Origin of the sequence: Kutzneria sp. NPDC052558 (assembly GCF_044547355.1) — a bacterium.
In the GTDB taxonomy this organism is placed as follows: Bacteria; Actinomycetota; Actinomycetes; order Mycobacteriales; family Pseudonocardiaceae; genus Kutzneria.
The window spans coordinates 168,547-226,090 of record NZ_JBIUAG010000007.1 but is presented as its reverse complement, the minus strand read 5'-3'; the positions used below and the strand labels follow the sequence as shown (position 1 = coordinate 226,090).

The window sequence follows — 57,544 nt, the reverse complement described above, 5'->3', positions numbered from 1 at the left end:
AACGACTTGAGGGTGCCCAGGCCCTTGGCCAGGAACTCGTCCCGCATCGCCTCGATCTCCATCGCGCCGGTCAGGTACGACGGGGCCTGCGTCGGCCACGAGCAGTACCGGTTGACCTCGCCCTTGGCCGTGCCCTCGGTCAGCGTGTACTTGGTGGTCATGAACTCCTCGGCCTGCGCCACCGTCATGTCGCCGCAGTGCAGCTCGGTGTCGACGATGATCCGGGCCGCCCGGAACAGTCGGAAGTCCAGATGGGCGAGCAGCTGGCCGGGAGTCGCGTAGTAGCCCTGCTCGCGCATCATGCGCTCGGCGTACAACGCCCAGCCCTCGGAGAAGTACGAGGTGCGGAACACCTTGCGGGCCAGCCGCGGGTTGCCGGCGTGCCAGGAGAAGTGCCAGTGGTGGCCCGGGTAGGCCTCGTGCACGGAGACCGTGCGCAGCCCCGGGTTGGAGTTGGTGCGCAGCCGCTGCTCCACCTGCTCCGGGGTGGCGTCGTCCGGCGTGAACGGCACGAAGTAGTGGCCGAGCCGGGACGGGGTCGCGGCCGGCGGGGTCATGTAGAACGGAACCACGAACATCGGCCGGAGGAACGACGGCGAGGGCACCACCCGGCACTCCTCGCCCTCGGCGAAGGTGACCAGGTCGTTGTCCTTGAGGAACTGGCGGGCCTGCTCGGTCTCGTCGGCGACGACGGTGCGCAGGTCGTCCAGCGTCGGGGCATGGTCCTCCTGCAATGCCCGCACCGCCACCCGCCAGTCGCCGCCGGCCACCGAGGTGGCCTCGGCGTCCAGCTCCGCGTACGCTGCCAGGCCGCGTTCGTGCAGCTCGGACGCCCCGTAGCCGAGCAGCTCGCACTCCTGCAGCAGCGTCGAGTACAGCTTCTCGCCCATCCGCCAGTCGCCGGTCGCCCGGTCGGCGAAGCCCTCCAGATACGTCGTGAGCTCGTCGGCGGCGTCGGCCGCCCTCTCGCCCGCCTCGACCAGGCGGGCCCGGTCGGCCTCGTTGGCCACGTTGGCCGGCAGCACCTCGGTCAGGAAGGCGCGGGTGGTGCGCAGCTGGCTGAGGCCGCGCCGGACGATCAGCGCCGAGGACAGCTCCGGGTCCAGGTTCTCGCGGCACGCGGCGTAGACACCGGGCAGCTCGGCCAGCCGGCTCAGAGCCGACTCGACCAGCTCCGGCTCCGGGCGCAGCTGGTGCAGGAAGGTCGTGTAGAGGCTGCCCAGCGTGCCGACGTAGATCGCGGGATCACGCCGCCAGGCCGGCCAGTCGGCCATCGCCCGCTCTCGGCGCAGATGCGTCAGCACCAGCTCGTGGTCGATGCGGTCGCTGAAGTCGTCCGGCGGGGCCGCCTCGGTGAACCTGGCCAGCCACTCGGCGTGCTCACGCTGCCGGGCCAGGAAGCCGGCCTCGGTGAGATCGCCGAAGGTGCCCTCGTGTTCGGTGAGGCCGAGGCCGGCGGCCGTGGTCGGATGCGCCGGCAGATACCAGTCGAGGAAGGAGGTAACGAGCGTCACTGCGCCCAATCTAGTGCCGAACCCGCTGGTTAAGGTGGGGGAATGTCGGAACAGCCCCGGATTCCCCGCCGCGCCGTGTCCTCGGCCAAGGCCTTCGTCGCCGCCCACGGCCGGCCCACCCGCGCAGTGGTCGCCCCGATCGGCCGGGCCGGCGCCCGCCTCGTGCTCGTCGGCAACGACGGGGCGATGGGCGACATCGTGGTGCCGGACGTCGCCACCGGCGAAGCCGTGATCGAGGCCGCCGGGGCCCAGGCCGCCGAGTGGGACCGCGAGACCACCGCCGCCACCAAGATCGGCCCCCGCCACCGCCGCCGCATGGCCGCCCCCAAGGTCTGACATCAGCTCAGGGGCGGCCCCACGCTCTGCCGTTTGGGCTTGGAAGGGGGCTTTCCTCCACTCCGAGTGGAGGAAAGCCCCCTTCCAAGCCAGTGAGGCCGGGTTAGTGGGAGGTCCAGGGGCGGGACCAGTGGTGCAGGGCGGTGAGCAGGGCCGGGGCCAGGGGCTGGCCGTTGACGGGGCTGCCGGCGGGATGGAAGAAGTGGTCGATGCCGGTCAGCGTGACCAGCTTCTCCCCGCGCAGGGCCGTCAGCAGCGGCGGTGTGGTGTCGCACGGCACGTTGGTGTCGGCGGTCCCGCAGGTGACCAGCACTCGGGTGCCGGCCGGTACTCGGCGGGCGACGTCCGGCGGGTAGATGGCGTCGTCGCTGCGGAGGAAATCGCCCTGGGCCAGCAACGTCTGGAACAGCTGGGCGATCGTCGGCAGCATGCCGGCGGTGCTCACCGGCTTGTCGGCGCGGTAGTTGGAGATCCACGCGGCGATCAGGTCCTTCTGGGCCTGCGCCTGATCGGCCGGCAGGGCGGCGTCGAGCTGCTCGGCCAGTTGCAGGTCGATCATGTCCAGGATCCGCTGGTCCTGCGGGGCCAGCAGCGCCAGGCCCGCCGGCCGGGGCCGCACGGAGATGCCGACCAGCATCGCGTTCATGCCGCCCTCGCTGTGCCCGACGATCAGCATCCGCGACGGATTCGTCTCGGGCTGCTTGAGCAACGTCGTGTACGCGGCCTCGGCCTGGCGGAGGAAAACGCTGTAGTCGGCTCCGGCCGGCGGCAGCGTATGGGTCGGGCCGCTGCCGTACTTGTCGAAGCGGAATGTCATGATCCCGTCCTGCCCCAACGCGTCGGCCAGCAGGGACAGGGTGTTGGGCTCGATGGCCGGCAGCTGGTTGCCGTTGCGGTCGGTGGGACCGCTGCCGGGTAACAGAAGCGCGGCCGCTAGGCGGTCGCCGCGTTTGTGCGCCGGGACGTGGAGCGTGCCGTACGCGGTGAGGCCGTCGGACTGGAACGTGATCTCCCGATCCGTGGCCGGAACACCGGTGGCGGGCATGACGGTAGCGGCGACCATTGCCGCCACGACGAGACTGTGCACGGATTTTCCTTTCAGCGCAGGATGAACGGCAGCAGCAGGCTCACGGTGACGACTCCGACCGTCAGCGCGCCGCAGGTGATCAGCGCGGCCGGGTTGCCGAAGTTGACCGTCCAGCCGACGCCGAACCGCCGCTGCACGAACCAGGACGGGTCGTCAGCGTTGCGATAGATGATGCCGCCGACCCAGTTGCGGTCATCGTCCCGATGGGACAGTCCGGTGCCCTCGTCCGCGCCGTCATCCTTGTTGCGTTGCACCACGATCAGCACCAGCAGCGCGACGCCGACCAGGATCGGCCCGAGCGTGAGCGGCAGCAGCGCGTCCGTCGCCCGGCTGCCGTCCCAGATCGACCAGTCGGTGGCGAACAGGCCCAGGTCAGCCAGCGCGGTCAGGGCGACGAGTCCCTTGCCCAGCCGCACCACGAACTCACGGTGCGCGCGGACCGAGGCCGCCGGCCGCGCCGGGTCCACATCGGCCGGGCCGCGGGAGATCAGCACTGCCAACCCGCTCAGCAGCACGGTGAGGCCGGCCTGGATGTACACGACCGTGAACGCGCTGCCCACCGACTTCGGCACCCACCGGTTGGCCACGCCGTCAGCGTCGAAATGCATCGGCAGCGGATCGGGCAGGTCCGGGTAGCGGATGGCGCCGATCACCGCGCTGGCCACCACGATGGCGACCGGCAGCAACAGCCACGGCCACGGGAACTTCGGCGGATCGCTGTGCAGGGACGTGTCGGCCGTGACCGCCTGGTGGACGCCCGCGAACCAGTCCTGGTCCCGCTTCGCCGCCGTGATCGCGCGGTTGGCCCGGAAGTACAACGTGTACCAGATGATGATCTGCACGATCACCGGCGCCGGCGTCGCCGCCACGCCCACCGTGAGCATCAGCGCCGCGCCGGCAAGCGCGACGATCACCCCGCCGATCACCAGCGCGCGGCGGAATCGGGCGGTTTCCTTCAGCACCAACGGATCCTCGACCCGATTGTCCGGGACGCGGACGCCGAACCGCACCGTGCGCGAGGACAGCGACGGTGTCAGCCAGCCCATGCCGACCAGCAGCACCGTCAGAACCAGTTGCACCACAACACCGGTCGTGGTCACTTCGCCTCATCCCCTTGTCCGTCGAATCCCGCCAGCACGGCCCGGCATGTCGCCAGCACCTCCGCCGCGGGCACCCCCTTGGCCACCGCCTCCGCGAGCAGCGTGCGCGCCCGCGTCGTCCAGTCGGCCACGAACGCCTCGTCCGACTCCGTCGGGCCGACCACCGCCCCCGACTTCCGGTTCACCCGCACGAATCCCTGCTGTCGCAACAGGTCGTACGCCTTGTTGACCGTGTGGAAGTTGATCCCGAAGTCCGCCGCCAGCTGCCGTGTCGAGGGCAGCGACTCCCCGTCCGGCAGCGTGCCGTCCGCGATGCCCTCCACGATCCGATCCCGCAGCTGCTGGTAGATCGGCACCTCGCTGGACAGATCGAGGCTGATGATCACGTGACCCCCCTCCTGACGATCTGTTGTAGTAGTTATAGAACAGACTAAGGCAAGAGGCAAGGGGAGGGCGGGCGGCAGTGGGCCCTGGGACGATGCCCCGGGCGGGAACGAGGGGGAGCCATGGGGGAGTTGGCCACCGAGGCTCTCGACTACGACGGCGGGAGTTCCCGCTGATGGTGGCCTGGGCGGTCGGGAGCTAGGTCAGGCGGGTGCGCAGGGCGGCGAGATCCGTCTCGGACAGGCCGTTGTCGAGCAGGAAGTCCGGCATCCGCAACGAGGTGACGGTTGAGGTCAGCGACTCCTCGAACGTGGTCCCGTGGGCGGTCAGCAGTTCGGTGGTGGCGGTGAGCTGATCGCGGACCCCCAGCTCCTCGAACCGTGGCCGCATTCGTTCGTACGTCAGGAGATAGTCGGCGATGATCTCCCCAGGGGTCGCCCCGGCCAAGCTCAGCAGCACCAGCGACAGCAGCCCGGTGCGGTCCTTTCCGCTGGCGCAGTGGAAAACCACGCCGCCCGGTGCGGCGGTGGCGATCGCCCGCACGGCGGCGACGACCAGACCGGGGTGCTCGGCCAGGAGGCCCGGGTAGTGCAGCGGCGTGGCCAGGAAGTCGGTCTTCGACCAGTGCGCGTAGAACGGGGTGCCGACGGGATCCAGGGGAGTGTTCACGGTGGTCATGCCGGCCGGCCTCGGCGCGAGGTCGGGCTCCGGCTCATCGGGGTTGCGGAGGTCGACCACGGTGCGCACGCCGTAGTCCCACGCCGCGGCCCACCCGGCGGAGGTCAACCGCGTCGGGGCCTCCATCCGCACCAGCGCACCCGGCCGAAGCCGCCCCAAGGTGCCGAGATCCCGCACGTTGACGCAGCCGTCCCACGAAAGCTCCCGGGCATCGGTCATGATCACAGGACGTGTCACGGGCCCGCCCGGTTGGCCGTTGTCGGTGACGGACAACGACGTCCGCCGAAGTTGACGTCACGACCCTATGGATGGTCGGGCCATCCCTGCTTCTCTACTTACCGACCGGTAATGACGCTCGGTTCAGTCTGGAGGATGACTCAATGACGAGTCCGCAGATGGGCGACAACAGCATGAGCCGTCGAAGCCTGTTGGCCGCCGGCGGTGGGGTCGTCGCCGGGACAGCCCTGAGCACACTGGGCCTGGGCACGCTGGGCCTGGGCGGCGTCGCCGCGGCGGCGACGGCGGCCGACGACGCGGACGCGATCGTGGTCGGCCACGGCCTGGCCGGCCTGGTGGCCACCTCGGAGCTGATCGCGGCCGGCCGAAAGGTGTTGCTGCTGGACCAGGAGCCGCAGGCCAGCCTGGGCGGTCAGGCCTTCTGGTCGCTGGGCGGCCTGTTCTTCGTCGACTCGCCCGAGCAGCGCACCGCCGGCATCAAGGACTCCGTCGACCTGGCCCGCACCGACTGGTTCAACACCGCGGGCTTCGACCGTGGCGTCGACGACCCGCTGGGCGAGGACTACTGGGCCTCCCGCTGGGCCGACGCCTACGTGCACTTCGCCGCCGGCGAGAAGCGGGCCTGGCTGTCCGGTCTGGGCGTCACGTGGGTGCCGATCGTCGGCTGGGCCGAGCGCGGCGGGGTGTCGGCCTCCGGCCCGGGCAACTCGGTGCCGCGCTTCCACCTGACCCTGGGCACCGGCCCGGGCGTGATGGAGCCGTTCGCGAAGCTGGTCACCGACGCGGCCGCCGCGGGCAAGGTGACCTTCAAGTTCCGCCACCAGGTGGACGGGATCGTCACCACCAACGGCGCGGTGACCGGCGTGCGGGGCAGCATCCTGGAGCCCAGCAGCGCGGCCCGCGGCACACCCAGCTCCCGGGTCAAGATCGGCGACTTCGAGCTGCACGCGCCGATCGTGATCGTCACCTCCGGCGGCATCGGCGGCAACCAGGACCTGGTGCGGGCCAACTGGCCGGCCCGCCTCGGCCACCCGCCGGCCCACATGATCACCGGCGTGCCGGCCCACGTGGACGGTCGGATGCTGGCCATCAGCCAGGCGGCCGGGGCCCGGCTGGTCAACCCCGACCGCATGTGGCACTACACCGAGGGATTGGCCAACTTCGCGCCGATCTGGCCCAACCACGGCATCCGCGTGCTGGCCGCGCCGTCCTCGCTGTGGTTCGACGCCACGGGGCGCCGGCTGCCCAACCCGGGCGTGCCCAGCTACGACACCCTCGGCACGCTGGAGCTGATCGGCCGCTCCGGCTACGACTACACGTGGTTCGTGCTCAACAAGAAGATCATCGACAAGGAGTTCATCCTCTCCGGCTCCGAGCAGAACCCCGAGCTCACCCGCAAGGACCTGCTCGGCTACCTGGCGATGCGCATCCTCAACAGCACGCCGCCGCCGGTGAAGGCGTTCATGGACAAGGGCCAGGACTTCGTCATCGCCGACACCCTGTCCGACCTGGTCGCCGGCATGAACCGGCTGGCCGGCGCCAACCTGGTCGACCTCAACCAGTTGCAGGCCCAGATGAGCATCCGGGACGCGCAGGTCGACAACCCGTTCACCAAGGACAGCCAGGTGATGGGCGTGCGCAACTCGCTGGCCTACAGCGGCGACAGCCTGGCCCGCACCGCCCCGCTGCACAAGATCCTCGACCCGTCGGCCGGGCCGCTGATCGCCATCCGGATGAACATCCTCACCCGCAAGACCCTGGGCGGCCTGCAGACCGACCTGTCCGGACGGGTGCTCGGCGCCAACGGCCAGCCCATCACCGGCCTCTACGCCGCGGGTGAGGTCTCCGGCTTCGGCGGCGGTGGCGTGCACGGATACCGCGCGCTGGAGGGCACCTTCCTGGGCGGCTGCCTGTTCTCCGGCCGGACGGCCGGCCGCGCCGCCGCGGCAGCCAGCGCCTGACCCCGTCCAGCCTGTCTGTCTTGCTTGGAAGGGGGCTTTCCTCGACTCGGAGTGGAGGAAAGCCCCCTTCCAAGCGCCGACGTCACATTTTGGGGGCGAGGGCGTCGATCATCAGGGCCACGGTGAAGTCGAAGCGGTCGTGGCCGTCGCCGGCGGTGAGCTCGGCGGCGTGGGCAACGATGGTGGGGAAGGACGCCGCCGGTAGGCCGGCGAGGCGGGCCCGGAGCTCGTCGCGGTCCATCACCCACGGGGCGTCGGCGGTGGTGGCGCGCTGGTGCCGGATGGACGTCTCCAGGCAGTACGCGGCGACGTAGAGCAGCAGGGCGTCGCAGGCCCAGGCGGCGGCCTGCGGGGCGACGCCGCCGGCCAGCATGATCGCCAGCATGCCCTCGCTGATGCGCAGGACCTCCAGGTCGGTGGGGGCCAATGCGAGCGCGGCCCGTGAGACGCCCGGGTAGCGCAGGTACTGGTCGCGGATCTGCCCGCAGACGCCGCGGATCTGCTCGCGCCAGGCCGCCGGATCCGGTTGGGGCAGCGCGATTTCCGAGCACAGCCGGCCGATGAGCAGCTCGTCGAGGTCGGACTTGTTGACCACGTGCGCGTAGAGCGAGGCCGGCCCGGTGTCCAGGGCGGCGGCCACCCGGCGCATGGTCACCGCCTCGTAGCCCTCGACGGAGATCAGCGCCAGCGCGGTGTCGACGATCTGCGCCGGCGTGAACACCGTCTTGCGCCGCCGCCGGGGCGCGGCCTCGACCTCGGCGTTGGGGGGCTGGTGACGTGCGGCACGTCGCTCTCTCGGGTTCACGGTCGCCAGCTTAGCTTGACACGAACACTGTTCGTAACTAGAACAGTGTTCGTGAACAACGACACGAACGTGACGGTCGTCGGGGCCGGGCCGGTGGGCCTGGCATTGGCCGCCGAACTCGCCCTGGCCGGCGTCTCCGTGCAGGTGCTGGAGCGCCAGGCCGAGCCGGAACGGGCGATGAAGGCCCAGTCGATCACCATGACGACGGCCGAGGCGCTCGACCGCCGCGGCCTGCTGGCCGCCGCCGAGCGGATCCAGCGGGAGACGCTCGGCCGCAGCGGGCCGGTCGTCGCCGGCAAGTCGCCGTCGGACACCCGCTTCACCGGCCACTTCGCCGGCATGGCCGTCGACGCCGACCTGGTGAACTGGGACGACCCCGACTTCGTCGCCCACACCGCGGCCGCCGGCGCGCGGGTCGTGCCGCAGCCCGAACTGGTGGCGCTGCTGACCGAGCACGTCACCCGGCTCGGCGTGCCGATCCACCGCGGGGTCGAGGTCACCTCGTTCGAGGACACCGGCGACGGCGTGATCGTCGGCGCCAACCACGGCTCTGTGCGCACCGACTGGCTGGTCGGCTGCGACGGCGGCCACAGCGCCGTGCGCCGCCTCGCCGGCATCGAGTTCCCCGGCGAGGACCCGGAGATCACCGGCATCCAGGCGGTCGTCGAGGTCGCCGGCTCGCTGGCGCTGACCAACGGCTGGACCTGGACGCCCCGTGGCACCTACCGCTACGGGCCGCAGCCGGGCCGGGTGGCCATCGTCGAGTTCGACCACCCGCCGGCCGACCGCAAGTCGGAGATCACCCTGGAGGAAGTGCAGACCAGGCTGCGCCGGGTCACCGGGGCCGACATCACCGTGACCGCACTGCACGGCGCCCCGACCCGCTGGACCGACAACACCCGGCAGGCCGCGAACTACCGTGCGGGGCGAGTGCTGCTGGCCGGCGACGCCGCCCACGTGCACCCGCCGTTCGGCGGCCAGGGCCTCAACCTCGGCTACGGCGACGCGATGAACCTCGGCTGGAAGCTGGCCGCCGTGATCGCCGGCTGGGCGCCCGAGGGACTGCTCGACACGTACGACGCCGAGCGGCGGCCGATCGGCGAGTGGGTCCTGGCCTGGACTCGTGGCCAGATCGGCGTGCTGCGCGGCGACGCCAAGTCGGGCGCGCTGCGGGAGATCGTGAGCGATCTGCTGAGCACCCGGGATGGCGCGACCTACGCGGTCAAACACCTGTCCGGCGTCGTCCAGCGCATCGACCTGCCCGGCGACCACCCGCTGATCGGCCGGCAGGTCCCCGACCTGTGGCTGAGCGACGGCTCCCGGCTGGTCGACCACGGCCACGGCGGCGGATTCCTGCTGCTCGACCGCACTTCCGACGGCGCGTTCGCCTGTATTGCCAAGGCCTGGGACGGGCGGGTGACCGTTGTTGCCGACGAGCCCGCGTCACCGGCCGGTGTCCTGGTTCGCCCCGACGGCGTGGTCGCCTGGGCCGTCGACTCGGCTGACGCCGCCGGGCTCGAGGACACCCTTCGCCGCTGGGCCGGCGAGGCTAAGGCCGTCCGAGCAGGCGAATGCCGTTGAGGATGAGGTCGATCCCGGCCAGGAACTGCTCGCGGTCGTCGTGGTCGCGCAGCTGCCCGGCGACGTCACGGGTGAACGGGAACTCCTCGGGATCGAGATCGGCCCACTCGGCCGCGACCGTGGTCAGGAAGTCGGTCCGGTTCGTGCCTGGGGCCACGGTGCGGGCGTTGGCGGCGTTAAGACCGCCGACGCCGAGGATGTAGTTGGTCAGCGCCGACACCGAGGCGAACTCGGCGGCGGCCGGCACGCCGAGGGCCCGGACCTGCCGTCCGATGCGTTCGAAGACGCGCAGCATGGCCGGCTGCGACGGGGCGGCGGCGAGTTGTGTGCCCACCCAGGGGTGCTTGTCGATCGCGTCGAACACCGCCAGCGCCACCGCCCGCACATCCGGCGCGACCTCGGCCTTCAGGGCCGGGGCCAGGACCGCGTCGGTGGCCGCGGCCAGCAGTTCGCCCTTGTTGGCCACGTGGTTGTAGATCGCGCCGGGGCCGGTGCGCAGGCGCTCGGCCAGCCGGCGGAAGGTCAGGCCGCCCTCGCCGTCGGCGTCGAGCAGGGCCACCGCCGCCTCGACGATGCGCTCCCGGGACAGGGCGTCGGCCCGCCGTTCGACGTGACGTGTCATGCCCCCATCTTGACATGTTTGGAACGCTGTTCCAAACTGCTTTGGAACAGCGTTCCAAAGAGAGGTGATCACCATGACCGCACCCGTCACGATCGTCGGCGCCGGCCTGGGCGGGCTCGTGCTCGCCCGCGTCCTGCACATCCACGGCGTCCCCGTCGCCGTCTACGAGGCCGAGGCCTCGCCGACCGCCCGCGCCCAGGGCGGCATGCTCGACATCCGCGACCACAACGGGCAGGTCGCGATCAAGGCCGCCGGGCTGTACGAGGAGTTCCTCGGCCTCGTGCACCACGGCGGCGAGGCCACCCGGGTGCTCGACCGGCACGGCGCCGTCCTGTTCGACGAGCCCGACGACGGCGCCGGTCGCCGGCCCGAAGTGCCCCGTGGCCGGCTGCGGCAGCTCCTGCTCGACTCGCTGCCGGCCGGCACCGTCCACTGGGGACACAAGGTCGCCGGCGTCCGCACCCTCGACGACGGCCGTCACCAGCTCACTTTCGCCGACGGCTCAACCGTGACCGCCGATCTCCTGGTCGGCGCCGACGGCACGTGGTCGCGGGTCCGTTCCCTTGTGTCCACGGCAAAACCCGCCTACACCGGCACCACCTACATCGAGACCTACCTGCACGACAGCGACTCGCGGCACCCCGCCAGCGCCGAGGCCGTCGGCGGTGGCGGCATGTTCGGGCTCGAACCCGGGCGGGGCATCACCGCCCACCGGGAGCCCGGCGGCGTGCTGCACACCTACGCCCAGCTGGCCAAGCCCGAGGAGTGGGTCGCCGGCATCGACTTCACCGACCCCGCCGCCGCCCGTGCCCAGGTCGCCGCCGAGTTCGACGGCTGGGCCCCCGAGCTGCTCGCCCTCATCACCGACGCCGACACCCCGCCCGTGCCCCGCCCCATCTACGCCCTGCCCGCCGGCCACCGCTGGTCCCGCGTCCCCGGCGTCACCCTCCTCGGCGACGCCGCCCACGTCACCGCCCCCTCCGGCGACGGCGCCAACATCGCCATGTTCGACGGTGCCCAACTCGCCCTCGCCCTCGTCTCCCACCCCACCGACCCAGACGCCGCCCTCGCCGACTACGAGGCCGCCCTCTTCGTCCGCGCCGCCGCCACCGCCGCCGAGTCCGTCGAGCTCAACGCCATCATGTTCGGCGCCAACTCCCCGCACAGCCTCGTCGAGATGTTCACGGCGTAACGGTCAGGCGGTCATTCGGTCACCGAGGCGTCGTGCGAGGTCGGACAGGGTGTCGTCGGGGATGTCGAGGTAGCCGTTGGCGGGATCGAGCAGGGCGGTTTGTTGCTGGTCGTACGGGACGCCGGGCGGCAGCGGCGCGAGGTGCCAGTGGACGTGCCGGTTGGCCTGCTGGCTGCCCAATGACAGCACGTAGAGCCGTTCGACGGTCAGTAGTTCGGTCAGCGCGCGGCCCGTGCGGTGCACCACGCGTTGGAGGGCCAGGTAATCGTCGGGAGTGAAGTCGCCGATGGCGTGTTCGCGATGGCTGACCGGGGCGACCAGGAAGTGCCCGAGCACTGACGGGAAGCGGCTGGCGAAGACCACGGCGTCGTCGTCGCGGTAGGCGATGTGGTGCGGGTAGTCGGGGTTGCCGGCGAGCAGTTCGCATATGAAGCACGCTCGGCGGGCTAGGTCGAGGTAGGCGTCGGGCTGCCAGGGCACGCGGGTGGTCACGCTGTCCACATGTACCCGATCCACGGTCAGCGTTCGGGGCGGGCCGGCAGCAGGACGTGCATCAGTCTCGGCGCGACGGTCCCGAGGCGGGGCATCAGACCTGGCGGTCGAAGGAGGTCACGGGCCGGCGGTGTCCCGGTGCGTAAGGTGCGAAGGGCCCGGGATGCCAGAGGGGGAGCACGTGCCGAAGCTGAGCCAGAAGATCGTCGTGCCCGTTGTGTACGTCGCCGCGGTGTTCATGTCGATCCTGGACAGCACGGTGGTGAACGTGACGCTGCCGGTGATCGCGCGGCGCTTCGACGTGCAGCCGGAGCAGGGCCACGCGGTGGTCATCGGGTACCTGTTGAGCCTGGCGGTGTTCATGCCGGCCTCGGGCTGGCTGGCCGACCGGTACGGCGTGAAGCGGGTGTTCCTGGCGGCGCTGGCGCTGTTCGTGGCGGCGTCGGCGCTGTGCGGATTGGCCATGAGCCTGCCGGAGCTGGTGGTGTTCCGGGTGGTGCAGGGCGCGGGCGGCGGCATGCTGGTGCCGGTCGGCATGACGATGGTGCTGCGCATCTTCGCCCCGGCGGAGCGGCCGCGGGCGACCCGGCTGATGAACATCGCCACGATCATCGCGCCGGCCTCGGGCCCGGTGCTGGGCGGCCTGCTCACGGTCCAGCTGTCCTGGCGGTACGTGTTCTTCGTCAACGTCCCGATCGGAGCGCTGGCGTTCCTGTTCGGACTGCTGTTCCTGACCGGCGGCGCGGACACCGTGGCCACGCGTTTCGACGTGCCGGGATTCCTGTTGTCCGGCACGGGGTTCGCGGCCGCGGTGTACGCGCTGAGCGAGGGGCCGGACCGGGGCTGGGACCAACCGGACGTGATCGCGACGGGAGTGCTCGGCGTCGGCCTGCTGGCGGTGCTGGTCCTGGTGGAGCTGCGGGCCGCCGGCCCGTTGCTGAACCTGCGATTACTCGGCAACCGGCCGTTCCGCACCGGCATCTCGGTGCAGGTCCTGAGCTCGGGCGCGTTCCTGGGCGTGCTGTACCTGATGCCGCAGTTCCTCCAGACGGCCCGCGGCTTCGACCCGCTCACCTCGGGGCTGACCACCTTTCCCGAGGCGCTCGGCGCGATGGCCAGCATCCAGGTCATCGCCCGGATCTATCCCCGGATCGGGCCCCGGCGGCTGCAACTGATCGGCCTGACGGGGCTGGCCGTCGACGTCGGCGCGATGGGCCTGATCGACTTGTCCACGCCGCGCTGGCAGATCATCGTGTTGATGCTGCTGGCCGGCGTGAGCATGGGTTTTGTCTTCATGCCGACGCAGACGGCCTCGTTCGCCACCATGCCGACCGAGCACCTGGGCCAGTCCTCGGCGCTGTACAACGTGGGGCGTCAGCTCGGATCGGCCGGCGGCGTCGCCGGGCTGAGCACGGTTGTCGCCGCCCTGGGCTCCGACGGCGAGGGCCCGGGCCTGATCGCCTACCGCGCCGGTTTCTTCACCGCCGCCACCCTCGCCCTGCTGGCCGCGGCCATCGCCCTGACCACCCGGGACGCCGACGCCGCCTCGACGATGAAACCCCGTGAGCGTGTCGGGGACCGCGGTTAGCTTTCACCTCCTACACTGGGGCTTCAGTGTCGATTGAAGTCGATCGAGTGGGGGCAGGGGCATGGCGACGCACAGCCAGCTGTCGGCGTGGATCGAGCGGATGGCCGCGCACTTCGTGCCGGAGGGCATCCCGCTGATCGGCGGGCGGATCCTGGCCTATCTGCTGGTGTGCGACCCGGTGGAGCGCACCGCCGCCGAGCTGTCCGAGGAGCTGGAGGCCAGCAGCGGCTCGATCAGCACCAACGTTCGCCTGCTGATGAACCTGGGCGTGGTCACCAAGACCACCCGCCGCGGGCGTCAGGCCGCCGAGTACAGGCTCAACGAGCAGGGCTGGAACGACATGATCGACCGCCGTCTGCGCGCCCTGGCCGCCACCCGCGAGCTGACCGCCGCCGGCCTCCGCCTGCTCAGCGGCGATCCCGAGCGTGCCCAGCGTCTGCGCAACATCGACGAGATGTACGGCTGGCTGGCCGACGAGCTCCCGGCGGTCTGGGAACGCCGCCCCGCCCCACCCCGCTGACCCTCGCCCGCAGCCACACCGAATCCGTTTCACGCATTCGGTGTGACGCTAGGCGGGACTCGCGGGGGTCAGCGGGTGGCTAGCTCGGGGGTCTTGGCTGGCGAGACGGGCGTGAGGGTGGGAGCGGGGCCGCGGTCGCGGCTGGCGGTCCACAGGGAGGCGGCGGCGACCAGGATCAGGGTGGCGCCGAGCACGTGCACGAGGACGAGGATGTCCGGCACGCCGGTCCAGTACTGCACGAGACCGACCACGCCCTGGGCCAGCGTCACGCCGACCAGCACCCAGTAGCGCCGCCACAGCACCGGGGCGGCGTCCTTGATCCGCATGCCGAAGCCCAGCGCCAGCAGCGAGCCGATCAGCAGGAACACCAGGTCGGCGTGGATCTGGGCCAGGGTCTCGACCGGCACCTCGAGCCGAGGGGTGCGCACGTCCCCGGCGTGCGGGCCGGCGGCGGTGACGAGGGTGCCGGCGATGAGGATCAACCCGACCGTCACGGCCTGGGCCAGCTGAAGGCCCAGCAGCGGCCGGGGGAGCAGCGGCCGGGGCCGCTCGTCGCCCTCGTCGACGGCCCGGAACAGCAGCACGGCCAACCAGATCAGCGGCATCGAGGCCAGGAAGTGCGGGGCGACGCTCCACCACTGCAGTCCGGTGAGGACGGTGATGCCGCCGATCACCGCCTGCGCCACCACGCCCAGCGGCATCATCAGCGCCAGCACGATCACCCGTCGCCGGCGCGGCCGGGCGAAGATCGCCATCAGCACGCACAGCGCGGACACCACGCCCAGGCCGCCGCCCAGCAGCCGGTTGCCGAACTCGATCCACTGGTGCACCTGCCCGCCGACCGGGTCGGCGACCGGCACCAGGCTGCCGGGCTGGCACTGCGGCCACGTGGTGCAGCCCAGGCCGGACTCGGTGACCCGCACCACGGCCCCGGTGACGGCGATGCCGGCCTGTCCGACGACCGCGGCCCCGGCGATGAGGCGCTGCACGGCGCGACTGGGGGACGGGACCCTGGAGAGCGGCGATCGGGACAGCAGCGATGCGGTTGACACGGCTCGATGGTAGGACCGGCGTTCGGGCCGCCCGGCACCGGCCCGTTTGTCCGGTTGCAGGGGTGGGGTCATCGGACCGAGGGTTTTCCCGCGTTGGCTGCCCGCAATCGTCTGCATACGTTGGGAAAGCGCTCTCGCCCTGACGGAGCGTGCACGACCCCCCACTCCCTGCGTGGAGGTTCCCTGTGAAGTTGAGGTCCCTACTGGCCGTCGCCGCCATGGCGGCCACGGCCCTGGCCATGACCGGCACCGCGGACGCCGCCCCGACGGGCGTCACCACGGCGCACTCCTGTTCCACCGCCCCGGCTCCCGGCTACGCGGCCTGTACGGCGCTGCGCCGCACCGACGCGGCCGCCAAGCCGCTCGTCCGCCCGTTCGCGCCGGCGGCGCCGTCCGGCCTGTCCCCGGCCAACCTGCAGTCGGCGTACAAGCTGCCGACGAGCAGCACGACCGCGACGGTCGCGATCGTCGACGCCTACGACGACCCGAACGCCGAGTCCGACCTGGCCACCTACCGGTCGACCTACGGGCTGCCGGCCTGCACCACGGCCAACGGCTGCTTCCGGAAGGTCAACCAGACCGGCGGCACCAGCTACCCGACCGGCGACACCGGCTGGAGCGAGGAGATCTCGCTCGACATCGACATGGTGTCGGCGGTCTGCCCCAGCTGCCACATCCTGTTGGTGGAGGCCACTTCCGCCTCGTACGTCAACCTCGGCACCGCGGTGAACACGGCGGTCCGGCTGGGCGCCACCGCGGTGTCCAACAGCTACGGCGGCGGCGAGTCCTCGGCCGAGACCACCACCTATGACGCCTACTACAACCACCCGGGCGTGGCGATCACGGTCAGCTCCGGCGACTCCGGCTACGGCGTGGAGTACCCGGCGGCCTCCCGCTACGTGACGGCGGTCGGCGGCACGCACCTGGTCACCAGCTCCACCACCCGCGGCTGGACCGAGACCGCGTGGAGCGGCGCCGGTTCCGGCTGCTCGGCCTACGAGGCCAAGCCGACCTGGCAGACCGACACCAGCTGCACCCGCCGCACGGTCGCGGACGTGTCCGCGGTCGCCGACCCGGCCACCGGCGTCGCGGTCTACGACACCTACGGCGAGTCGGGCTGGCTGGTCTTCGGCGGCACCAGCGTCTCCTCGCCGATCGTGGCCTCGGTGTACGCCCTGTCCGGCAACGTCAGCGGCGTGCCGGCCTCGCTGGCGTACTCGCACACCTCGTCGCTGTTCGACGTGACGAGCGGCTCCAACGGCAGCTGCAGCGGCACCTACCTCTGCACCGCCCGCGCGGGCTACGACGGCCCGACGGGCCTGGGTACCCCGAACGGCACAGGGGCCTTCTGACAGACGACGCCGGGCGGGGTCACCCGCCCGGCGTTTCGTCCGTTTCAAGGGCTGCCAAAGGGTTTTCCCGTATTGGCGCGCGGTGACCGCCTCCTTACGGTCAGGGAGCTTCGTCCCGACTCCGCTTGGAGGAAACGGTGACCAAGAAACCCCTGAGGATCCTGGCCGTCATCGCGCTGTGGGCCGGCGTGACGGCGCTCGGTGGCACGACAACAGCACAGGCCCAATCGAACACTCAAACCGTCACCACAGCCCGATCCTGCGCCGAGAAGCCGGCGCCCGGCTTCGCCGCCTGCACGGCGTTGGTGCGCACCGACGCGGCCGCCCGGTCGTTCGCCCCGGCGGCCCCGGCCGGCCTGGGCCCGGCCAGTCTCCAGTCCGCGTACAAGCTGTCCGCGGCCGGCGGCGCCGGCCTGACCGTGGCGATCGTGGACGCCTTCGACGACCCGAGGGCGGAAGCCGATCTCGGTGTCTACCGGTCCACCTTCGGGCTGCCGGCCTGCACCACGGCCAACGGCTGCTTCCGCAAGGTCAACCAGAACGGCGCGGCGAGCCCGCTGCCGGCCGGCAACACCGGCTGGGCCGAGGAGATCTCGCTGGACATCGACATGGTCTCGGCGATCTGCCCGCAGTGCCACATCCTGTTGGTGGAGGCCAGTTCCGCGTCCTTCACCAACCTCGGCACCTCGGTGAACACCGCCGTGCGGCTGGGCGCGGTGGCCGTGTCCAACAGCTACGGCGGCGGCGAGTTCTCCGGCGAGACGTCGGCGGACTCGTTCTACAACCACCCGGGCGTGGCCGTCACGGTCAGCTCCGGCGACTCCGGCTTCGGGGTCGAGTACCCGGCGGCCTCGCGCTTCGTGACCGCCGTCGGCGGAACGCATCTCACGGCCGGCGGCGGCGCCCGCGGCTGGACCGAGACCGCGTGGAGCGGCGCGGGTTCGGGCTGCTCGGCGTTCGAGGCCAAGCCGACCTGGCAACACGACACCGGCTGCGCGCGGCGCACGGTCGCGGACGTGTCCGCGGTCGCCGACCCGGCCACCGGCGTCGCCGTCTACGACACGTACAACGTGGGCGGCTGGCTCGTGTTCGGCGGCACCAGCGTCTCCTCGCCGATCATCGCCTCGGTGTACGCGCTGGCCGGCCGCCCGGCCGCGGGCAGCGTCCCGGCCTCGCTGGCCTATGCCCACCCGACGTCGTTGTTCGACGTGACCAGCGGTTCCAATGGCAGCTGTGGCGGCAGCTACCTGTGCACCGCCCGCGCCGGCTACGACGGCCCGACCGGCCTGGGCACGCCGAACGGTCTCGGCGCGTTCTGACCGGGCACCACCGAATACGGGCAAGGGGGCTCTGCCGCCGGCAGAGCCCCCTTGCCTGCGTCGGCGTCAGCGGCGGACCAGGGAGCCGATCTTGTCCAGGGCCGGGCGCAGTTCGTGCACCCGCAGCAGGGCCATCATGCCGAATGCGGCGAGCAGGCCGAGGATTCCGCCCAGCAGCAGGGAAGTGAACGCGCCGAACGCCCCGTGCAGGCCGCCGGGGAGGTAGCTGCGGACGCCGAGCTCGATCGCCAGGGCCACCGCCGCGCCCCAGACCGCGGCCACCGCGACCTTGACGTAGGTGCGCAGCACGCGGCGGCTGCCGAGCTTGCCGAATCGCCGGCGCAGCAACAGTTCCCCGGCCAGCGTGCCCACGGTGAAGCTGATCGCGTCGGAGAAGGTCAGCCCGAACACGACCTGGTTGGGCGGCAGCAGCTGCGCGGCCAGCAGGGCCACCGGCACCTTCAGGGCGATCATCACGGCGTTGATCACTGTCGGCGTGCGGGAGTCCTTCATGGCGTAGAACACGCGCATCTGCAACATGATCAGCGCGTACGGCAGCAGCCCGAACGAGGAGGTGGTGATGGCCAGCCCGAGCCGGGTGGCGTCCGAGCCGCCCTTGCCGAACACGGTGATCGCCACGGCCAGGGCCGGCCCCAGCACGGTCATCAGCGCGCTGATCGGGGCCAGCATCACCGCCGACATCCGGCTGCCCAGCGACAGGTCGTCCAGCAGCGCCGGGATGTTGCCGGTGGCGGCGGCCTTGCTCATCCGCGGCATGATCGCGGTCAGCAGCGACACGCCCAGCACGCCGTAGGGCATCTGCACCAGCAGCCACGAGTACGTGTAGATGGTGATGCTGCCGGGGGCGGCGAAGGTGGCGACCCGGGTGATGGTGATGTAGCCGATCTGGCTGACCACCACGTAGGCCACGACCCACAGGGCCAGGCTGCCGAACTCGCCCAGCCGGCGGTCCCAGCCCCAGTGCCAGCGCGGCCGGTAGCCGCTGCGCAGCAGCGGCGGGATCAGCACCAGCGCCTGGATCACGATGCCGAGCGTGGTGCCCGCGCCGAGCAGCAGCAGCTTGAAGTCGGTGATGTGCACCGGGTTGGTGGAGATCTCGCCCGGCAGCACGAAGTAGGCCGCGATGGTGACCAGCAACGTCAGGTTGTTCAGCACCGGGGCCCAGGCCGGCGCGGCGAACACGTTGCGGGTGTTGAGGATCGCGCCGACCATGGCGAACATGCCGTAGAACAGGATCTCCGGCAGCAGCAGGTACGCGAACGCGGTCACCAGCTCCGGGTTGGCGTTGCCGCTGGCGCTGTCCACGAACAGCCTGGTCAGCAGCGGGGCGGCGGCGACCGCGAGCACGGTCATGCCGAACAGCATGGTGAAGCTGACGGTGAGCAGCCGGTGCGTGTACTCGTCGCCGCCGTCGGCGTCCTCGTGCCGGGCCCGCACCAGCAGCGGCACCACCACGCTGGTCAGCACGCCGCCCAGCAGCAATTCGTAGATGATGTTGGGCACGGTGTTGGCCACCGTGTACGAGTCGTTGATCGCGCCGGCGCTCAGGCCGATCACGGCGGCGAGCAGCAGCTTGGACAGGAAGCCGGTGATGCGGCTGACCAGGGTCGCCACGGCCATCGAGCCGCTGGCCCGGGCCAGGGACGGCTCTTCGTCGCGTCGTTGGTCCACAGTAGTCGTGCTCAAAGTAGGGGGAACGCCTTCTCGGGTCAGGTCAGCCGGGTGGTCTTGGTGGCGACGCCGCCCGCGGCGGCCGCCCAGATGATCAATACCAGCACCGGCTGCCAGCCCGGCGCGCCACCCTGGGTGAGCACGGTGTGCAGCGACTCGGCCAGCGCACCCGAGGGCAGCAGCTGCACGATCACGCCGAGGCCGCCCGGCAGCGAGCTCGCCGGCAGCGCGATGCCGCCGGCCAGCAACAGCACGAACCACACGATGTTGGCCACCGCCAACACGATCTCCGCCCGCAGCGCGCCGCCCAGCAGCACGCCCAGGGCGCCGAACGCGATCGTGCCCAGCAGCACCAGCACGATCGCCCACACGATGCCGCCGGCCGACGGCGACCAGCCCAGCAGCGCGGCCACCACACCCAGCACGACAACCTGGATGGCGACGATGCTCACCGCCGCCAGCACCCGGCCCGCGCCCAGCAGCCAGCGCGGGATCGCCGTGGCGGCAAGGCGTTTGAGCACGCCGTAGCGGCGGTCGAAGCCCAGCGCGATGGCCTGCCCGGTGAACGCCGAGGACATCACCGCCAAGGCGAAGATGCGCGGCGTCACCTCGTCCACCCGGGGCTCGGGCAGCGGCACGATCTTCAACAGGGTCAGGCCGACCAGCAGCGCCAGCGGGATCAGCAGGGTCAGCAGCACCTGCTCGCCGTTGCGCAGGGCCAGCGCCGTCTCGGTGCGGGCCTGGGCGACCAGCATGCGTCCGAGCTTTCCTCGGCCCGGGGCCGGGGCGAACGCGCCGGGGGAGAACGTGCTCATGAGCGAAGCTCCCGTCCGGTCAGCTCCAGGAACACGTCCTCCAGGCTGCGGCGGGCCACCCGCAGCTCCTCGGCCAGCACGCCCTGCTGGGCGCACCACGACGTGACGGTGGAGACGACCTGCGGGTCGATGCAGCCGGCCACCAGGTAGGAGCCGGGGCCGATCTCGTCCACCTTCAGGTTCTCCGGCAGCGCGTCCACCAGCAGCCGGGTGTCCAGGCCCGGGCGGGCCCGGAAGCGCAGCTGCTGCTCGGCCGATCCGCCGCTGGTCAGCTCGCGGGGCGTGCCGCTGGCCACCACCCGGCCGTGGTCGATGATCACGACCCGGTCGGCCAGCGTCTCGGCCTCGTCCATCAGGTGCGTGGTCAGCAGCACGCCGACGCCGTCGGACTTCAAGGCCTGCACCAGGTCCCAGACCAGGCGGCGGGCCTGCGGGTCCAGGCCGGCGGTTGGCTCGTCCAGGAACACCAGCTCCGGCCGGCCGACCAGGGCGCAGGCCAACGACAGCCGCTGCTGCTGCCCGCCGGACAGCCGCTTGTACGGGGTGCGACGTGCCCCCGACAGGCCCAGCACGTCCAGCAGCCAGGCGGGGTCGAGCGGGTTGGCGGCGCAGGTCGCGACCAGGCGCAGCATCTCCTCGGTGCGCACGCCCGGGTACGCGCCGCCGCCCTGCGGCATCACGCCGATCCGGGCCCGCAGCTGCGCGCCGTCGCGCACGGGGTCCAGGCCCAGCACGCGGATCGCGCCGCCGTCGGGGCGCAGGAAGCCCTCGCACAGCTCGACGGTGGTCGTCTTGCCGGCGCCGTTCGGGCCGAGCAGGGCGAGCACGCTGCCGTGCTCCATGGTCAGGTCCAGGCCGTTCACCGCGACGGCCGACCCGTAGCGCTTCACCAGGCCCGACACCTCGACCGCGGGCTTGGTCGGGGACGGGGTCACGTCCGCCGAGCCTAGGGGGTGGCTCGGACGCAGGCTCGTGGGGCTCATCCCAGCCTCCCCGTGGGCACCGGTTCGGACGTGGCGGGGGTCACGGTGAGTTCACCTCGGGGTTCGCGTTCGGGGAGTTTGCCGCGGACCGTCAACAGCAGCAGTCCGACCGTGATGAGCGCGGCCGCGGCGGCGGTCGGGATGAGGAACGCCCGGCCGTCGAAAGTCGACCCGGTGGGCGGCGTGACCAGCGCGATCAGCGCGCTGAACACCGTCACCACGAGCCGGAAGCGCTTGCTGGCCTTGCAGGTGGCCAGCGGAATGATCGCCCACAGCGGGTACCAGGGCTGCACCACCGGGCCGAGCACCACGAACCAGAACAGGAACAGGCCCAGTCCGGCCATCGCGCTCAGGCGGCCGCGGTAGGCCTGCCACAGCAGGGCCACGCCGGCCCCGGCGAAGCCGACCCAGCCGATCGCCCTGGCCACCGCGATCGTGTTGTCGACGTGGTTGCCCACCTGGAACAGCACACCCAGCCCTACGCCGCCCAGCGCGACCAGGGTCACCGGGGACAGCCAGGTGTAGATCTTCGTGCCGCCGGTCAGCGTGTTCAGCCAGCCCCAGCCAAGGCCGCTGGCCACCGTGATCAACGTCATCACGCCGACGCCGATGACCAGCATCACCGCGCCCGCCTTGAGCAGGTGCGACAGGCCGCCGCCCCAGCGTCGGGCGATCATCACGCCGACGAAGCCCAGCGCCACCAGGGCCGGGGCCTTCACGCCGGCGCCCATGGTGATCAGCGTCGTGCCGGCCAGGATGCCGACCAGCTCGTGCCGCTGCCACGGCGGGATCGGGTCGCCCGGGCGGACCTTGGGCAGGTTGGCGATGGCCACGTGGAAGCCGGCCAGCATCAGGCCGATCGCCAGCGCCTCGTTGTGCACGCCGATGACCAGGTGGAACACCACCAGCGGGTTGGCCGCGGCCAGCCAGATCGCCGACACCGGCGGCACCCGGAAGCGGCGGGCCAGGCGGGGCAGGGCCCACACGATCAGGCCAAGGCCGACCAGCGCCAGCACCCGCTCCAGCAGGATGCCCAGCACGATGTTGTCGCCGGCGATGCCGGTGATGGCCCGGCCGATGGTGAGGAACAGCGGGCCGTACGGCGACGGCGTCTCCCGCCACAGCGTCGGCACGTTGCGGGCCAGCAGGTTGTCCGGGCCCAGGGCCTGCGCCGCGCCCACCGTGTACGGGTCCATGCCGTGCTGCACCACGGCGCTCTGGGCCAGGTAGCTGTAGACGTCCTGGCTGAACATGGGCGGCACCAGGATCAGCGGGATCGTCCACATCACCAGCGTGCGGTCCATCTGCGCCCGCGACAGCATGCGCGGCCGGCCCGGCCAGACCAGGCGGCCCAGCCACAGCCAGGCCAGCACCATCATCAACATCCCGGAGAAGGCGCTGGCCATCGCCACCGTCGGGATGCGGGCGAAGACGCCGAGAATCGGCGTGTCCAGCAGCGGGTTGATCGTCGGCGACGCCCCCGCGCCCAGGCCGCCGCAGGCCAGCAGCAGGGAGCCGACCGTGCCGAACCGCCGGATCACCTGGAGCTGCCGCCGCTCGGCCCGGTCCAGCCGCAGCGGCGCGTCCGGCACCGGAACCAGCCCGGGCGGACCGGTCTCACCGACCGACCCGGTCACCAGCTCTCGCAGTTTGGCGGCCAACACCCAAGCAGAGTAGCGAGCACGAGGTGAGCCCCACCTGAACACCCGCCACCCCCGTTTCCGCCACATGCGCTTCCCATGTGGCATCCGGCACCCCTGGTTTCCCCACATGCGCTTCCCATGTGGCGTCCAGTGCCAAGTGGGAAGCGCATGTGGGGAAAAGGGGGGCGGTCGTCACTCGGGTGGGTGTGAAGCGGGTCACGTTGCGTGGTTGGCGGGGGGTCTGCCTTTGCTGTACCGATCGAAATAGGCAACACTTGTGTTGTGAAAAACGCCGGGAGCGATCAGACGCAGGGTGCGGCGCCGCCGCAGCCGGCCGACGGCCGCACCCGGCAGGCGGTGGCCAGGCTGCTGCTCGAACGGGGACCGGTCACCGCGGCCGACGTCGCCGACGAGCTGGGCCTGAGCCATGCCGCCGTGCGCAGGCACCTGGACGCCCTGCTGGCCGATGGAGAAGCGGCCACCAGGGACGCGCCGCTGCGTGGGCGCAGGGGGCGAGGCCGGCCGGCCAAGCTGTTCCTGCTGACCGAGTCGGGCCGGGCCCGCTTCGGTCACGCCTACGACGACCTGGCGGTCGCCGCGCTGCGCTTCCTCGCCGAGAGCGGTGGGGAGCAGGCGGTCCGGGCGTTCGCCGAGCGCAGGGTCGAAGTCATGATCGAACGGCACCGGGACACCGTGACCGAGCCGAAGCAGCCGGCGGAGCGGGCCAAGGCCCTCGCCGCCGCGCTGACCCGCGAGGGCTACGCTTCGTCGTCACGGCACGTCGGCGCCGGGGAGCAGCTGTGTCAGCACCACTGCCCGGTGGCGCACGTCGCGGCCGAGTTCCCGCAGCTGTGCGAGGCCGAGACGACGGCGTTCGCCGCCATGCTCGGCGTCCACGTGCAGCGGCTCGCGACCATCGCCCGCGGTGACGCAGCGTGCACCACCCACGTGCCGCTGCTCCCACCACAAGGCAAGACCCCGAACACGACACCACCCACCCCGGACGGAGGGGAGCTCGCATGACTGCCGCTGCCGAGCAGCGCACGCCCACCACGGCACAGGCCGAGCCGCTGACCCAGGAACAGACCCTGGCGACGCTCGGAACCTATGAGTACGGCTGGGCCGACTCCGACGCTGCGGGCGCGAGCGCTCGCCGAGGTCTGAACGAGGACGTCGTCCGGGACATCTCGGCCAAGAAGAGCGAGCCCGAGTGGATGCTCGAGCACCGCCTGAAGGGCCTCAAGCTGTTCGAGCGCAAGCCCATGCCGAACTGGGGCTCCGACCTGTCCGGCATCGACTTCGACAACATCAAGTACTTCGTGCGGTCCACGGAGAAGCAGGCGGCCTCCTGGGAGGACCTGCCCGAGGACATCAAGAACACCTACGACAAGCTGGGCATCCCGGAGGCCGAGAAGCAGCGGCTGGTCGCCGGCGTCGCCGCCCAGTACGAGTCCGAGGTGGTCTACCACCAGATCAACGAGGAGCTGGCCGCCCAGGGCGTCATCTTCCTGGACACCGACACCGGCCTCAAGGAGCACCCCGAGCTCTTCGAGGAGTACTTCGGCTCGGTGATCCCCAGCGGCGACAACAAGTTCTCCGCGCTGAACTCCGCGGTGTGGTCGGGCGGCTCATTCATCTACGTCCCCAAGGGCGTGCACGTCGAGATCCCGCTGCAGGCCTACTTCCGGATCAACACCGAGAACATGGGCCAGTTCGAGCGCACGCTGATCATCGTCGACGAGGGCGCGTACGTGCACTACGTCGAGGGCTGCACCGCGCCGATCTACTCCTCCGACTCGCTGCACTCGGCGGTCGTGGAGATCATCGTCAAGAAGGGCGGCCGCTGCCGCTACACGACCATCCAGAACTGGTCGAACAACGTCTACAACCTGGTCACCAAGCGCGCCAAAGCCGAAGAGGGCGCGACCATGGAGTGGATCGACGGCAACATCGGCTCCAAGGTCACCATGAAGTACCCCTCGGTGTTCCTGATGGGCGAGCACGCCAAGGGCGAGGTGCTGTCCATCGCCTTCGCCGGCGAGGGCCAGCACCAGGACGCCGGCGCGAAGATGGTGCACCTGGCCCCGCACACCTCCTCGACCATCGTGTCGAAGTCGGTGGCGCGCGGCGGCGGCCGCACCTCCTACCGCGGCCTGGTCCGGGTGAACAAGGGCGCGCACCACTCCGCGTCCACGGTCAAGTGCGACGCCCTGCTGGTCGACCAGATCAGCCGGTCGGACACCTACCCGTACGTGGACGTCCGCGAGGACGACGTGTCCATGGGCCACGAGGCCACCGTCTCCAAGGTGAGCGCGGACCAGCTGTTCTACCTGATGTCCCGCGGCCTGACCGAGGACGAGGCGATGGCCATGGTCGTGCGTGGCTTCGTCGAGCCGATCGCGCGCGAGCTCCCGATGGAGTACGCGCTCGAACTGAACCGCCTGATCGAACTCCAGATGGAAGGGGCCGTCGGCTGACATGGCCACCCCGACGACGCAGCATGGGTTGACCGAGCACTCGCACGGCGGAACCGTGATTCCGCAGAGCTCGCGCGGCGACCGGTTCACCTCCTACGACGTGGACGCCTTCGAGGTTCCGGGCGGGCGCGAGGAGGACTGGCGGTTCACCCCGCTCAAGCGGCTCAACGGCCTGCACAACGGCACCGCCGTGGCCAGCGGCTCGGCCGCCGTGGACGTCAAGGAGTCGCCGGAGGTGCGCGTCGAGCGCGTCGCCCGCGACGACCAGCGCATCGGCCAGGGCGGCGTGCCGGCCGACCGCGTGTCCGCGCAGGCGTGGTCGGCCTTCACCCAGGCCACCGTCGTCACCTTCCCCAAGGAGACGAAGACCACCCGGCCGACCGTGGTCACGGTGACCGGCCCCGGCGAGGGCGGCGTGGCCTACGGCCACGTGCAGCTGCGCGCCGAGGCGTTCGCCGAGGCGGTCGTGGTGGTCGACTACCGCGGCTCGGGCACCTACGCCGACAACCTGGAGATCGTCGCCCTCGACGGCGCGAAGCTCACGGTCGTCGTCGTGCACGACTGGAGCGACGACGCCGTGCACGTGGGCGCGCACCTGGTCAAGCTGGGCCGGGACGCGCAGCTCAAGCACACCGTGGTCACCATCGGCGGCAGCCTGGTGCGGGTCAGCCCGACCGTCACCTACGGCGACAGGGGCGGCGACGCCGACCTGGCCGGCCTGTACTTCGCCGACGCCGACCAGCACCTGGAGCACCGCACCTTCGTCGACCACGCGGTGTCCAACTGCCGCAGCAACGTGGTCTACAAGGGCGCGTTGCAGGGCGAGGGCGCGCACACGGTGTGGATCGGCGATGTGCTGATCCGGGCCGCGGCCGAGGCCACCAACACCTACGAGCTCAACCGGAACCTGGTGCTCACCGACGGCGCCCGCGCCGACTCGGTGCCCAACCTGGAGATCGAGACCGGCGAGATCGAGGGCGCCGGCCACGCCAGCGCCACCGGCCGGTTCGACGACGAGCAGCTGTTCTACCTCCAGGCCCGGGGCATCCCGACCGAGCAGGCCCGGCGGCTGGTCGTGCGGGGCTTCTTCCACGAGGTGCTGCAGAAGATCGACGTGCCCGAGGTGCGGGAGCGCCTGGAGGCGGCGATCGAGGCCGAGCTCCAGGCCGTGGGGGCGTGACGATGCTCCGCGCGTGTTCGCTGGCCGACCTGGAGGACGGCAAGCCGTTCCCGGTCGAGCTGGCGGACACGCCGATCGTCCTGGTGCGCCAGGGCGACCAGGTGCACGCGCTGCGCGACGAGTGCACGCACGCCGAGATCGCCCTGGCCGAGGGCGAGCTGACCCGCAAGGGCCTGGAGTGCTGGCTGCACGGGTCGTGCTTCGACCTGCGCACCGGCGCCCCGTCCTCGCCGCCCGCCACCGAGCCGGTGGCCGTGTACGCGGTGACCGTGTCCGGCGACGACGTGCTCGTCGACCCGGAGCACCGCACCAACTGACTTGTAGTTCAACCGCCACACAGGAGAACGAGAACCCGATGGCCACCCTGGAGATCAAGGACCTGCACGTCTCGGTCGTCACCGACGACGGCCCCAAGGAGATCCTCAAGGGGGTGGACCTGACGATCAAGGCCGGCGAGACGCACGCCATCATGGGCCCCAACGGCTCCGGCAAGTCCACGCTGTCCTACGCGATCGCCGGTCACCCCAAGTACGAGGTCACCTCGGGCGAGGTCCTGCTCGACGGTGAGGACGTGCTGGGCATGGCCGTCGACGAGCGGGCCCGCGCCGGCATCTTCCTGGCCATGCAGTACCCGGTCGAGGTGCCCGGCGTGTCCATGTCGAACTTCCTGCGCACCGCCGCCACCGCCGTGCGCGGGGAGGCCCCGCAGGTGCGGCACTGGGTCAAGGAAGTCAAGACCGCCATGTCGGAGCTGGAGATCGACCCGTCGTTCGCCGAGCGCAGCGTGAACGAGGGCTTCTCCGGCGGCGAGAAGAAGCGGCACGAGATCCTCCAGCTGGCCCTGCTCAACCCGAAGATCGCCATCCTCGACGAGACCGACTCCGGCCTCGACGTGGACGCGCTGCGGGTGGTGTCCGAGGGCGTGAACCGCTTCCGCGCCAACGGGGAGAGCGGCGTCATGCTGATCACCCACTACACCCGCATCCTCAAGCACATCACCCCCGACTTCGTGCACGTGTTCGCCGGCGGCCGGATCGTCGAGTCCGGCGGCGCCGAGCTGGCCGCGCGCCTGGAGGAAGAGGGTTACGTGAAGTACACCGGCAAGCAGGAAGCCGCGCAGGTCGGCTGACGTTGCACCTGTTGACCTGTAGTCGTTGAACGCGAGGAGGCGCCGGCAGTGACCACCACCGCTGCACCCTTGGACGTCGCCGCCCTGAAGGCCGACTTCCCGATCCTGGCTCGCACGGTGCGCGAGGGCAAACGGCTGGTGTACCTGGACTCCGGCGCCACGTCGCACCGCCCGACCCAGGTGCTCGACGCCGAGCGGGCCTACATCGAGACGTCCAACGCCGCCGTGCACCGCGGCGCGCACCAGCTGTCCGAAGAGGCCACCGACCTCTACGAGGCGGCCCGGGAGAAGATCGCCGACTTCATCGGCGTCGGCATGGACGAGGTCGTGTTCACCAAGAACGCGACCGAGGCCATCAACCTGGTCGCCTACGCCTTCGGCAACGCCACCTTCTCCGACGACCCGGCGGCCAAGCGCTTCACGCTCGGGCCGGGCGACGAGATCGTGGTGACCGAGATGGAGCACCACGCCAACCTGCTGCCGTGGCAGCAGCTGGCCCAGCGCACCGGCGCCACCCTCAAGTGGTTCTCGGTCACCGAAGAGGGCCGGCTTGATCTGTCCGATGTGGACGATCTGATCACGCCGCGCACCAAGGTGGTCGCCTTCACCCACCAGTCCAACGTGCTCGGCACGGTGAACCCGGTGTCGGTGCTGGTGGCCAAGGCCCAGTCGGTCGGCGCCCTGACCGTGCTGGACGCCTGCCAGTCCGTGCCGCACTCCACTGTGGACTTCCGGGCCCTTGGTGTGGACTTCGCCGCGTTCTCCGGCCACAAGATGCTCGGCCCGTCCGGCATCGGCGTGCTGTACGGCCGGTACGAGCTGCTCGAGGCGATGCCGCCGTTCATCACCGGCGGCTCCATGATCGAGCAGGTGTTCATGGAGAAGTCCACCTTCGCCCCGCCGCCCGCGCGGTTCGAGGCCGGGGTGCCCATGACCTCCCAGGCCATCGGGCTCGGCGCGGCCGTGGACTACCTGCGGCTGCTGGGCATGGACGCCGTCGCCGCCCACGAGCACGAGCTCACCGGCGCCGCGCTGGCCGGCCTCCAGGAGATCCCGGGCGTGCGGATCGTCGGTCCGAAGGACAACGTCGACCGTGGCTCCGCCGTCTCGTTCGTCGTCGACGGCGTGCACGCCCATGACGCCGGGCAGGTCCTCGACAGCCTCGGCATCGAGGTCCGCGTCGGGCACCACTGCGCGTGGCCGCTGCACCGCAAGCTCGACGCCGCCGCCACCGTGCGGGCCACGTTCTACGTCTACAACGACCTCGCCGACGTGCAGGCCCTGCTCGACGGCGTGCGCGAGACCCAGCGGTTCTTCGGGGTGAACGCCTGATGCAGCTCCAGCAGATGTACCAGGAGATCATCCTGGACCACTACAAGAATCCCCACCACCGCGGCCTGCGCGATCCCTTCGAGGCCGAGGTGCACCACGTCAACCCCACCTGCGGCGACGAGGTCACCGTGCGGGTGCACCTGGAGGGCGACGGCCCCGACGCCAAGGTCGTCGACGTCTCCTACGACGGCCAGGGCTGCTCCATCAGCCAGGCCTCCACCTCGGTCCTCACCGACCTGGTCATCGGCCGCACCGTCGGCGAGGCCTTCGGCACCATGGACTCCTTCGTCGAGCTCATGCAGGGCCGCGGCAAGATCGAGCCCGACGAGGACGTCCTCGAGGACGCCGTCGCCTTCGCGGGTGTGGCGAAGTATCCGGCGCGGGTCAAGTGTGCTTTGCTCGGCTGGATGGCTTTCAAGGACGCGGTCGCCCGCGTCGTCGATGGGGACGGTAAGTGACAGCTCCGCTGTGGACCCTCGGGGAGTGGATCGCACTCCCCGAGGACACCAGCTGCCGTTTCGAACTCGAAGATGGCGTGATGCTCGTCGGCCCGAATCCGGGAAGCAGGCACCAGCGGGTGCTGGGTCGACTTGCTCATGTCTTGGGCGAGCAGCTTCCAAGCCCGTGGGAGCCGCTTCCGGCGGTGGAGGTGGTCACCCGGGCCGCCTTCCCGTCGTGCGTTCGAGTGCCCGATCTGGTGGTGGTGGACGGCGATTCGCTCGACTGGAACGCCGCCCAGTTGTCCGCCGAGGATGTGCTCATCGCCATCGAGATCATCGAGCCGGGCACGCGGGAGGCCGACACCGGTCGCAAGCGTGTGGAATACGCCGAGGCGGGCATCCGTCACTACTGGATGGTCGATCCCGAGCCGCCGATCTCGGTGACGGTGGGATCGTCCACGGTGACCGGAGAATTCGTGGTCACCGAACCGTTCCCGATCACGATTGACCTGACCGACCTGACTTTCCGCCGCGAGCGGACCGAGAGGATGATGAGCCGGTGACCGAGGATGTGACCCGGACCGCTGAGGCGCTGCCCGAGGCGCCGGCGAAGGCCGATGTGCCGTCGCTGGAGGACATCGAGGAGGCCATGCGCGACGTGGTCGACCCCGAGCTCGGCATCAACGTGGTCGACCTGGGCCTGGTGTACGACATCCACCTGGACGACGACAACGTCGCCACCCTGGACATGACGCTGACCTCGGCGGCCTGCCCGCTGACCGACGTGATCGAGGACCAGACCCGGGCGGCCCTGACCGGCGGGCCGGGCGGGGGAGTGGTGAGCGACTTCCGCATCAACTGGGTGTGGATGCCGCCGTGGGGCCCGGAGAAGATCACCGACGACGGTCGGGACCAGCTGCGAGCCCTCGGCTTCACGGTCTGACGTTGACGAGAAGGCCCCTCCCGCGAGCGGGAGGGGCCTTTGTCATGCCGTGGCTCGGATCAGGAATCGGTGCGTGCGGACGGCGAACGGGCCGTCGGCTTCGATCCGCCCGTGCAGCCGGCGCAGCGCCGTGTCGTAGCGGGCGACAGTGAAGTCCGGCACCTGCCATGGCACCATCCGCAGCTGGTAGACCACCGCACCGATGTCGTGGAACTCCAGCAGGGGCCACTCCTCGACGGCGTCGACGATCTCCAGGCCGGCGGCGGTCAGCGCTTCCGTTGCCACACCGAGGTTCCAGCGGCGGTCCGTGGCCGGCGCGCCGATGGCGTGGTTGAGGTCGACGCAGTCCTCGCTGCCGACCTGCTGGGTCAGCACGGTGCCGCCGGCGGCCAGCACGCGGGCGATGCCGACGGCGTCGAACCGGCCGTGGCGGTTCAGCACCAGTGAGAACTCGTTGTCGGGAAAGGGAAGTTCCTCGGTGCCGACTACCGTGACGCCCAGCGGGGCCAGCCGCTCGGTGGCCACCGGGACGTTCGGCGGCCAGCCCTCGGCCGCCCAGGTCCGGCCGGCCGGCGGCGCGAGGGAGGCCAGCAGTTCGCCGCCGCCCGTGTCGATGTCCAGTACCCGGTCCGCGTCGCGCAGCAGTTCGCGGGCCAGGTCGTCGTAGCGCCACGACGGCTCCATCGTGACCGCCCGTCCGTCCAGCCAGCCGAAATCCCAGCCGTGCAACGGAACCGCCTCGGCCGCGGCCATCAGTGCGTCGTAGTCCGCCATGATCCCAACGTATCGGCCGTGTCGATCGCTTTCCCCGATGGCATGCTGGGCCGATGCCATTGGTATGGGTCACCGGCACCTCGGGCACCGGAAAGTCGACCGTCTGCGCGCTGCTCAGGGAACGCGGCGAGGCGGCGATCGACGCCGACTGGGAGGGCTACAACCACTGGGTCGACCGGGTCACCGGCCACCCCGTCGCCGACCCGCCCGACCCCGTGCCCGCCGGCTGGCTCGACCGCTTCGGCTGGCGCATCAGCCGTCCCGCCGTCCAAGCCCTCGCCGCCACCGCCCACGACCGCACCGTTTATCTCTTCGGTGCCGTCGAGAACGAGAACGAGGTCTGGGACCTCTTCGACACCGTCGTCTGCCTGGTGGTTGACAACGACACCCTCCGCCACCGCCTGCTGACCCGCACCACCAACTCCTTCGGTAAGCACCCTGAAGAACTCGCCGCCGCCCTCGGCCACAACGAGCACATGGCCGCCACCTACCGCCGCTTCGGCGCGCTCATCGTCGACGCCACCCAGCCCCTGGCCGACGTCGCTCAAGCCGTCGCGATGCGCGAGTAGACCAGCACGTCCGCACGCCGGTCGCCGAAAGTGAGAAAGCTGCGCAGCCGCCCCTCCAACAGGTAGCCGTTGAGCTCCAGAACCCGTTGCGACGCAACGTTGTGCGGCTCCACCCAGGCCTCAATCCGGGCGAACTGCCCGATGCCCCACCCGGTCATCAGCGCGATCGCCCGCGAGCCGATTCCCCGCCGTCGCACGGCGGGCACGAGCCAGTACCCGATGCCCGCCACCCCCGGCTGCGGCCGCAGCATCAGGTTGATATGCCCGACCGCCTCGTCGGTCCGATGGTCGACGACAGCCATGGACAGACCCTGCCCGGACGTGAGCCGCGCGTGCTGGCGGGCGATGTAGGCCAGGCCGGCCTCGGGTGTGTACTGCGCGGGAACCGTTGTGCCCCTGGGAATGTCGGGATCCCGCGAGGCTTGCTCGACACAGGCCAGGTCGGTGTCACGCCAGGGACGCACGCCCACGACCCCGTCGTCGAGCGGACCCGGGTAGTTCAGGCTGGTCATGGCCGGCCATTCCACCACACCCCGCCCCGCCCCTCATCCCAATTGCCCCGGAGCGCACCCCTCCGGAGCGCACCCCCGGGTGTGCACCACCCCCCGGCGCTTGGAAGGGGGCTTTCCTCCACTCGGAGTGGAGGAAAGCCCCCTTCCAAGCACCGGGGGCCAAGCACCGGGGGCCAAGCACGGGGGGCCCAAGCACCAGGGGCCAAGCGTGGGGGCGGGGTTAGTGGTGGAAGAGGCGGAGGTCGGTGCGGACGAGGGTGATGCCGTGCTTGCGGCAGGCCTGGGCGACCTCGTCGGAGCGGATGGAGCCGCCGGGTTCGGCGATGTAGCGGACGCCGTGGCGGGCGGCGTGGTCGACGTTGTCGCGGAAGGGGAGGTAGCCGTCGGAGGCGAAGGAGACGCCGGACAGGCGTTCCATCCACTCGGCGCGTTCGAGGGCGGTGAGGTCCTCTTCGAGGTAGCGGATCTGCTCGTTGATCAGGTCCTGGCGGCGGGTGCCGGGCTTGACGTCGAGCAGGACCCGGACGGCGGGGTGGCGGCGCAGCCACCAGATGTCGACCTTGCTGCCGGCCAGCCGGGTGCAGTCCACGCGGGACTGCTGCCCGGCCCCGATGCCCAGTGTGACACCGTCCTTGACGTAGCAGACGGAATTGGACTGGGTGTGGCGCAGCACGGCCATGCCCAGCAGGAGATCGTCGACGGCGGTGGAGGGAAGATCCGAGCCGAGCAGGGATCGGGTCAGGGGCACGGGATCGCGGTCCTGGGTCAGCCGCATGCCGAAGACCTCGCGGGTTTCCCGTCGCGGGGGAACGAAATCCGGATCGGCCTCGACGACGAGGAAACGGCCGCCCTTCTTGGCCGACAGGGCGCCGACGGTGCCGGGCTCGAAGCCGGGGGCCACGACGCCGTCGCACACGACGGCGCTGAGCAGCTCGGCCAGCTCGGCGTCGACGGGGGCGGACACGGCGGCGAAGTCGCCGTAGGAGGACTTGGGATCGGCGTCCCGGGCCCGCAGGTAGGCGCTGGCCACGGGACCGACGTTGTCCATTCCGTACAGGTCGGCGGTCACCTGGTCGATCGGCCCGGACAGGGCGGCCCCGGCCGGGGAGACGTGCTTGAACGAGGCGGCGACGGTCCGGTCCAGGGCCAGGGAGGCCTCCCGCACCAGCTGCCACGCGTTCAGGGCGTCCAGCATGTTGACGTAGGACGGCTCCCCGTTGAGCACACGGACGGCCGACCCCTCGTACTCGGCGGTCTGCTGCGGGTTGACGCCGTAGCGGAGCTCCATCGCTGCCTCCTCAGCCTGTCTGCTGACGGAGACGCCCAGGCGGTCGACGCTCGCATCCGGTTCCGGCCGCTCCCCGGTGGTGTCCCACCCTCGCCAGTCACGACCTCCCGCGATGATACATTATCGAACATGAGTTCGAGCGAACTGCCGCGTCGGTGGCCGGAGACCGACAGCGACGAGTTGACCCTGCTGACCGAGTTCCTGACCTTCCTGCGGATCACGGCGGTGAACAAGCTGGCCGGGCTGGACCGGGACGCGGCGGCGGCCACGCCGTTCCCGGCCTCGCCGGTGTTCAGCATGCTGGGCCTGATCCGTCACCTCACCTCGGTCGAGCGCTACTGGCTGTCGATCGTCGGCGGCGGCATGGACGTGCCCAACCGCTGGGAGAGCCCCGATCCGGACATCGACTTCCGACTGTCCGAACAGGACACGCCGGAGTCGGTGGTCGCGGAGTACCGGCAGCAGTGGGAGCTCTCCCGGCAGGCGCTGGCGGGCAAGGCGGCCGGCGACCCGTCGACCCGGGACGCCGACAAGAACGTCCGCTGGCTGCTGACGCACCTGGTGCAGGAGACCGCCCGCCACGTCGGCCACCTGGACGTGCTGCGGGAGTTCGCCGACGGCACGACCGGCGAGTGACCCTCACGTCAAGCCTCACGCCAGGCTTCACACCAGGTCGTCGGCCCCGGCGGTCTGCGCGGTCAGCAGGTCGACCACGTCGGTGAGCTTGCCGTTGCGGGCGTACGCCCTGCGCTGCCGCGTCGCCCCGCATCCCTTGGCCACCAACGACTCCAGCAGGTCGAGCACGAGGTCGAGGTCGCCGGCGTCCTCCAGCGCCGGCCGGACCCGGCCGATCAGCTGCCGCACCAGCACCGGCGTGGGCAGGGTGTGCCCGGTGACCGGGTTGACGCAGTTGCCGCCGAGCCCGTCCCGGGCGGCGCGCCAGTTGGCCGCCCGGAGCAGGTGCTGCGGCATGGCCAGCGGCGGCCGGGTGTCGTGCAGGGCGGTGGCGACCATGGCCCGGGCCAGGGCGGCGATCAGCACCGCCTCGTCGGCCGTCGCGGCCACGTCGCACACCCGCAGCTCGATCGTCGGATGTTGTTGGGACAGACGGATGTCCCAGTACGCCATGGCCCGGTCCATGGCCGCGCCGACCTGCATCAGCGACCGCACGGCGTGCTCGTACTGCTCGGGCGACTCGAACACGGGCGGCGGCCCGGCCGTGGGCCAACGGGCCCACACCAGGTAGCGCCAGCTCGCGTAGCCGGTGTCGCGGCCCTCCCAGAACGGGGAGTTGGCGCTCAGCGCGAGCAGCACGGGCAGCCACGGCCGCAGGTAGTTGCTGGCCCGGATGCCTTCCTCCGGCCCGGGAATGCCGACGTGCACGTGACAGCCGCAGATCGACAGGCCGTCGGTGACCGCGCCGAACTCGGCGGCCATCTGCCGGTAGCGGTCGCTGTCGGTCAGCGGCGGCGGGGCGGCGCGGCCGAGCACCGGGGTGCCCACCGCGGCCAGCCGCAGCCCGTGCCGACGGGCCGTGCCGGCCAGTTCCTCCCGGCTGTCCACGATGCTCGCCCGGACCTCGGCCATCGTGGTGCAGACCGGGGTGGCCGTCTCGACCTGGAACTGGGTGATCTCCGGCTGTAGTCCCGGCAGCCGCCCGGCCGCCGCGGCCAGCACCACCGGGGCCCGCGGCGACACCCGCCGGGTGCGGTAGTCGACCAGCAGGAACTCCTCCTCGACGCCGACCGTCAGCGGCGTCCTCGCCCCGGCCGACCTGGGTGCGGGCACGATCAACCGACCCGTTTTCCCGTGCTGCTGACGCCCGAGCTCATTTATGGTGTGCACCGAAACTCCCGCCGCCGACTGGCATAGTCGCGTTCCGTAACCGTGCTCGTGCTGTGAGTGAGTGCCTTGCGAGCCTCACATGGTGGCAGCACTTCGGCGGGCTGTGGGGAGTACTAACCCACTTGGCGGCGGCCCAGGACACTCACACGGGTGCTCAGGCGCTGACGGCCCCTCGGCGGGCCGGTGGGACTCTCGGGGCGGTGTTGCCACCCCGCAGCACGTCGACGCGGTCGGAACCGGGCCGGCCGAGGACCCAGCTGTCCCCGCGCAGGGCCTTGGCCTGCTTCTTCAACGGCGCGAGCAGACGGGAGACCTCGCGGTAGTCGGTGACGCTGCCGGGGGAGCAGACGATCGTGGCCAGCGACATCGACACCACCATCCCGCCGGCGCGGTGCTGGGTGTCCAGCTGGCCGGAGGACAGCGGCACCAGGTCGTCCAGGCCGGAGACGAACACGAAGTCGTCGCCGCCGACGTGGCCGACCTGCACGGTGGGCAGCACGGCGGCGGCGTCGGCCAGGGCCCGGCCGAGCTCGCGGATGAGGTCGTCGCCGGCGGCGAAGCCGGCGGAGTCGTTGACCTGCTTGAAGCCGTCCACGTCGAGCCAGCCGACGGCGAAGATCTCCCGCCCGCCGATGCGCCGGTCGACCTCGCGGGCCAGCGCGTCGCTGCCGGGAAGCCGGGTCAGCGGGTTGAGCGCGACGGCCTGCTCGACCTTCAGCTCGGCGATACCCCGCACTACGTCGGCGCTGTGCACGACGCCGAGGCAGCGGTCGTGCGAGTCGACGATGACCACCTCGTCGTTCATCCGCTGCCGCTCGGCCTTGGCCAGCAGGTCCAGCAGGTCGAGCGCGGTGGCGTCGCTGGGCAGCACGTACGGCCGGTCGGCCAGCCGGGCGGCGTCCCGCTTGGCGTGCAGGGCGTGTCCGTACGGCCCGGTGACGGCCAGCAGGAACCGGTTGCGGTCCACGCTGTAGCGGGGCCGGTTGTGCTCGTCGACCAGCACGATGCCGCCGACCGAGCCCTGGTTGGCCAGGATCGCCCGCACCTCCTCGGCGGTCGCGGACACCGGCAGCATGGTCGCGGGGTGCAGGAAGTCGGTCACGCGAGGACCGCTCGCCCGGCGCACCGGGCCGGTGAGCTCGGCCTCGGGCAGCTTGGTCAGCGCGGCGGCGATGGTGGTCTCCACGTTGGGCCGGCGGCCGGCCTTGGCCAGCAGGTTGCCCTGGGCCATGCCGAAGCCGAGCCGGCGCACCGCGGCCAGTTGGAGGTCGGTCTCCACGCCCTCGGCGACCAGCTGGGCCCCGTTGTGCTCGGCGATCACGGCCAGCGCCGGCACGAGGGCGGCCTTGCCGGCGTCGGTCGGCAGCCCGGCCACCACCCGCCGGTCCAGCTTGATCATCTCGGGGGCGAGCTCGGTGTAGAGCGACAGCGGCACGTCGCCGTCGCCCACGCCGTCCAGGGCGATGTGGAAGCCGCTGTTGCGGAGCAGGTCGAGGCCGTTGCGCAGGTTCTCCCGGCGTAGGCGGGAGAACGGGGTGCCGACCTCCAGCCACAGCGTGTCGTGGGCGCGGCCGGTCTCCCGCAGCGCCTCCAGCAGCGGCCCGATCGACTCGGCGGCCTTGGACACGGTCGCGGCGAGCACGTTCACGTGCAGGGGCACGATGTTGTTGTGCTCGGCCGCGGCCCGCACGGCCGCGGCGGCCAGCGCCACGTCGGTCTCGAGCAGCTCGCCGGCGCGGGCAGCGTCGCGCAGCAGCTCGTAGACGGAACGAGAGGCGGGCCTCGCGAGCGCCTCGATCGCGACGACTCCGCCGGTGTGCAGGTTGAACAACGGCTGGAACGCGAAGCGCACATCCTCCAGCAACCCGGTCACGGTCCGATACTAGGCAGACCAGGTGTGAAATTGCCGAGTGGCTTCACTGTGTGTTCATCCAGTCGTTGCGGCAAATGCAATAGCGCTGCGTAACCGGGGTGGCGCGGACCGGAACAGGGCCAGCATCGCAGCCGCCGTACCGGTGAAGTTCTCACGTCCGGCCAGGTAATCGCGTTGATTTTTTGTGGGCAAGCGGAAGAAAAGCTCAAAGAACTCGGGAACGCGGCCGGGCGGCATGCGGAGCAATGCGGCCAGGCCCCTCCGTCGCAAAAGGTGCGTCATTCTGGCCTCGGCCGACCAGACCTGCCGGCCCATCGAGGCGGGCGTCTCGGCGGCGGCCCGAGCCATCCGGGGGGCCAGCGTGAGCGCGGTGGCCACGCTGAACCCGGACGCCGGGTGCACGAGGCCGGCCCGTGCGCCGAACGTGAGCACCGGTCCGCGGGGCAGCGGCGGGTTGAGCGGGAAGCGCACCCGCTCGTGCTCCGGGCGGTCCAAGGGCCAGCCGTGCACGGCCAGCCGCCGGTGCAGGCGCTCGCGCAGCAGCCCGAACGAAAGCCCGGGCAGATGCGCGAGCGAGGTCTCCTCGACCAGCACCCGCTCGTCGTCCAGCGGCAGCGCGTAGCAGAAGGTGGGCGGGTCGCCGGCCAGCCGCCAGTCCATGAACATCGCCTCACCCGGGGCGAGCACCTCGGCCGGCAGCACGACGCCGACGGCGGTCTGCTCGGCGTAGCGGCCGCGCGGGGCGCCGGTGGCGTCGACGACGATCGGGGCCCGCAGCACGCGGCCGTCGGCCAGCCGCACCTCGGACGGCGTGATCGACTCGGCTCGGCCGGCGACCGTCTCGATGTCCGAACGGGACAGATGCCGGCGCAGATTCTCGTTGTGCAACACCACGTATTCGCCGTCGATGCGGTGCTCGGTGAGCGCGTGGGCCCGGACCGTGGTGGCGCGGGCGGCGATCACCTCGGCCGGCAGGGGTGGCAGTTCGTGCGCCCATGAGCCGTAGGTGGCCCGCCACGGCCGCTGCGGCGCCCGATCCACCAGCGTCGTGCGCAGGCCGAGGTCCGAACAGGCGGCCGCGAGGGCGGACCCGGCCGGCCCGGCCCCGACCACCAGCACGTCCGCCACGCCGTCCAGGCTAACGTCAGGGCCATGCACGACCTTCGGGCACACCGCCGTTCCGCCGACAGCGTTGAATCCCCTTTCCGGGACCTCACCGCCGACCTGGCCGCCAGTCCCTTCCGGGCCGACCGGGACCGGGTGGCCAGCTCGCCGTTCTTCGCCCGTCTGGGTGGTGTCACCCAGGTGGTGAGCCCGACCGGCTCCGGCCTGCTGCTGCACAACCGGCTCACCCACAGCCTGAAGGTGGCCCAGGTGGCGCGGGCCATCGCCGAGCGGCTGACCGCCCGCGCCGACACCATGGCCGTGCTGGACAAGCTCGGCGGCTGCGACCCGGACGTGGTGGAGGCGGCCAGCCTGGCCCACGACCTGGGGCACCCGCCGTTCGGGCACCTCGGTGAGGAGGTGCTGGACCGCATCGCCCGCAACCGGTTCGGGCTGGCCGACGGCTTCGAGGGCAACGCCCAGTCGTTCCGCATCGTCACCACGACCGACGTGCGCGGGCCGTCGGCGGTCGGCCTCGACCTGACGGTCGCGGTGCGGGCGGCGCTGCTGAAGTACCCGTGGACCCGGCTCTCGCACCCCACGCCGCACCCGCGCACGCTGCGGATCCCGCCGCGCGGCGCGTCGGAGCCGCCCGAGTCCGCGGGCAGCGGCTCGGCCAAGTTCTCGGCCTATGTCACCGAACTCGACGACTTCGAGCAGGCGCGGGCCCCGTTCCGCGGCCGGGTCGAGGACTGGCAGCAGACCGTGGAAGCGTCCATTATGGACACGGCCGACGACATCGCGTACGCCATCCACGACGTCGAGGACTTCCACCGGGTCGGCGTGCTCCAGCACGCGACCGTGGCGGCCGAGCTGACGACCTGGCTGACCGAGGCCCTGGAACTGGGGCAACTGTCCAAAGTGGAGCTTGCCGGGCAGTCGCGGCTGCCGGGCCGGTCGCTGGAGGCGATGCGTCGGCGGCTGCACGAGAAGGACTCCTGGGCCGTGGACGACGATGCCTTCGCCGCCGCCGTCCGTCGCGTGCGGACAGAGCTGGTGGACGGCCTGCTCGCGGTGCCGTTCGACGGCTCGGCCGAGGCGGAGCAACGCGTCGCCGCCTTCTCCGGGCAATGGACGACCCGGCTGGTGGACGGCGTCGAGGTGCTGCTGGACCCGACGCCGCGGTCCGGTCATGTGCTGCTGGCCCCGGCCCAGTGGCACGAGGTGGCGGTGCTGAAGTTCGTGCACCGGCGATTCGTGTTGCTGCGCCCGGATCTGGCGCTGCACCAACGGGGTCAGGCCCGGCTGGTGACAAATCTGGTGGAGGCGCTCGACCAGTGGCTGTCCGACCGGCACGAGGCCGACCGGCTGCCGCGGCGGCTGCACGACCTGGTGGAGCTGGCCGATTCCGAGTACCGGTCACTGGCCCGAACGGCTCCAGAACTGTTGGCCGGACCGGCTGGCGACGTTCGGACTGGGCCGGATGCAGTACGCGCCCTGGCCCGCGGACGGGCCGTGGTGGACTTCGTGGCCTCGCTGACCGACGGTCAGGCGGCCTCGATGCTCGATGCGCTGTCCGGGCGAACCGGACAACTGTGGACGGAGGCCTTTGTGCTGTAGTTTTCGACAATTCGTGACGACTGGCCCATTTGGGCGACACCCGCAAGGCAGCTGTGGGTGATCGTGCGGAAACTTTACGTTGGGCTCACGGCTGGTGATCACCAGCCGTGCCGCCCGATCCCGCACCCCTGGGAGCCCAGTTGCGCAGATCTGCCCACCCCAGAAGAACGCTGTTAGTCGCCGGCGCCGCCTGCCTCGCCACCGTGCTCGGCTTCGCGCCGGCCACCGCCGCCCCGCATCCCAACCCGGGCCTGCTGCCCGCCAACGCCGTCGCGCAGATCGCCGCGCTGCAACAGCTCAAGGCGTCCGCGTCGGCCACCGACCTCAAGGTCGACAGCCAGCTGCTCGTCGAGTCCAAGCTCCGCACCGACCGCTCGGCCCGGTCGAACCTGCCGAAGGTCCAATCAGGACTGAAGTTCGGCGCCGCCGACACCGTCTCGGTCGACATCCACACCACCAAGACTTCCGACGCGCTCCTCGACGCCGTGCGCAAGGCCGGCGGCCAGGTGAAGGACGTGTCGCAGCGCGAGGCCACCGTGCGCGCCGACGTGCCGCTGTCCGCGGTGCAGTCGCTGGCCACTCGCGATGACATCAAACAGATTCTGACCGCCAGCGCGGCGATCCTGTCCTCCAGCGCCGCCCCCGGCCGCACCACCGACACGCCCGATCCGGTCTCGAAGCAGACCCGGGACGCGGCGGTCGAGCAGGCCACCCGCGACTCGCTGCGCGCCCGTGTCGCCGCCGCCGTGGTCAGCGAGGGCGACCGCGCGCACGCCGCCGACACCGCGCGGCAGCAGAACGGCGTGACCGGCGTCGGCGTCAAGCTGTGCGCCATGTCCGACGGCGTCGCCTCGCTGGCCGCCTCGCAGGCCAAGGGCGAGCTGCCGGCCGTCGACGTGCTGCCCGGCGCCGAAGGCAGCGGCGACGAGGGCACCGCGATGCTGGAGATCCTGCACGACGTCGCGCCCGGCGCCTCGCTCGGCTTCGCCACCGCGTACAACACCGACGCCGAGTTCGCCGACCACATCCGCAAGCTGCGCAGCGTCGAGCACTGCGACGTCATCGTCGACGACGTCTTCTACTTCGACGAGCCGGTCTTCCAGGACGGCCCGATCGCGCAGGCCGTCAACGACGTGACCGCGGACGGCGCGCTGTACTTCTCCTCCGCCGGCAACGAGGGCAACGTCGGCGACGGCACCTCCGGCCACTGGGAGGGCAACTACGTCGACTCCGGCCAGACCATCGGCCGCTTCGCCGGCGGGGCCAACAACTTCGCCGCCGCGACCGGCGGCGCCGTGCAGGTGCTTGAGCCGCTCTCGGCCGGCTCGGCCGGCGTCGTGACCACGCTGAAGTGGAACGACCCGATCGGCGCGGCCACAGACGACTACGACCTGTACCTGTTGGACGCCAACGGAAACGTGGTGTCGTTCAGCCAGAACCCGCAGACCGGCACCCAGGACCCGTACGAGCGGGTCGGCACCACCGCCGGCAACCAGCGGCTGGCCATCGTGAAGTTCAAGGGCGACAACAAGTACCTGTCGCTGTCGGCGCTGCGCGGCCGGTTCGTCGACTCCGGCGCGCTCAAGGCCTACGTGACCACCGGCGAGACCGGCGGCCACTCCAGCGCCAAGGACGCCTTCAGTGTCGCCGCCGCGCCGGCCGCCGCCGCGTTCGGCCGGCCGCTGGAGGCCGGCGACCCGCCGAACCCGGCCGGCCCGTTCCCGGGCGTCTTCAGCGCCAGCAGCAAGATCGAGCGGTTCAGCTCCGACGGCCCGCGCAAGATCTTCTTCAACGCCGACGGCTCCCCGGCCGGGGCCAACGGCGCGCCGGTGATCCGGCAGAAGCCCGACATCACCGCCGCCGACGGCGTCTCCACCTCGGTGCCCGGCTTCTCGCCGTTCTTCGGCACCTCCGCCGCCGCCCCGCACGCCGCCGCCATCGCCGGCCTCATCCTGTCCGGCAACCCCGGCATGTCGCCCGCCGACGTGCGGCAGGCGCTGACCGCCACCGCCATCGACATCGCCGCCCCCGGGGTGGACGAGCGGACCGGCGTCGGCGTCGTGCAGGCCGACCGGGTGCTGGCCTACACCGGAGCCAGCCCGCAGCCGCTGGCCGCCGCCCAGGCGCCCACGGTCAAGGGCCCCAACGGTTCCCCGTACGTCAAGCCCGGCGACACCGCCACCGTGACGCTGCCCGTCTACAACGGCGGTGACGGCACCTCCGCCTCCACCAGCGTCGTCGTCGACTCGCCGACCGCCGGCGCCACCATCGCGCCGCGGTCCAAGCGGTACGGCACCATCGAGGCCGGCCAGACCGTGATCAACTCGTTCACCCTGACCGTGCCCGCCACCCAGCGCCTCGGCGTTCCCGTGGTGCTCAACGTGAAGGTCACCTTCGCCGGCGCCCATTCGCCGACCACGCAGACCTTCCAGATCCCCATCGGCCAGCCTTCCCCGGTGGTGCAGAACTTCGCCTTCACCGGCGCCCCGGCCGCCATCCCCGACAACAGCCCCATCGGGGCCAGCGTCTCCATCCCCGTCAGCGGCGTCGGTCTGGCGTCCAAGCTGACCTTCTCCATCGACGGCAGCGCGTGCTCCACCACCGCCGGCTCCACCACCGTCGGTCTGGATCACACCTACATCGGCGACCTCACCGGCACCCTCACCTCGCCGACCGGGGCCACCGCTGTCCTGTTCCAGCGCCGCGGCGCCGGCGGGCACAACCTGTGCCAGGTCGTCTTCGACGACAGCGCCGCCGCCGCCTTCGCCGGCGTCACCTCAGCCAACGCCCCCTTCACCGGCTCCTGGAGGCCCCAGACCGCCCTCGGCTCCCTGCTCTCGGATCCGGTCGACGGCACCTGGACCTTCAAGGTCGTCGACGGCGGCGCCGTCGACGTCGGCAGCATCCGCGCAGTGTCCTTGCACTTCAACGGCTTCGTAGCCTGACCCCGTGACTCGCGGGGGTCCCCGGACCCCCGCGAGTCGCGCTCTCCACCAGACCGAATGCAGGTTTCGCGCGCGTCGACCACCGGCCCGAGAAACGCAGTCAACATCGAAGAAACAATGAGGGGTTCGCGTAACAGCCCGTTGTTCCGGTGGACACGCGTTGGCAATGCTGGGTCACTCTACTTGTTTTCGTGAACGACGATTCGGTCGTGAATTCAGGGGGCGGCGGGCTGGACGGTTCGCACTTTTCGGTGCTGGTCGTCGGCGGTGGCCAGGCCGGGCTTTCGGTGAGCTATTGGCTGACGGCCCGGGGGATCGGTCACGTTGTGCTGGAGAAGGCGTCGGTGGCCGCGGAATGGCGGGACCGGCGGTGGGACAGCTTTTGCCTGGTCACGCCGAACTGGCAGTGCCGGCTGCCGGGGCACGCCTATTCGGGTGATGATCCGCACGGTTTCATGGTCAAGGACCAGATCGTCGAGCACGTCCGGGACTACGCGGCGAAGATCGAGGCGCCGGTGGTGGAGGGGGTGGCGGCGACCCGGCTGCGGGTGGGCCCGGACGGCCGGTTCACGGTGGCGACGACGGCCGGCACGGTGACGGCGGACCAGGTGGTGATCGCCACCGGCCCGTACCAGGTGCCGCTGACGCCCCGCCTGGCCGAGCGGCTGCCGGCCGGCCTCACGCAACTGCACTCGGCCGACTACAAGCGCCCGAGCGCGCTGCCGGCGGGCGCGGTGCTGGTGATCGGCACCGGCCAGTCGGGCTGCCAGATCGCCGAGGACCTGCACCTGGCCGGCCGCCAGGTGCACCTGGCCACGGGCAGCGCGCCCCGGGTGAGCCGCTTCTACCGGGGCCGCGACGTCGTGGACTGGCTGGACGACATGGGCTACTACCGCCGGTCGATCGCCGAGTTCGACGACGCCGACGCGGTGCGGCTGCGGGCCAACCACTACGTCACCGGCCGGGACGGCGGCCGCGACATCGACCTGCGGGCCTTCGCCCGGGACGGGATGCGGCTGTACGGCCGGCTGGCCGGCATCGAGGCCACGAAGGTCGCCTTCGCGGCCGACCTGGCCGCCAACCTCGACCACGCCGACGCCGTGGCCCGGTCGATCAACGACAGCATCGACGACTTCATCGCCACCACCGGCGTGCAGGCCCCGCCGGGAACGCGCTACGAGCCGGTGTGGACGCCGCGGGACATTCCCACCGAAATCGATCTCGCGACCGAGGGCATAACCTCGGTGGTCTGGGCCACCGGATTCGGCCGCGACCACCGGTGGATCGACCTCCCGCTGTTCGACGGAAAGGGTTACCCGACGCACGATCGGGGGGTCACGAGTTTTCCCGGCGTTTACTTCATCGGACTTCCCTGGCAATGGACGTGGGGATCGGGACGATTCTCCGGGGTGGCCGACGACGCCGAGCACATCGTGGCGACAATCGATTTCGTGCGCCGCCGGAATCGGACGTTCGACATGCCCTGGATCGCCGGCACACCGACCAGCACCTATCCCAGCGACGACAACTGGATCGCCCCGCGGACGGCGGCGTGATGGCCGCGCCGCGCTGGATCTGCGACGCGCACCGGCACCTGGGCGCGATGCCGGCCTATCCCTTCTACCAGGGCCCGCCGGTGCGCCCGGACACCACGGCCCGGGCCACCATCGCCGAGCTGATCGCCGACATGGACACCGAGGGTGCCGAGCGGGCGCTGGTGATCCCCAACTACGGCGTGCCCGACCCGGACCTGGCGTTCTCGTTCAACGAGCTGGTGGTGGAGGCGGCGGCCAAGGACGACCGGATCCGGGCCGCGCTGTGGGTGTCGCCCAAGCCGACGGACGCCGAGCGCACGACCGCCGCGCTGGCGCTGGCCGCCGAGCCGGGTGTGCGGGCGTTGAAGCTGAGCTTCCTGCTCGGCGGCCGGGTCGACGACCCCGACTGCGCCCCGCAGCTGGACCAGATCTTCGGCCACGCAAGGGAACGCGACCTCGTGGTGCACGTGCACACCTCGCCCGGGGCGGCCTCCGACATCGACGAGGTGGGCCGGCTCGTGGACCGCTACGGCGATCACGTGCGCATCCACCTCGTGCACTTCGGCGGCGGCATGAGCGGCCACATCAAGCTGGCCGGCGGCCGCTTCCTGGACTGGGTGCGCGCCGGCAAGCGCGTCTACACCGACCTGTCCTGGGCCATCGGCTTCGCCCCGCGCTGGCTGGTGGCCGAGCTGGACCGGCACGGCCTCGGCCACGACCGGGTGCTGTTCGCCAGCGACCAGCCGTGGGGCGAGTTCGACGGCGAGCGGGCCAAGCTCGCCGCCGCGGCCGGCGACGGCGACCTGGCCGCCGCCGTCTTCCGCGACAACTTCCACCACCTCTACGAATGAAGGAGCAGTCGATGCCCGAGTTGACCGAGACCGAGACCGCCAGCCTCAACGAGATCCCGCACCCGTCGCTGCCCGAGGGCAGCAACCTCTACGGCGGCACCAAGGTCTTCCCCGACTACCAGGCCGAGCCCGGCCAGTCCTACTTCACGCTGGTGCACGGCATCGCGCACGAGTCCTCGGTCAGCTTCGTGGCGATCCTGCAGGCGACCCGCGCGCTGCGCAAGGGTTTCGAGACCGCCATCTACTTCTACGGCCCGGGCGCGATGAACTGCATGGCCACCCGCGGCTTCCCGACCACCGGCAACTCGGCCTTCCCGGGCGAGCACAACATCAACGAGTCGCTCAAGACGTTCATCAAGGAGGGCGGCAAGGTCTTCTGCTGCCGGTTCGGCCTGTCCCTGCACGGGTTGCGCGAGGAGGACCTGATCGAGGGCGTCATCCCCACGCACCCGCTGGACGTGCAGGACGCGCTGATCCACTACGCCCGCAAGGGCGCGATCATCAACTCCACCTACATGGTCTGAGGCGGGAGGCGCCGTGCGAACCGTCACCTTCGTCGAACTCGCGCTGGTCGGGGTCCGGGGCGCGACCCCGGTCCGGCGCGGCATGGGCGCCGGGCCCAGCGCCGACGGCCATCTTGTCGTCGACGGCCTGAACGCGGCGCTGCCCACCAACCCGGACTCGCCCTACGAGCTGCGGGACGGCCGGATCATGGCCGGGGAGACCGACATGGGCCTGTCGGCCACCCCGGTCCGGCGGCCCCGCTTCTACGACCTGTCCACTGTGGACGGCGTGCCGTACGAGAAGATCGCCAAGCTGCACGGGGCCGATGTGCTGGCCACGACCGTCGTGCAGACCTGCGTCCGGTACGCCGAGGACCAGCGCTGCCGGTTCTGCACCATCGAGGAGTCGTTGCGGGCCAACGCGACCGTCGCGGCGAAGACGCCGGCGCAGCTGGCCGAGGTGGCCGAGGCGGCGGTGCGGCTGGACGGCGTGCGGCAGATGGTCATGACCACCGGCACCACCACCGGCCCCGACCGCGGGGCCCGCAACCTGGTTCGCTGCGTGAAGGCCGTGCTCGAAGCCGTGCCCGGGCTGCCGATCCAGGTGCAGATCGAGCCGCCCGCCGACCTGTCCGTGCTGGCCGAGCTGAGGGACGCCGGCGCGATGTCGATCGGGATCCACGTCGAGTCGCTGGACGACACCGTCCGGCGGAAGTGGATGCCCGGCAAGGGATCCGTGCCGATGAGCGAGTACGAGGCGGCGTGGGACGAGGCGGTCCGGCTGTTCGGGCGCAACAGGGTCTCGACCTACCTGCTGGTCGGGCTGGGCGAGGATCCGGAGGAGCTGATCGCCGGCGCGGCCCGGCTGGTCGACCGCGGCGTGTACCCGTTCGTGGTGCCGTTCCGGGCCATGCCCGGCACGCTGGCCGTGCGTGACGGCGAGCAGTCGCCGGACGCGGCGCTGGTGACGTACGTGACCGAACGAGTGGCGAAGTTGTTGCAGGAGGCGGACATGCGCGGCGCGGACCAAGGGGCCGGCTGCGCGGCCTGCGGCGGGTGCAGCGCGCTGCGGATGGCCGGCGCATGACGGCCATCGGCGAGGTGTTGCTGGGCACCACCCTGCGATGCCGGATCCGGGTCGCCGAAGCGTCCGATGTGGACGCCTACCGCCGCCTGCGGGCCGACGTCTTCGTTGCCGAGCAAGGATTGTTCCACGGCAGCGATCTCGACTGGCGTGACGAGGATCCCCGCACGGTGGTGCTGGTCGCCCACGACCCGGCCGGCGAGGTGATCGGCGGTGTTCGACTGGGCCCGGCCACGCCGGGCGAGGACGTCGGCTGGTGGGTCGGCGGCCGGCTGGTGGTCCGGGCCGGCGACCGGCGGCTGCTCGGCGTCGGCGCGGCGCTGGTCAACGCCGCCGCCGCGCATGCCGAAGGCGCCGGCGTGCTGCGGTTCGAGGCCACCGTGCAGACGGCCAACGTGGTCCTGTTCCGACGGTTGGGCTGGCTGGCGGTCCGGGACACCGTGGTCGCCGGGCAGCCGCATGTGCTGATGCGCTGGCCGATCAACCGCATCGCCGCGCTGGCCTCGGCGACCAAGCGGGAGCTCGGCCCGTTGCTGAAAGACTTGCTGCCCAAGGGTTTCCTCGGCGACGACGGCGTGCCGGTGCCCGGCAGCGACCTGGTGGCCTGCTGTGACGCCATCACGCCGTCCATGGTCGAACGCGACCCGGAGTGGGCCGGTTGGTGCTCGGTTCTGGTCAATGCCAACGACTTGTCGGCAATGGGGGCCAGTCCGCTCGGCCTGCTCGACGCCCTCGGCGCTCGCGATCGCGCACTGGCCAGCCGGGTGCTGGACGGCCTCCGTGCCGCCGCCGAGGTCTATGGCCTGCCGGTTCTCGGCGGCCACACCCAGTTCGGCGTGCCGGCCTCGCTGGCCGTCACCGCGCTGGGCCATGCCCCCAACCCCGTGCCCGGCGGTGGTGGCCGGCCCGGGATGCCGATCAGGCTCACTGCCGACCTCGGCGGCGGCTGGCGGCCCGGATACGCTGGCAGGCAATGGGATTCCAGCACTCACCGCACCTCGGCCGAGCTGCGGACGATGCTCGACGCCGTGCGCCGGGCCCACCCCAGCGCCGCCAAGGACGTCTCCATGGCCGGCGTCGCCGGAACCCTCGGCATGATGGCCGAGGCCGGTGGCTGTGGCGCGGTGCTGGACGTGGCCGCGGTCCCGCGCCCGGTCGGGGCGTCGATGGGGGACTGGCTGACCTGTTTCCCCGGCTTCGCCATGCTCACGGCCGGCGAGCAGCACCTCGACGCCGGGCCGGCAGTGCAGGCCGGGTGCGGGGAGTTGACGACGGAACCGGGGATTCGGCTGCGCTGGCCGGACGGGGAAGTGACCGAGGCGATCGCCGGCCCGGTCACGGGATTGGGGGCGGCATGACAACGCTGCGGATGGCGGCCGTGTCCGCCAACTTCGGCCGGGACATCGACGCCGCCCTGGTGACCGTGGGCAAACTCATCGCGGAGGCCCGTGAACAGGGCGTTGGCCTGCTGGTGTTGCCGGAGGCGACGCTCGGCGGCTACCTCGCCTCGCTCGACGGCAGCGCCGAGGGGCCGCCGCCGTTGGACGTGCACGGGCCGGAGATCGCGCGGCTGGCGGCGTTGGCCGGCGACATGGTCGTCACCGCCGGGTTCTGCGAACGCGGCGAGGGCGCCGTCTACAACAGCGCGGTCTGCGTGACCGGCGACGGAGTGCTTGCGGTGCACCGGAAAGTGCACCAACCACTGCTGGAGAGCGCCAGCTACGGGGCGGGGGAGAAGTTCGCGGCCTTCGACACGCCGGTCGGCCGGCTGGGTATGATGATCTGCTACGACAAGGCCTTCCCGGAGGCGGCCCGGGCCCTGGCGCTGGACGGGGCGCAGGTCGTGGCGTGCATGTCGGCGTGGCCGGGCAGCCGCACCAACCCGGCCCCGGACCTGCGCCAGGACCGCTGGAAGCGGCGCTTCGACCTGTTCGACCGGGCCAACGCGCTGCAGAACCAGCTGGTGTGGGTGTCGGCCAACCAGACCGGCGCCTTCGGCACGCTCCGGTTCGTGGGCAGCGCCAAGATCGTCGACCCCGGCGGGGAGATCCTCGACGACACCGGGGTGGGCGAGGGCGTGGCCGTGGCCGAGCTGGACGTGCCGGCCGCGCTGGAACAGGCCCGCCGGGCCATGGGTCACCTGCGCGACCGCCGGCCTGACGCATACTGAGGCCATGCTGCGGATCGGCGCGGTGGCGGCCGCCTTCACCCGTGACCTGGACTTCGACCTCCAGCGCATCACCACGCTGATCGACCATGCCCGCCGGGACGGCGTCGGCCTGCTGGTGCTGCCGGACGCGGCCCTGGGCGGCTACCTCACCGACCTGCGCCAGCCCGACCTGGCCGCGCTGCCGCCGGCCCTGCCGGTGGACGACGTGCACGTGCGCAAGATCGCCGGCCTGGCCGCGGACATGGTGGTGTGCCTGGGTTTCTGCGAGGCCGACGGCGAGTCCCGGTTCAACAGCGCGGTCTGCGTGACCGGGGACGGCGTGCTCGGCCTGCACCGCAAGGTGCACCAGCCGGCCGGGGAGTCGGCGGCCTACGCGGCCGGGGACCGGTTCGAGGCCTTCGACACGCCGGTCGGCCGGCTGGGCATGATGATCGACTACGACAAGTCGTTCCCGGAGTCGGCCCGCGCCCTGAGCCGGGACGGGGCCGAGGTGCTGGCCTGCCTGTCGGCCTGGCCGACCAGCATCACCAACCGCGCGCCGCGGATGGCCCAGGACCGGCAGTCCCGGCTGTTCGACCTGTACGACCAGGCCCGGGCGGCGGAGAACCAGGTGGTGCTGGCCTCGTCCAACCAGACCGGCGCGCTGGGCGGCATGCGCTTCCTCGGCCAGGCCAAGGTGGTCGGGCCGGGCGGGGACGTGCTGGCCCGGACCTGGTCCAAGGCCGGCATCGCGGTCGCCGAGCTGGACGTGCGGGCCGAGATCGAGCATGCCCGCCGGGTGCTCAACCACCTGGACGAGCTGCGGCCGGAGGCCTACCGCTGATGCGGATCGCGCTGCTGACCTACTCGTCGAAGCCGCGCGGCGGCGTGGTGCACACCCTCGCGCTGGCCGAGGCGCTGGCCGCCCTCGGCCAGGACGTGACGGTCTGGACGTTGGGTCGCGGCGGGGATGATCGTTTCTACCGGGCGGTGGATCCGGCGGTGACGACGCGGATCGTGCCGTTTCCGAGCGTGGACGATCTGGGCGAGCGGGTGCTGCGGTCCATCGCGATGCTGCGCGAGGCCTTCGATCCTTCGGGGTACGACATCGTGCACGCCCAGGACTGCATCAGCGCCAACGCGGTCGACCGATGCATCCGCACGGTGCACCACATCGATCACTTCACCACGCCCGAGCTCGCGGCTTGCCACGAGCGGGCGATTGTCCGGCCGTACCGCCACATCTGCGTCTCCGCCGCGGTCGCCGCCGAACTCCGGGTCGGGTGGGGGATATCGGCGACGGTCATCCCCAACGGCGTGAACTACGACCGCTTCGCGGGGGCGGACGGCCGCGCCTGGCGGGAACGGCTCGGCTCGTACGTGTTGTCGGTGGGCGGGATCGAGCCGCGCAAGGGGTCGCTGGACCTGTTGGAGGCGTACCGCCGGCTCGGGCGGCCGGACGTGCGGCTGGTGATCGCCGGTGGGGAGACTTTGTTCGACTACCGCTCATATCGTGCCGAGTGGGACGCCCTGGCGGCCTCGCTCCGTCCGCAGCCGGTCGTGCTCGGCCCGGTCGACGACGACGAGCTGCCGGCCTTGGTCGCCGGGGCCTCGGTGTTCGCGTTTCCGTCCACGAAGGAGGGTTTCGGGCTGGCCGCGATGGAGGCGCTGGCGGCCGGTGTTCCTTTGGTGGCAAGGGATCTTCCGGTGCTGCGGGAGGTGTTCGCCGGGGCCGCGCGGTTCGCCGCCTCCGTGCCCGACCTCGCCGCCGCCCTCGGCTCGGCCCTGGATTCCGGCGGCGGGGACCGGGTCGACGCCGGCCGCCGTCTGGCCGCCGGCTACCGGTGGTCGGCCGCGGCCGAAGCGCATCTCAGGCTGTACCAAGAGGTCCTGGATGGACGGGACCAAGGTCCCATGGTCCCGGCGGCGACCCCGGAGTAGAACGGACGCATGGGGAAAATCGGGGGATTCACCGACGAACTCTCGGCCTCGGAGTACCGGGGCATCTACGCCCGGGTGCGGGCCCAGTGGCCGGACGCGGCCGAGGACCTGCACGTGCCGACCCGGTTCGGCGACACACACGTGATCACCTACGGCACGGGCACACCGCTGGTGCTGGTGCCGGGATCCGGTGCCACAGCGGCCAACTGGTCGCCGAACGCGGTGGCGTTGGGGGAGCGCCACACCGTGTTCGCCGTGGACACCTTGGGATATCCCGGCCTCGGCGACCAGACCGCGCCGTTCGCCGGCCCGGCGGACCTCGGCATCTGGCTGGCCGACGTGCTCGACGGCTTAGCCATCGACACCGCTCATGTCGGCGGATTGTCCTACGGGGCTTGGGCATGCATGCAGCTGGCCTGGCACGCGCCGCGTCGGGTGCGGTCGCTGCTGCTGCTCGAACCCGGCGGGAATTCGCTGGGCCGGCCACCGTTACGCAGCCTGCCGGCGGCGCTGCGGCTGCTGGCCGCCCGCGACGAGGCCGCGTACGCGCGATTCGGCCTGATCGTGGAGGGCGGCTGGCCCAACGACCCGGACCGGCGGCGGCTGGTCAACTTCGGCATGGGCCACTACCGCACCGCCGTGCCGCTCATCCGGTACGCCTCCGACGAGCAGGTGCGGCGGCTGGACCGGCCGACGCTGCTGCTGCTCGGCGGGGCCAGCGTCGTGCACAAGCCGGCCGTGGTGCTGGCCCGGGCGCGGGCGCTGATGCCGCGGGTGCGGGCCGAGATCCTTGACGGGGCACCGCATCCGCTGGCCGAGACGCACGCGGCGATCGTCAACGAACGGATGCTCGACTTCCTCGGACAGGTTCCGTCGATCTGAGCATCGGTCGTCCGGTTCATCATGGTGCGGCATGTGGCGTAGGTCGCTTGCGATTGACCGATTTGGCAGTTACGGTCGGCGTATCTGAACGTGGGTGGGGGGAATTCTGGTGCGTCTGCGCACTGTGCTGGCTGCTGCCTGCCTGTCGCTGGCGACGCTCGTGTCCGGGGTGGGACCGAGCTTCGCGGCGGCACAGGACACGTCGGCCGACAAGATCTGGGTGCGGTACCTGGCCTATCACGACTCGCGGTCCACGGTGCGCATCGGCGCCTGGCAGGCGCTGCTGTCCGGCGCCCCGGACGCGGCGATCGCGCAGTTCGTGACCAGCGGTTACGACTACGCGGTGAAGCTGGCGGCGGAGACCAAGGCCCGCAACGCCGACTTCGCCCGGCGGATCCTGGACACCTACCCGGCGGAGTTCGCGCCGGAGGTGCACGCGGCGGCCCAGTACGCGGTCAACAGCCGTGACGACGCCGACCGCGAGCGGTTCGCGCACGGCGGTTTCCAGGCCGCCGAGCAGCGTGACCGGCAGGTGCGGCAGACCCGCGGCGACCAGGCCAAGGCCCTGCTCGACGCGGATCGGGCCTTCGTGCGCGACCTGGCCGCGAACGACCCCGGGGCCCAGGTCCGGGTGAGCGCCTCGTACGCCACCCGGGTCGGCGCCACCGACGACGACCTGGTCGACTTCTTCGCCTCCGGCTGGGCGCTGGGCGCGCGGCTGGACCTGGAGGCCTACCGGCTCCAGGCCGCCGACCACGAGAACACGTGGCGAGCCTCCCTCGCCCGGCTCGTGGCCGACGCCCAGGCCGCCGAGCAGGCGGCCAAGGACGCCGCCGGCGACGCCGCCGCCAAGGCCCGCGAGGCGGCCGCCCAGGCGTGGCACGCGGTGGGCGACCAGACCGCCCCGGCCCGCTCGGCCTGGGACCAGGCCCAGCAAATCGCCGACCAGCAGGCCCGCAACTGGGCGGCCATCGCCCAGGCGGCGGCCGCTGCCACCGGCCCGAACTGGGCGGCCGTGGTGGCCCCCGCGCAGGACAACTCGACGCAGTGGTCGGACGAACGGACCTTCGCCGCCGACCAGGCCCGCTACTGGAACGCCCTGTTGCAGCAGGCGCTGGACGGCGAGCAGCGGGTGCGCTCCGGCAGCTGAGGCCGCGTCGGCTTCGGCTGTGACTCCCTCGTTGGCCGGGGACTTCGGCCAGGTTTCGACCATCGATGAGGACAGGTGTATTCGGCATGCCTACGAACAGACCCGGTGCGGTCGGACGGGCCCTGCTCGTCGCCGTCACCACAACGGCCCTGACCGCCGGTGCGGTGAGCGGAGTCGCCCACGCGGCGCCGGCCGTGGCGACGGCGACCGCCGCGCCGCAGGCCGACAGGGCCGCGGTGGCGGTGGCCGAGGCGACCCAGGAGGAGAAGGTCAACGCGATCCGCGCGCTGGGGATCGACATCGACAACACCTGGCTGGTGCTGCGCGACCGCGACTTCGTCTTCAAGATCTTCGACAACGCCGACAGCGCGCGGTTCCCGTTGGTCAAGGACGGCGCGCTACAGTCCTATCGGGACGGTGACACGGCGTCGACCGTGTTCATCCGCAACGGCATCTACGACCTGGCCCAGCGCGACCGCGACAACTGGGCGCGGGCCAAGGTGGAGCGGGACCTGGCCCGCAAGCTCAAGCAGTCGGCCGCCTCGCTGATCGCCATGCCGGTCACCGACCAGCAGCTGGACCTGGGCTACAAGGACTTCATCTACAAGATCTGGCAGTTCACCCGCACCGCCCAGGACAGCAAGCGGGTCAACGCGGCGGCGCTGGACGCGTTCGGCGGCAGCGACGCCGACCAGAAGACGTTCCTGGAGTCGGGCCTGCTGGCCGCGGTGCGGCAGGACCAGGACGACGCCATCAAGGCGGCCAAGGACGCCAGCGACGCGGAGAAGGCCCGGCTGGCCGCGCGGGCGGCCAAGACCAACGCCGCCTCGGTGGTGCTGCTGCCGGTGGACGAGGCCGTGCTGAGCCTGTCCGACGACAACTTCATCCGCAAGATCATCGAGCGGGCCGTGCCCGACAGCGAGGTCTACAACGCCGCGTGGGCGGCGCTGCGCAGCACGGCCCCGGCCGACTGGAGCGCCTTCATCACCACCGGCATCTTCGACGCCAACAAGCGCGACATCGAGATCGCCCGGCAGAAGAAGGCCGCCGAGGACCGGGCCGCGGTGCGCGAGCTCAAGGCCCGCGCTGAGAACGGCCGACTCCAGCCGCGCCTGGTGGCCGCGGCCGCCGCGGCGCTGGCCGGCGACGACGCCGGCGTGGCCGCGTTCCTCAAGGACGGCCAGTACGCGGTGCTGACCCAGTCGCTGCAGGCGACCACTGAGGTCACCGAGGTGCGCGGCTCGTACGCGGTCAGCGCCGGCGGCGACGTCAACATCTGGTTCGGCGAGGCCGGGACCAACGGCACGGCCACGATCGCCGACGCCACCTGGAAGGTCGTGGCCGGCCTGGCCGACCCGAACTGCTTCTCGCTGGAGTCGGCCACCGTGGCCGGCAGCTTCGTGCGCCAGCACGACCTGCGGGTGCGGCTGGAGGCCAACGACGGCACCACCGGCTTCAAGAACGACGCCACCTGGTGCACCCGCCCGGCCCTGGACGGCAGCGCCGACGTGTCGCTGGAGTCCAAGGCGCAGCCCGGCCGCTACCTGCGGCACATGAACGGCGGCCTGTGGGTCGGCAACGACAGCGGGCAGAACCCTTCCGACAGCGGCTACCTGTTCAAGAACGACGCCACCTGGCATGTCGCCGACGCCAACCCCGAGGTCACCACGCCGATCGGGCAGCGCTGGTACAACGACGACGCGTTCCGCCAGTCGGTCGGCGCCCCCAAGGGCGCCGAGGTCTACGACAACGGCGTGCGCTACCGCGACTACGCCAACGCCCGCGTCTACTGGAGCCAGGCCACCGGCGCGCACAGCATCGCCGAGCCGATCCTGACCAAGTACCTGGCCGAGGGCGGGCACAAGGCGTTCCTGCCGGTGACCGACACCACCCCGACGCCGACCAAGCCGGGCCGCTTCAATCACTTCGTCGGCGGCATCTCCATCTACTGGAGCGCCACGACCGGCGCGCACCTGGTGTACGGCGCGATCCGCAACCACTGGCAGGACCTGGGCTGGGAGAAGTCCTACCTCGGTTTCCCGACCGCCGACGAGTTCGACATCCCGGGTGGCCGCCGCAGCACCTTCGAGGGCGGCCACATCGACTTCAACGCCGCCACCGGCGCGGTCGTCGACGTCCACGGCAACTGATCCACATTCGCGAGGGGGGCTCGACGCGCGCCGAGCCCCTCTTCTCTCGGCGGGGAGCCAGAACGTGAGAGTGACAACGAGAGCAGTGGGCGCCGCGCTCGCGCTGGCGGTGCTCGCCGGGGTGGTGCAGGCGGCGCCGGCGGTGACCGCCGCCCCGGCCCGACCGGCGGCGACGAGTCAACCGGCTGACGAGTCGCCGGCGCGGCCGATGCCGCCGGAGCTGTACCACGAGTGGGACGGCAAGGACGGCGTGCCGCCGCTGGCCAGCGATCCGCGGCTGCGGCAGATCGTCGTGGACAACGCCGAGCTGGACCCCGACCAGGAGGTCCGCGAGGCGGCCCAGGCGGCCTTGGACGCCAACACCAACGACGCGATCATGGCCTTCCTCGACAGCGGCCAGGATGCGGCGCGGGCCAAGGCCAACGCCCGCCGGGCCGAGGCGGCGCGCCAGGACCGGGCGGCCATCGAGCCGCTGCGCGGCACCGGCGGCCCCTATCTGCGGGCCGAGGTCGACCGCGTGCTGGCCGGCACCGACGCCGACCGGGCGCAGTTCGTCGCCTACGGCCGGGCCATCGCCGAGCAGCGGGACGCCCAGGCCACGCAGGACGAGAAGACCCGCATCGACCAGAACCGGGCCCGCGTGCAGGCGCTGGTCGCGGCCGGCGGCCCGGCGGTGTCCAAGGCCGCCCGGACGGCGCTGGACGGCGGCGACGCGGCCGTGGCCGAGTTCCTCAAGACCGGGTATCTGACCGCCGCCAAGGCCGACGCCGACGCGCGCGAGCAGGAGCTCAAGGACCAGGAGGCACGGGACAAGGCCGCCGAGGCCCTGTCCGACCTGGCCAAGAAGGCCGCCCGCGCCTCGGAGGCCCGCCGGCTGCTGATGGTGGCCCACGGCAACGGGGTCCGGGCCCTGGAGCAGGTGTCCAACGCCCTGGTCCTGGCCGGCGCCGAGGCCCGCAAGGCGGCGCAGATCCTGGCCGCGAACACTGCGGGCGGGCAGCATCCGGCTGACGCGTTCGACGTGGTCAAGGCCGAGGTCGCCCGGCAGCTCGGCTACGCCCGCACCGCCGCCGGACAGGCGGCGCAGGCCGCGACCGCGGCGAAGGCACAGGCCGACGTGCTGGTGGACACCGGCCTGACCTACGGCACGCAGTGGGCGCAGATGGCCCAGGGCATGGCCGACGCGGCGCAGGCCGCGGTGTCGGCGTCCGAGACCGCGCAGCACGCCGTCGACGCCACCGCCTTCACCGACCAGGCGCGCAACGCCCAGGAGCAGGCCGAGCGGCACGCCGCCGAGGCCGCCGCGTGGCGTCAGCACGCCGAGGAGCACGCCCGTGCGGCAGCGTCCATCGCGGCGGCGGCACAGGCGCAGGCCGACGCGGCCAAGGACGCGGCGGCGCGGACCAAGCAGGCCCGCCAGGTCGCCGAAGCCGCCCGTGACCGGGCTTTGGCGGCGGCGCAGCGCACCCGTGACGCGCGGATCACCGCCGAGAACGAGGCGGCCAAGGCCGCCGCGGCCCGGCAGACGGCCCAGCGTGAGCAGGCCAATGCCGCGGCGGCGCGGGCGAGCGCCGAGGCGCAGGCGGCCACGGCGAGTGCCGCGCGTGGCGAGGCCGTCCGGTACGCGGGCATCGCGGCTGCGGCCCGTCAGGACGCCGAGGTTCAGGACGGCATCGCCGGGCGAGCGGAAACCAACGCCACCAACGAGGAGCGCAACGCCGCCGCCGCCCGTGACCGGGCGTTCGCCGCGGAGCGCAACCAGCAGGCGTCCGAGGCTCGGGCCCAGGCGTTGGAGGCCGCCGCAGCCGCCGCGCGGGGCACTGCCAACGAAAAGCCGGCGCAGGACGCCGCGACCCAGGCGCGTATCGACGCCGGTACGGCAATGTCGGCCGCGGTCGGCGCGCGTGGTGCCGCAAACACCGCGACCGGCGCGGCAGTCGGTGCCCGTTCGGCGGCCACCGACGCCACCCGCGCCGCTGCCCGGGCCCGTGCTGCCGCCCAGCAGGCCGCCGCCGCTGCGGCCCGTGCCAACGCTGCCGCCAACAAGGCCGAGGCTGAGGCCGCCGCAACACACGCCGCGGCACTCCAGGCCAACGCCGCCGCCGCGGACGCGACCGCGAGCGAGGCTCAGGCCGCCGAGGCCGCGCGCGCGGCCGTGCGACTGGCCGAGCAGGCGGCGGCCGAGGCCGTCGAGGCGCTGCGGTCGGCCGAGCGCACCCGCGCCGAGGCCGACGCCGCCGCGACCGAGGCGGTTTCCGCGGCCACGCAAGCGAATCTGGCCGTGCAGGCGTCGACCGCCGCGCGGGCGTCGTCGC

The 57,544-nt window shown here is 71.7% G+C and carries 52 protein-coding genes (2 of these 52 running past the window's edge); 33 read left to right on the top strand and 19 right to left on the bottom strand.

Translation table 11 applies throughout. The features are described from left to right. Positions 1-1,514: the 5' portion of a DUF885 domain-containing protein gene (locus ACIG5F_RS15360; protein WP_396518321.1), read on the bottom strand. The gene continues 94 nt to the left of window position 1, outside the view; the window shows 1,514 of its 1,608 coding nt (coding positions 1-1,514); its start codon is at positions 1,512-1,514; the stop codon falls past the left edge of the window. Positions 1,515-1,556: 42 nt separating this feature from the next. Between ACIG5F_RS15360 and ACIG5F_RS15355 the strand changes: the two genes are divergently transcribed. Continuing rightward, complete coding sequence (locus ACIG5F_RS15355) at positions 1,557-1,850, top strand: hypothetical protein (RefSeq protein WP_396518320.1); 294 nt, start codon at positions 1,557-1,559, stop codon at positions 1,848-1,850. 103 nt (positions 1,851-1,953) lie between these two features. On the opposite strand, the gene ACIG5F_RS15350 is transcribed toward ACIG5F_RS15355, so the two are convergent. From ACIG5F_RS15350 to ACIG5F_RS15335, 4 genes are all read right to left on the bottom strand, one after another. Beyond that, the gene (locus ACIG5F_RS15350; RefSeq protein WP_396518319.1) at positions 1,954-2,937 is read right to left on the bottom strand and encodes an alpha/beta hydrolase family protein; all 984 of its coding nucleotides are present in this window, start codon (positions 2,935-2,937) and stop codon (positions 1,954-1,956) included. An 11-nt stretch (positions 2,938-2,948) separates the two neighbouring features. Further along, on the bottom strand, positions 2,949-4,016 hold the full coding sequence (locus ACIG5F_RS15345; RefSeq protein WP_396518318.1) for a DUF1648 domain-containing protein: 1,068 nt from the start codon (positions 4,014-4,016) through the stop codon (positions 2,949-2,951). Between the two features lie 17 nt (positions 4,017-4,033). Further along, positions 4,034-4,423: a GntR family transcriptional regulator gene (locus ACIG5F_RS15340; protein WP_396518317.1), complete on the bottom strand. Its 390-nt coding sequence runs from the start codon at positions 4,421-4,423 to the stop codon at positions 4,034-4,036. Positions 4,424-4,619: 196 nt separating this feature from the next. Beyond that, positions 4,620-5,318 carry a tyrosine-protein phosphatase gene (locus ACIG5F_RS15335; protein ID WP_396518316.1) on the bottom strand — a complete coding sequence of 233 codons (699 nt, stop codon included), beginning with the start codon at positions 5,316-5,318 and terminating at the stop codon, positions 4,620-4,622. 161 nt (positions 5,319-5,479) lie between these two features. Between ACIG5F_RS15335 and ACIG5F_RS15330 the strand changes: the two genes are divergently transcribed. Further along, positions 5,480-7,297 carry an FAD-binding dehydrogenase gene (locus tag ACIG5F_RS15330; RefSeq protein WP_396518315.1) on the top strand — a complete coding sequence of 606 codons (1,818 nt, stop codon included), beginning with the start codon at positions 5,480-5,482 and terminating at the stop codon, positions 7,295-7,297. A gap of 82 nt (positions 7,298-7,379) precedes the next feature. Here ACIG5F_RS15330 and ACIG5F_RS15325 read toward each other — a convergent pair whose 3' ends face one another. Then, positions 7,380-8,102: a TetR/AcrR family transcriptional regulator gene (locus tag ACIG5F_RS15325; protein ID WP_396518314.1), complete on the bottom strand. Its 723-nt coding sequence runs from the start codon at positions 8,100-8,102 to the stop codon at positions 7,380-7,382. Between the two features lie 51 nt (positions 8,103-8,153). Between ACIG5F_RS15325 and ACIG5F_RS15320 the strand changes: the two genes are divergently transcribed. Next, the gene (locus ACIG5F_RS15320; RefSeq protein ID WP_396518313.1) at positions 8,154-9,683 is read left to right on the top strand and encodes an FAD-dependent oxidoreductase; all 1,530 of its coding nucleotides are present in this window, start codon (positions 8,154-8,156) and stop codon (positions 9,681-9,683) included. Here ACIG5F_RS15320 and ACIG5F_RS15315 read toward each other — a convergent pair. Continuing rightward, positions 9,652-10,305: a TetR/AcrR family transcriptional regulator gene (locus tag ACIG5F_RS15315; protein ID WP_396518312.1), complete on the bottom strand. Its 654-nt coding sequence runs from the start codon at positions 10,303-10,305 to the stop codon at positions 9,652-9,654. The two genes, ACIG5F_RS15320 and ACIG5F_RS15315, sit on opposite strands and share 32 nt — an antisense overlap. A gap of 73 nt (positions 10,306-10,378) precedes the next feature. On the opposite strand from ACIG5F_RS15315, the gene ACIG5F_RS15310 reads away from it, so the two are divergent. Continuing rightward, positions 10,379-11,497, top strand: coding sequence for an FAD-dependent oxidoreductase (locus ACIG5F_RS15310; RefSeq protein WP_396518311.1), 1,119 nt, complete (start codon positions 10,379-10,381; stop codon positions 11,495-11,497). A gap of 3 nt (positions 11,498-11,500) precedes the next feature. On the opposite strand, the gene ACIG5F_RS15305 is transcribed toward ACIG5F_RS15310, so the two are convergent. Continuing rightward, positions 11,501-11,989, bottom strand: coding sequence for an HIT family protein (locus ACIG5F_RS15305; RefSeq protein WP_396518310.1), 489 nt, complete (start codon positions 11,987-11,989; stop codon positions 11,501-11,503). Positions 11,990-12,170: 181 nt separating this feature from the next. Between ACIG5F_RS15305 and ACIG5F_RS15300 the strand changes: the two genes are divergently transcribed. Continuing rightward, positions 12,171-13,577, top strand: coding sequence for a DHA2 family efflux MFS transporter permease subunit (locus tag ACIG5F_RS15300; RefSeq protein ID WP_396518309.1), 1,407 nt, complete (start codon positions 12,171-12,173; stop codon positions 13,575-13,577). A 61-nt stretch (positions 13,578-13,638) separates the two neighbouring features. Continuing rightward, the gene (locus ACIG5F_RS15295; protein ID WP_396518308.1) at positions 13,639-14,097 is read left to right on the top strand and encodes a GbsR/MarR family transcriptional regulator; all 459 of its coding nucleotides are present in this window, start codon (positions 13,639-13,641) and stop codon (positions 14,095-14,097) included. A 68-nt stretch (positions 14,098-14,165) separates the two neighbouring features. Here the strand turns inward: ACIG5F_RS15295 and ACIG5F_RS15290 are convergent, their stop codons facing one another. Then, on the bottom strand, positions 14,166-15,149 hold the full coding sequence (locus ACIG5F_RS15290; RefSeq protein WP_396518307.1) for a heme A synthase: 984 nt from the start codon (positions 15,147-15,149) through the stop codon (positions 14,166-14,168). A gap of 185 nt (positions 15,150-15,334) precedes the next feature. Between ACIG5F_RS15290 and ACIG5F_RS15285 the strand changes: the two genes are divergently transcribed. Together ACIG5F_RS15285 and ACIG5F_RS15280 are read left to right on the top strand one after the other, a co-directional pair. Then, on the top strand, positions 15,335-16,501 hold the full coding sequence (locus ACIG5F_RS15285) for a peptidase S8 (RefSeq protein ID WP_396518306.1): 1,167 nt from the start codon (positions 15,335-15,337) through the stop codon (positions 16,499-16,501). Between the two features lie 137 nt (positions 16,502-16,638). Further along, the gene (locus ACIG5F_RS15280; RefSeq protein ID WP_396518305.1) at positions 16,639-17,820 is read left to right on the top strand and encodes a peptidase S8; all 1,182 of its coding nucleotides are present in this window, start codon (positions 16,639-16,641) and stop codon (positions 17,818-17,820) included. Positions 17,821-17,886: 66 nt separating this feature from the next. Here the strand turns inward: ACIG5F_RS15280 and murJ are convergent, their stop codons facing one another. Genes murJ through mptB form a run of 4 tightly spaced genes read right to left on the bottom strand, consistent with a single transcriptional unit; the run spans position 17,887 to position 22,974 of the window. Next, complete coding sequence (gene murJ, locus ACIG5F_RS15275) at positions 17,887-19,512, bottom strand: murein biosynthesis integral membrane protein MurJ (RefSeq protein WP_396518304.1); 1,626 nt, start codon at positions 19,510-19,512, stop codon at positions 17,887-17,889. A gap of 38 nt (positions 19,513-19,550) precedes the next feature. Beyond that, on the bottom strand, positions 19,551-20,327 hold the full coding sequence (locus tag ACIG5F_RS15270; protein WP_396518303.1) for an ABC transporter permease: 777 nt from the start codon (positions 20,325-20,327) through the stop codon (positions 19,551-19,553). Further along, a complete protein-coding gene (locus ACIG5F_RS15265; protein ID WP_396518302.1) occupies positions 20,324-21,262 on the bottom strand; it encodes an ABC transporter ATP-binding protein in 939 nt (312 codons plus the stop codon). The genes ACIG5F_RS15270 and ACIG5F_RS15265 overlap by 4 nt, the downstream gene beginning before the upstream one ends. Before the next feature lie 44 nt (positions 21,263-21,306). After that, positions 21,307-22,974 (bottom strand): polyprenol phosphomannose-dependent alpha 1,6 mannosyltransferase MptB, encoded by a 1,668-nt coding sequence (mptB, locus tag ACIG5F_RS15260; RefSeq protein ID WP_396518301.1) that lies wholly within the window; start codon positions 22,972-22,974, stop codon positions 21,307-21,309. A 261-nt stretch (positions 22,975-23,235) separates the two neighbouring features. On the opposite strand from mptB, the gene ACIG5F_RS15255 reads away from it, so the two are divergent. From ACIG5F_RS15255 to ACIG5F_RS15215, 9 genes are read left to right on the top strand one after another with little or no spacing between them, the layout of a single operon-like run. Then, positions 23,236-23,976, top strand: a complete 741-nt coding sequence (locus tag ACIG5F_RS15255) for a helix-turn-helix transcriptional regulator (RefSeq protein WP_396518300.1) — start codon at positions 23,236-23,238, stop codon at positions 23,974-23,976. Beyond that, positions 23,973-25,430, top strand: a complete 1,458-nt coding sequence (gene sufB, locus ACIG5F_RS15250; RefSeq protein WP_396518299.1) for a Fe-S cluster assembly protein SufB — start codon at positions 23,973-23,975, stop codon at positions 25,428-25,430. The genes ACIG5F_RS15255 and sufB overlap by 4 nt, the downstream gene beginning before the upstream one ends. A 1-nt stretch (position 25,431) precedes the next feature. Beyond that, positions 25,432-26,610 carry a Fe-S cluster assembly protein SufD gene (sufD, locus tag ACIG5F_RS15245; protein ID WP_396518298.1) on the top strand — a complete coding sequence of 393 codons (1,179 nt, stop codon included), beginning with the start codon at positions 25,432-25,434 and terminating at the stop codon, positions 26,608-26,610. A 2-nt stretch (positions 26,611-26,612) separates the two neighbouring features. Then, positions 26,613-26,927 (top strand): non-heme iron oxygenase ferredoxin subunit, encoded by a 315-nt coding sequence (locus ACIG5F_RS15240; protein WP_396518470.1) that lies wholly within the window; start codon positions 26,613-26,615, stop codon positions 26,925-26,927. Positions 26,928-26,965: 38 nt separating this feature from the next. After that, positions 26,966-27,739: a Fe-S cluster assembly ATPase SufC gene (gene sufC, locus ACIG5F_RS15235; RefSeq protein ID WP_396518297.1), complete on the top strand. Its 774-nt coding sequence runs from the start codon at positions 26,966-26,968 to the stop codon at positions 27,737-27,739. A 48-nt stretch (positions 27,740-27,787) separates the two neighbouring features. Continuing rightward, positions 27,788-29,071, top strand: a complete 1,284-nt coding sequence (locus ACIG5F_RS15230) for a cysteine desulfurase (protein ID WP_396518296.1) — start codon at positions 27,788-27,790, stop codon at positions 29,069-29,071. Continuing rightward, entirely contained in the window at positions 29,071-29,529 is a 459-nt protein-coding gene (gene sufU / locus ACIG5F_RS15225) for a Fe-S cluster assembly sulfur transfer protein SufU (RefSeq protein WP_396518295.1), read from the top strand. Before ACIG5F_RS15230 ends, sufU begins: the two co-directional genes overlap by 1 nt. Beyond that, positions 29,526-30,074 (top strand): Uma2 family endonuclease, encoded by a 549-nt coding sequence (locus tag ACIG5F_RS15220; protein WP_396518294.1) that lies wholly within the window; start codon positions 29,526-29,528, stop codon positions 30,072-30,074. Before sufU ends, ACIG5F_RS15220 begins: the two co-directional genes overlap by 4 nt. Then, positions 30,071-30,454, top strand: a complete 384-nt coding sequence (locus ACIG5F_RS15215) for a metal-sulfur cluster assembly factor (RefSeq protein WP_396518293.1) — start codon at positions 30,071-30,073, stop codon at positions 30,452-30,454. The genes ACIG5F_RS15220 and ACIG5F_RS15215 overlap by 4 nt, the downstream gene beginning before the upstream one ends. A 42-nt stretch (positions 30,455-30,496) precedes the next feature. Here ACIG5F_RS15215 and ACIG5F_RS15210 read toward each other — a convergent pair whose 3' ends face one another. Then, positions 30,497-31,228 (bottom strand): class I SAM-dependent methyltransferase, encoded by a 732-nt coding sequence (locus tag ACIG5F_RS15210; protein WP_396518292.1) that lies wholly within the window; start codon positions 31,226-31,228, stop codon positions 30,497-30,499. A gap of 53 nt (positions 31,229-31,281) precedes the next feature. On the opposite strand from ACIG5F_RS15210, the gene ACIG5F_RS15205 reads away from it, so the two are divergent. Next, positions 31,282-31,797 carry an AAA family ATPase gene (locus ACIG5F_RS15205; RefSeq protein WP_396518291.1) on the top strand — a complete coding sequence of 172 codons (516 nt, stop codon included), beginning with the start codon at positions 31,282-31,284 and terminating at the stop codon, positions 31,795-31,797. On the opposite strand, the gene ACIG5F_RS15200 is transcribed toward ACIG5F_RS15205, so the two are convergent. Continuing rightward, complete coding sequence (locus ACIG5F_RS15200) at positions 31,773-32,309, bottom strand: GNAT family N-acetyltransferase (protein ID WP_396518290.1); 537 nt, start codon at positions 32,307-32,309, stop codon at positions 31,773-31,775. The two genes, ACIG5F_RS15205 and ACIG5F_RS15200, sit on opposite strands and share 25 nt — an antisense overlap. 220 nt (positions 32,310-32,529) lie before the next feature. Further along, complete coding sequence (locus tag ACIG5F_RS15195) at positions 32,530-33,636, bottom strand: 5-aminoimidazole-4-carboxamide ribonucleotide transformylase (RefSeq protein WP_396518469.1); 1,107 nt, start codon at positions 33,634-33,636, stop codon at positions 32,530-32,532. Positions 33,637-33,726: 90 nt separating this feature from the next. On the opposite strand from ACIG5F_RS15195, the gene ACIG5F_RS15190 reads away from it, so the two are divergent. Next, positions 33,727-34,233 (top strand): DinB family protein, encoded by a 507-nt coding sequence (locus ACIG5F_RS15190; RefSeq protein ID WP_396518289.1) that lies wholly within the window; start codon positions 33,727-33,729, stop codon positions 34,231-34,233. A 27-nt stretch (positions 34,234-34,260) separates the two neighbouring features. Here ACIG5F_RS15190 and ACIG5F_RS15185 read toward each other — a convergent pair whose 3' ends face one another. The 3 genes from ACIG5F_RS15185 to ACIG5F_RS15175 form a co-directional block, all read right to left on the bottom strand. Next, positions 34,261-35,385, bottom strand: coding sequence for a glutamate--cysteine ligase (locus tag ACIG5F_RS15185; RefSeq protein WP_396518288.1), 1,125 nt, complete (start codon positions 35,383-35,385; stop codon positions 34,261-34,263). Positions 35,386-35,596: 211 nt separating this feature from the next. Then, positions 35,597-37,315: an EAL domain-containing protein gene (locus ACIG5F_RS15180; protein WP_396518287.1), complete on the bottom strand. Its 1,719-nt coding sequence runs from the start codon at positions 37,313-37,315 to the stop codon at positions 35,597-35,599. Positions 37,316-37,369: 54 nt separating this feature from the next. Next, entirely contained in the window at positions 37,370-38,443 is a 1,074-nt protein-coding gene (locus ACIG5F_RS15175) for a lycopene cyclase family protein (protein ID WP_396518286.1), read from the bottom strand. A gap of 24 nt (positions 38,444-38,467) precedes the next feature. Here ACIG5F_RS15175 and ACIG5F_RS15170 point away from each other — a divergent pair, with 24 nt between their 5' ends. From ACIG5F_RS15170 to ACIG5F_RS15105, 14 genes are all read left to right on the top strand, one after another. Beyond that, a complete protein-coding gene (locus ACIG5F_RS15170) occupies positions 38,468-40,039 on the top strand; it encodes a deoxyguanosinetriphosphate triphosphohydrolase family protein (protein WP_396518285.1) in 1,572 nt (523 codons plus the stop codon). A 140-nt stretch (positions 40,040-40,179) separates the two neighbouring features. Further along, positions 40,180-42,984: a S8 family serine peptidase gene (locus tag ACIG5F_RS15165; RefSeq protein ID WP_396518284.1), complete on the top strand. Its 2,805-nt coding sequence runs from the start codon at positions 40,180-40,182 to the stop codon at positions 42,982-42,984. A 191-nt stretch (positions 42,985-43,175) separates the two neighbouring features. Further along, the gene (locus ACIG5F_RS15160) at positions 43,176-44,540 is read left to right on the top strand and encodes an MSMEG_0569 family flavin-dependent oxidoreductase (protein ID WP_396518283.1); all 1,365 of its coding nucleotides are present in this window, start codon (positions 43,176-43,178) and stop codon (positions 44,538-44,540) included. Beyond that, positions 44,540-45,370: an amidohydrolase family protein gene (locus ACIG5F_RS15155; RefSeq protein ID WP_396518282.1), complete on the top strand. Its 831-nt coding sequence runs from the start codon at positions 44,540-44,542 to the stop codon at positions 45,368-45,370. The genes ACIG5F_RS15160 and ACIG5F_RS15155 overlap by 1 nt, the downstream gene beginning before the upstream one ends. Before the next feature lie 11 nt (positions 45,371-45,381). Then, positions 45,382-45,894, top strand: a complete 513-nt coding sequence (locus ACIG5F_RS15150) for an MSMEG_0572/Sll0783 family nitrogen starvation response protein (protein ID WP_396518281.1) — start codon at positions 45,382-45,384, stop codon at positions 45,892-45,894. Between the two features lie 13 nt (positions 45,895-45,907). Further along, a complete protein-coding gene (locus ACIG5F_RS15145) occupies positions 45,908-46,960 on the top strand; it encodes an MSMEG_0568 family radical SAM protein (RefSeq protein ID WP_396518280.1) in 1,053 nt (350 codons plus the stop codon). Then, positions 46,957-48,315, top strand: coding sequence for an MSMEG_0567/sll0787 family protein (locus ACIG5F_RS15140; protein ID WP_396518279.1), 1,359 nt, complete (start codon positions 46,957-46,959; stop codon positions 48,313-48,315). The genes ACIG5F_RS15145 and ACIG5F_RS15140 overlap by 4 nt, the downstream gene beginning before the upstream one ends. Further along, positions 48,312-49,127 (top strand): carbon-nitrogen hydrolase family protein, encoded by an 816-nt coding sequence (locus ACIG5F_RS15135; protein ID WP_396518278.1) that lies wholly within the window; start codon positions 48,312-48,314, stop codon positions 49,125-49,127. The genes ACIG5F_RS15140 and ACIG5F_RS15135 overlap by 4 nt, the downstream gene beginning before the upstream one ends. A 4-nt stretch (positions 49,128-49,131) precedes the next feature. Continuing rightward, entirely contained in the window at positions 49,132-49,950 is an 819-nt protein-coding gene (locus tag ACIG5F_RS15130; RefSeq protein WP_396518277.1) for a carbon-nitrogen hydrolase family protein, read from the top strand. After that, entirely contained in the window at positions 49,950-51,047 is a 1,098-nt protein-coding gene (locus tag ACIG5F_RS15125; protein ID WP_396518276.1) for an MSMEG_0565 family glycosyltransferase, read from the top strand. Before ACIG5F_RS15130 ends, ACIG5F_RS15125 begins: the two co-directional genes overlap by 1 nt. A gap of 9 nt (positions 51,048-51,056) precedes the next feature. Continuing rightward, positions 51,057-51,929, top strand: a complete 873-nt coding sequence (locus tag ACIG5F_RS15120) for an alpha/beta fold hydrolase (RefSeq protein ID WP_396518275.1) — start codon at positions 51,057-51,059, stop codon at positions 51,927-51,929. Positions 51,930-52,038: 109 nt separating this feature from the next. Then, positions 52,039-53,079 carry a hypothetical protein gene (locus ACIG5F_RS15115; RefSeq protein ID WP_396518274.1) on the top strand — a complete coding sequence of 347 codons (1,041 nt, stop codon included), beginning with the start codon at positions 52,039-52,041 and terminating at the stop codon, positions 53,077-53,079. Positions 53,080-53,165: 86 nt separating this feature from the next. Further along, positions 53,166-55,229: an AbfB domain-containing protein gene (locus tag ACIG5F_RS15110; protein ID WP_396518273.1), complete on the top strand. Its 2,064-nt coding sequence runs from the start codon at positions 53,166-53,168 to the stop codon at positions 55,227-55,229. 64 nt (positions 55,230-55,293) lie between these two features. Continuing rightward, positions 55,294-57,544, top strand: the 5' portion of a protein-coding gene (locus tag ACIG5F_RS15105; RefSeq protein ID WP_396518272.1) for a hypothetical protein. It continues 1,493 nt past the right edge of the window; only the first 2,251 of its 3,744 coding nucleotides appear in the window; it begins with the start codon at positions 55,294-55,296; its stop codon lies beyond the right edge, outside the window.

Coding starts and splice junctions, on each gene's coding strand:
- ACIG5F_RS15355 (WP_396518320.1), top strand. CDS start 1,557: ATGTCGGAACAGCCCCGGATTCCCCGCCGCGCCGTGTCCTCGGCCAAG.
- ACIG5F_RS15335 (WP_396518316.1), bottom strand. CDS start 5,318: ATGACCGATGCCCGGGAGCTTTCGTGGGACGGCTGCGTCAACGTGCGG.
- ACIG5F_RS15330 (WP_396518315.1), top strand. CDS start 5,480: ATGACGAGTCCGCAGATGGGCGACAACAGCATGAGCCGTCGAAGCCTG.
- ACIG5F_RS15315 (WP_396518312.1), bottom strand. CDS start 10,305: ATGACACGTCACGTCGAACGGCGGGCCGACGCCCTGTCCCGGGAGCGC.
- ACIG5F_RS15310 (WP_396518311.1), top strand. CDS start 10,379: ATGACCGCACCCGTCACGATCGTCGGCGCCGGCCTGGGCGGGCTCGTG.
- ACIG5F_RS15295 (WP_396518308.1), top strand. CDS start 13,639: ATGGCGACGCACAGCCAGCTGTCGGCGTGGATCGAGCGGATGGCCGCG.
- ACIG5F_RS15270 (WP_396518303.1), bottom strand. CDS start 20,327: ATGAGCACGTTCTCCCCCGGCGCGTTCGCCCCGGCCCCGGGCCGAGGA.
- sufB (WP_396518299.1), top strand. CDS start 23,973: ATGACTGCCGCTGCCGAGCAGCGCACGCCCACCACGGCACAGGCCGAG.
- sufD (WP_396518298.1), top strand. CDS start 25,432: ATGGCCACCCCGACGACGCAGCATGGGTTGACCGAGCACTCGCACGGC.
- ACIG5F_RS15240 (WP_396518470.1), top strand. CDS start 26,613: ATGCTCCGCGCGTGTTCGCTGGCCGACCTGGAGGACGGCAAGCCGTTC.
- sufC (WP_396518297.1), top strand. CDS start 26,966: ATGGCCACCCTGGAGATCAAGGACCTGCACGTCTCGGTCGTCACCGAC.
- sufU (WP_396518295.1), top strand. CDS start 29,071: ATGCAGCTCCAGCAGATGTACCAGGAGATCATCCTGGACCACTACAAG.
- ACIG5F_RS15210 (WP_396518292.1), bottom strand. CDS start 31,228: ATGGCGGACTACGACGCACTGATGGCCGCGGCCGAGGCGGTTCCGTTG.
- ACIG5F_RS15205 (WP_396518291.1), top strand. CDS start 31,282: ATGCCATTGGTATGGGTCACCGGCACCTCGGGCACCGGAAAGTCGACC.
- ACIG5F_RS15200 (WP_396518290.1), bottom strand. CDS start 32,309: ATGACCAGCCTGAACTACCCGGGTCCGCTCGACGACGGGGTCGTGGGC.
- ACIG5F_RS15190 (WP_396518289.1), top strand. CDS start 33,727: ATGAGTTCGAGCGAACTGCCGCGTCGGTGGCCGGAGACCGACAGCGAC.
- ACIG5F_RS15170 (WP_396518285.1), top strand. CDS start 38,468: ATGCACGACCTTCGGGCACACCGCCGTTCCGCCGACAGCGTTGAATCC.
- ACIG5F_RS15155 (WP_396518282.1), top strand. CDS start 44,540: ATGGCCGCGCCGCGCTGGATCTGCGACGCGCACCGGCACCTGGGCGCG.
- ACIG5F_RS15150 (WP_396518281.1), top strand. CDS start 45,382: ATGCCCGAGTTGACCGAGACCGAGACCGCCAGCCTCAACGAGATCCCG.
- ACIG5F_RS15140 (WP_396518279.1), top strand. CDS start 46,957: ATGACGGCCATCGGCGAGGTGTTGCTGGGCACCACCCTGCGATGCCGG.
- ACIG5F_RS15135 (WP_396518278.1), top strand. CDS start 48,312: ATGACAACGCTGCGGATGGCGGCCGTGTCCGCCAACTTCGGCCGGGAC.
- ACIG5F_RS15130 (WP_396518277.1), top strand. CDS start 49,132: ATGCTGCGGATCGGCGCGGTGGCGGCCGCCTTCACCCGTGACCTGGAC.
- ACIG5F_RS15125 (WP_396518276.1), top strand. CDS start 49,950: ATGCGGATCGCGCTGCTGACCTACTCGTCGAAGCCGCGCGGCGGCGTG.
- ACIG5F_RS15120 (WP_396518275.1), top strand. CDS start 51,057: ATGGGGAAAATCGGGGGATTCACCGACGAACTCTCGGCCTCGGAGTAC.
- ACIG5F_RS15110 (WP_396518273.1), top strand. CDS start 53,166: ATGCCTACGAACAGACCCGGTGCGGTCGGACGGGCCCTGCTCGTCGCC.